The organism is Flaviflagellibacter deserti (assembly GCF_042652085.1).
In the GTDB taxonomy this organism is placed as follows: domain Bacteria; phylum Pseudomonadota; class Alphaproteobacteria; order Rhizobiales; family Methylopilaceae; genus Flaviflagellibacter; species Flaviflagellibacter deserti.
In genome coordinates this window covers 1,674,405-1,722,527 of sequence record NZ_JBHSJF010000006.1, presented here as the reverse complement: position 1 = coordinate 1,722,527, position 48,123 = coordinate 1,674,405, and the positions used below count along the sequence as shown (strand labels likewise).

52 protein-coding genes (1 of these 52 cut by a window edge) are annotated in these 48,123 nt (G+C 64.5%); 28 read left to right on the top strand and 24 right to left on the bottom strand.

What is annotated here, in order from left to right; translation table 11 throughout:
* The 5 genes from ACFPFW_RS15530 to ACFPFW_RS15510 all read right to left on the bottom strand — a co-directional run.
* The coding region (locus tag ACFPFW_RS15530; protein WP_465254245.1) for a flagellin N-terminal helical domain-containing protein at positions 1–391 on the bottom strand (391 nt) is incomplete at its 3' end.
* Positions 392–646: 255 nt separating this feature from the next.
* Positions 647–1,048 (bottom strand): flagellar protein FlaG, encoded by a 402-nt coding sequence (locus tag ACFPFW_RS15525; RefSeq protein ID WP_114958689.1) that lies wholly within the window; start codon positions 1,046–1,048, stop codon positions 647–649.
* Between the two features lie 168 nt (positions 1,049–1,216).
* Entirely contained in the window at positions 1,217–1,696 is a 480-nt protein-coding gene (locus ACFPFW_RS15520; RefSeq protein WP_114958688.1) for a hypothetical protein, read from the bottom strand.
* Positions 1,693–2,025 carry a rod-binding protein gene (locus ACFPFW_RS15515; protein WP_379771409.1) on the bottom strand — a complete coding sequence of 111 codons (333 nt, stop codon included), beginning with the start codon at positions 2,023–2,025 and terminating at the stop codon, positions 1,693–1,695. Before ACFPFW_RS15515 ends, ACFPFW_RS15520 begins: the two co-directional genes overlap by 4 nt.
* A complete protein-coding gene (locus tag ACFPFW_RS15510; protein ID WP_379771406.1) occupies positions 2,025–3,311 on the bottom strand; it encodes a flagellar basal body P-ring protein FlgI in 1,287 nt (428 codons plus the stop codon). The genes ACFPFW_RS15515 and ACFPFW_RS15510 overlap by 1 nt, the downstream gene beginning before the upstream one ends.
* A gap of 211 nt (positions 3,312–3,522) precedes the next feature.
* Between ACFPFW_RS15510 and ACFPFW_RS15505 the strand changes: the two genes are divergently transcribed.
* Complete coding sequence (locus tag ACFPFW_RS15505) at positions 3,523–3,936, top strand: flagellar assembly protein FliX (protein WP_114958687.1); 414 nt, start codon at positions 3,523–3,525, stop codon at positions 3,934–3,936.
* Positions 3,937–4,102: 166 nt separating this feature from the next.
* The gene (dksA, locus tag ACFPFW_RS15500; RefSeq protein ID WP_114958686.1) at positions 4,103–4,513 is read left to right on the top strand and encodes an RNA polymerase-binding protein DksA; all 411 of its coding nucleotides are present in this window, start codon (positions 4,103–4,105) and stop codon (positions 4,511–4,513) included.
* A gap of 151 nt (positions 4,514–4,664) precedes the next feature.
* Here dksA and flgH read toward each other — a convergent pair whose 3' ends face one another.
* Genes flgH through flgF form a run of 4 tightly spaced genes read right to left on the bottom strand, consistent with a single transcriptional unit; the run spans position 4,665 to position 7,931 of the window.
* The gene (gene flgH, locus ACFPFW_RS15495; protein ID WP_114958685.1) at positions 4,665–5,399 is read right to left on the bottom strand and encodes a flagellar basal body L-ring protein FlgH; all 735 of its coding nucleotides are present in this window, start codon (positions 5,397–5,399) and stop codon (positions 4,665–4,667) included.
* A gap of 8 nt (positions 5,400–5,407) precedes the next feature.
* Positions 5,408–6,370 (bottom strand): flagellar basal body P-ring formation chaperone FlgA, encoded by a 963-nt coding sequence (gene flgA, locus ACFPFW_RS15490; RefSeq protein WP_114958684.1) that lies wholly within the window; start codon positions 6,368–6,370, stop codon positions 5,408–5,410.
* 9 nt (positions 6,371–6,379) lie between these two features.
* Complete coding sequence (gene flgG, locus ACFPFW_RS15485; protein ID WP_114958683.1) at positions 6,380–7,165, bottom strand: flagellar basal-body rod protein FlgG; 786 nt, start codon at positions 7,163–7,165, stop codon at positions 6,380–6,382.
* Positions 7,166–7,181: 16 nt separating this feature from the next.
* Positions 7,182–7,931 (bottom strand): flagellar basal-body rod protein FlgF, encoded by a 750-nt coding sequence (gene flgF, locus ACFPFW_RS15480; protein ID WP_114958682.1) that lies wholly within the window; start codon positions 7,929–7,931, stop codon positions 7,182–7,184.
* A 273-nt stretch (positions 7,932–8,204) separates the two neighbouring features.
* Here flgF and ACFPFW_RS15475 point away from each other — a divergent pair, with 273 nt between their 5' ends.
* The 5 genes from ACFPFW_RS15475 to ACFPFW_RS15455 all read left to right on the top strand — a co-directional run bounded on the left by ACFPFW_RS15475 (position 8,205) and on the right by ACFPFW_RS15455 (position 15,069).
* Positions 8,205–8,696, top strand: coding sequence for a flagellar basal body-associated FliL family protein (locus ACFPFW_RS15475; protein ID WP_114958681.1), 492 nt, complete (start codon positions 8,205–8,207; stop codon positions 8,694–8,696).
* 8 nt (positions 8,697–8,704) lie between these two features.
* Positions 8,705–9,871, top strand: a complete 1,167-nt coding sequence (gene fliM / locus ACFPFW_RS15470; RefSeq protein WP_114958680.1) for a flagellar motor switch protein FliM — start codon at positions 8,705–8,707, stop codon at positions 9,869–9,871.
* A complete protein-coding gene (locus ACFPFW_RS15465) occupies positions 9,871–10,323 on the top strand; it encodes a DUF6468 domain-containing protein (RefSeq protein ID WP_114958679.1) in 453 nt (150 codons plus the stop codon). Before fliM ends, ACFPFW_RS15465 begins: the two co-directional genes overlap by 1 nt.
* Positions 10,324–10,330: 7 nt before the next feature.
* Positions 10,331–11,203, top strand: coding sequence for a MotE family protein (locus ACFPFW_RS15460; RefSeq protein WP_114958678.1), 873 nt, complete (start codon positions 10,331–10,333; stop codon positions 11,201–11,203).
* A gap of 98 nt (positions 11,204–11,301) precedes the next feature.
* Positions 11,302–15,069, top strand: a complete 3,768-nt coding sequence (locus tag ACFPFW_RS15455) for a hypothetical protein (RefSeq protein ID WP_114958677.1) — start codon at positions 11,302–11,304, stop codon at positions 15,067–15,069.
* 3 nt (positions 15,070–15,072) lie between these two features.
* Here ACFPFW_RS15455 and ACFPFW_RS15450 read toward each other — a convergent pair whose 3' ends face one another.
* The 3 genes from ACFPFW_RS15450 to ACFPFW_RS15440 all read right to left on the bottom strand — a co-directional run bounded on the left by ACFPFW_RS15450 (position 15,073) and on the right by ACFPFW_RS15440 (position 16,437).
* On the bottom strand, positions 15,073–15,597 hold the full coding sequence (locus ACFPFW_RS15450; RefSeq protein WP_114958676.1) for an SRPBCC family protein: 525 nt from the start codon (positions 15,595–15,597) through the stop codon (positions 15,073–15,075).
* A complete protein-coding gene (locus ACFPFW_RS15445; RefSeq protein ID WP_379771396.1) occupies positions 15,594–15,929 on the bottom strand; it encodes an ArsR/SmtB family transcription factor in 336 nt (111 codons plus the stop codon). Before ACFPFW_RS15445 ends, ACFPFW_RS15450 begins: the two co-directional genes overlap by 4 nt.
* 73 nt (positions 15,930–16,002) lie before the next feature.
* Positions 16,003–16,437, bottom strand: coding sequence for a helix-turn-helix domain-containing protein (locus ACFPFW_RS15440; RefSeq protein ID WP_114958674.1), 435 nt, complete (start codon positions 16,435–16,437; stop codon positions 16,003–16,005).
* A 69-nt stretch (positions 16,438–16,506) separates the two neighbouring features.
* On the opposite strand from ACFPFW_RS15440, the gene ACFPFW_RS15435 reads away from it, so the two are divergent.
* Entirely contained in the window at positions 16,507–17,358 is an 852-nt protein-coding gene (locus tag ACFPFW_RS15435; RefSeq protein ID WP_379771393.1) for a class I SAM-dependent methyltransferase, read from the top strand.
* Here ACFPFW_RS15435 and fliP read toward each other — a convergent pair.
* The gene (gene fliP, locus ACFPFW_RS15430; RefSeq protein ID WP_114958673.1) at positions 17,355–18,086 is read right to left on the bottom strand and encodes a flagellar type III secretion system pore protein FliP; all 732 of its coding nucleotides are present in this window, start codon (positions 18,084–18,086) and stop codon (positions 17,355–17,357) included. The genes ACFPFW_RS15435 and fliP overlap by 4 nt on opposite strands.
* Positions 18,083–19,138, bottom strand: a complete 1,056-nt coding sequence (locus tag ACFPFW_RS15425; RefSeq protein ID WP_162799807.1) for a flagellar biosynthetic protein FliO — start codon at positions 19,136–19,138, stop codon at positions 18,083–18,085. Before ACFPFW_RS15425 ends, fliP begins: the two co-directional genes overlap by 4 nt.
* 212 nt (positions 19,139–19,350) lie before the next feature.
* Here ACFPFW_RS15425 and flgB point away from each other — a divergent pair, with 212 nt between their 5' ends.
* The 11 genes from flgB to ACFPFW_RS15370 all read left to right on the top strand — a co-directional run bounded on the left by flgB (position 19,351) and on the right by ACFPFW_RS15370 (position 31,188).
* On the top strand, positions 19,351–19,743 hold the full coding sequence (gene flgB, locus ACFPFW_RS15420) for a flagellar basal body rod protein FlgB (protein ID WP_114958671.1): 393 nt from the start codon (positions 19,351–19,353) through the stop codon (positions 19,741–19,743).
* Between the two features lie 11 nt (positions 19,744–19,754).
* Positions 19,755–20,165: a flagellar basal body rod protein FlgC gene (gene flgC, locus ACFPFW_RS15415; RefSeq protein WP_114958670.1), complete on the top strand. Its 411-nt coding sequence runs from the start codon at positions 19,755–19,757 to the stop codon at positions 20,163–20,165.
* A gap of 11 nt (positions 20,166–20,176) precedes the next feature.
* Positions 20,177–20,500 (top strand): flagellar hook-basal body complex protein FliE, encoded by a 324-nt coding sequence (gene fliE / locus ACFPFW_RS15410; RefSeq protein ID WP_114958669.1) that lies wholly within the window; start codon positions 20,177–20,179, stop codon positions 20,498–20,500.
* 139 nt (positions 20,501–20,639) lie between these two features.
* Complete coding sequence (gene fliQ / locus ACFPFW_RS15405; protein WP_114958668.1) at positions 20,640–20,906, top strand: flagellar biosynthesis protein FliQ; 267 nt, start codon at positions 20,640–20,642, stop codon at positions 20,904–20,906.
* Positions 20,907–20,932: 26 nt separating this feature from the next.
* Positions 20,933–21,700 (top strand): flagellar biosynthetic protein FliR, encoded by a 768-nt coding sequence (fliR, locus tag ACFPFW_RS15400; protein ID WP_114958667.1) that lies wholly within the window; start codon positions 20,933–20,935, stop codon positions 21,698–21,700.
* 3 nt (positions 21,701–21,703) lie between these two features.
* Positions 21,704–22,771 (top strand): flagellar biosynthesis protein FlhB, encoded by a 1,068-nt coding sequence (gene flhB / locus ACFPFW_RS15395; RefSeq protein WP_114958666.1) that lies wholly within the window; start codon positions 21,704–21,706, stop codon positions 22,769–22,771.
* 79 nt (positions 22,772–22,850) lie between these two features.
* Entirely contained in the window at positions 22,851–25,388 is a 2,538-nt protein-coding gene (gene cckA, locus ACFPFW_RS15390) for a cell cycle histidine kinase CckA (protein ID WP_114958665.1), read from the top strand.
* Between the two features lie 191 nt (positions 25,389–25,579).
* Positions 25,580–26,659, top strand: coding sequence for a recombinase RecA (gene recA / locus ACFPFW_RS15385; protein WP_114958664.1), 1,080 nt, complete (start codon positions 25,580–25,582; stop codon positions 26,657–26,659).
* Positions 26,660–26,840: 181 nt separating this feature from the next.
* Positions 26,841–27,083 (top strand): YdeI/OmpD-associated family protein, encoded by a 243-nt coding sequence (locus ACFPFW_RS15380; protein ID WP_379771383.1) that lies wholly within the window; start codon positions 26,841–26,843, stop codon positions 27,081–27,083.
* Between the two features lie 946 nt (positions 27,084–28,029).
* Positions 28,030–30,687: an alanine--tRNA ligase gene (gene alaS, locus ACFPFW_RS15375; RefSeq protein WP_114958012.1), complete on the top strand. Its 2,658-nt coding sequence runs from the start codon at positions 28,030–28,032 to the stop codon at positions 30,685–30,687.
* Positions 30,688–30,813: 126 nt separating this feature from the next.
* Positions 30,814–31,188, top strand: a complete 375-nt coding sequence (locus ACFPFW_RS15370; protein WP_379771380.1) for a VOC family protein — start codon at positions 30,814–30,816, stop codon at positions 31,186–31,188.
* Between the two features lie 13 nt (positions 31,189–31,201).
* Here the strand turns inward: ACFPFW_RS15370 and ACFPFW_RS15365 are convergent, their stop codons facing one another.
* Positions 31,202–31,702, bottom strand: a complete 501-nt coding sequence (locus tag ACFPFW_RS15365) for a cytochrome b (protein ID WP_114958014.1) — start codon at positions 31,700–31,702, stop codon at positions 31,202–31,204.
* Positions 31,703–31,745: 43 nt separating this feature from the next.
* The gene (locus ACFPFW_RS15360; protein WP_114958015.1) at positions 31,746–32,960 is read right to left on the bottom strand and encodes an NADP-dependent isocitrate dehydrogenase; all 1,215 of its coding nucleotides are present in this window, start codon (positions 32,958–32,960) and stop codon (positions 31,746–31,748) included.
* A gap of 131 nt (positions 32,961–33,091) precedes the next feature.
* Between ACFPFW_RS15360 and ACFPFW_RS15355 the strand changes: the two genes are divergently transcribed.
* From ACFPFW_RS15355 to purB, 3 genes are all read left to right on the top strand, one after another.
* A complete protein-coding gene (locus tag ACFPFW_RS15355) occupies positions 33,092–33,925 on the top strand; it encodes an RNA methyltransferase (RefSeq protein WP_114958016.1) in 834 nt (277 codons plus the stop codon).
* A 39-nt stretch (positions 33,926–33,964) separates the two neighbouring features.
* Positions 33,965–34,630: a ribulose-phosphate 3-epimerase gene (rpe, locus tag ACFPFW_RS15350; protein WP_114958017.1), complete on the top strand. Its 666-nt coding sequence runs from the start codon at positions 33,965–33,967 to the stop codon at positions 34,628–34,630.
* A gap of 130 nt (positions 34,631–34,760) precedes the next feature.
* Positions 34,761–36,068 (top strand): adenylosuccinate lyase, encoded by a 1,308-nt coding sequence (gene purB, locus ACFPFW_RS15345; protein ID WP_114958018.1) that lies wholly within the window; start codon positions 34,761–34,763, stop codon positions 36,066–36,068.
* Between the two features lie 49 nt (positions 36,069–36,117).
* On the opposite strand, the gene ACFPFW_RS15340 is transcribed toward purB, so the two are convergent.
* The 3 genes from ACFPFW_RS15340 to ACFPFW_RS15330 form a co-directional block, all read right to left on the bottom strand.
* Positions 36,118–36,744: an SH3 domain-containing protein gene (locus tag ACFPFW_RS15340; protein WP_162799748.1), complete on the bottom strand. Its 627-nt coding sequence runs from the start codon at positions 36,742–36,744 to the stop codon at positions 36,118–36,120.
* A gap of 276 nt (positions 36,745–37,020) precedes the next feature.
* Positions 37,021–37,881, bottom strand: coding sequence for an SH3 domain-containing protein (locus ACFPFW_RS15335; protein WP_162799749.1), 861 nt, complete (start codon positions 37,879–37,881; stop codon positions 37,021–37,023).
* Between the two features lie 168 nt (positions 37,882–38,049).
* Positions 38,050–38,373, bottom strand: coding sequence for a DUF1476 domain-containing protein (locus tag ACFPFW_RS15330; RefSeq protein WP_114958021.1), 324 nt, complete (start codon positions 38,371–38,373; stop codon positions 38,050–38,052).
* Between the two features lie 237 nt (positions 38,374–38,610).
* On the opposite strand from ACFPFW_RS15330, the gene purC reads away from it, so the two are divergent.
* Genes purC through purQ form a run of 3 tightly spaced genes read left to right on the top strand, consistent with a single transcriptional unit; the run spans position 38,611 to position 40,319 of the window.
* The gene (gene purC / locus ACFPFW_RS15325) at positions 38,611–39,381 is read left to right on the top strand and encodes a phosphoribosylaminoimidazolesuccinocarboxamide synthase (protein WP_114958022.1); all 771 of its coding nucleotides are present in this window, start codon (positions 38,611–38,613) and stop codon (positions 39,379–39,381) included.
* Between the two features lie 3 nt (positions 39,382–39,384).
* The gene (purS, locus tag ACFPFW_RS15320) at positions 39,385–39,627 is read left to right on the top strand and encodes a phosphoribosylformylglycinamidine synthase subunit PurS (protein WP_114958023.1); all 243 of its coding nucleotides are present in this window, start codon (positions 39,385–39,387) and stop codon (positions 39,625–39,627) included.
* On the top strand, positions 39,624–40,319 hold the full coding sequence (gene purQ, locus ACFPFW_RS15315; protein WP_114958024.1) for a phosphoribosylformylglycinamidine synthase subunit PurQ: 696 nt from the start codon (positions 39,624–39,626) through the stop codon (positions 40,317–40,319). The genes purS and purQ overlap by 4 nt, the downstream gene beginning before the upstream one ends.
* An 11-nt stretch (positions 40,320–40,330) precedes the next feature.
* Here purQ and ACFPFW_RS15310 read toward each other — a convergent pair whose 3' ends face one another.
* The gene (locus ACFPFW_RS15310; RefSeq protein ID WP_162799750.1) at positions 40,331–41,707 is read right to left on the bottom strand and encodes a pilus assembly protein TadG-related protein; all 1,377 of its coding nucleotides are present in this window, start codon (positions 41,705–41,707) and stop codon (positions 40,331–40,333) included.
* A 206-nt stretch (positions 41,708–41,913) separates the two neighbouring features.
* Between ACFPFW_RS15310 and purL the strand changes: the two genes are divergently transcribed.
* The 3 genes from purL (at position 41,914) to grxD (ending at position 44,785) form a co-directional block, all read left to right on the top strand.
* Positions 41,914–44,133 carry a phosphoribosylformylglycinamidine synthase subunit PurL gene (gene purL / locus ACFPFW_RS15305; RefSeq protein WP_114958026.1) on the top strand — a complete coding sequence of 740 codons (2,220 nt, stop codon included), beginning with the start codon at positions 41,914–41,916 and terminating at the stop codon, positions 44,131–44,133.
* A 3-nt stretch (positions 44,134–44,136) separates the two neighbouring features.
* Positions 44,137–44,373, top strand: coding sequence for a BolA family protein (locus tag ACFPFW_RS15300; protein WP_114958027.1), 237 nt, complete (start codon positions 44,137–44,139; stop codon positions 44,371–44,373).
* A gap of 76 nt (positions 44,374–44,449) precedes the next feature.
* A complete protein-coding gene (gene grxD / locus ACFPFW_RS15295) occupies positions 44,450–44,785 on the top strand; it encodes a Grx4 family monothiol glutaredoxin (protein WP_114958028.1) in 336 nt (111 codons plus the stop codon).
* 39 nt (positions 44,786–44,824) lie between these two features.
* Here grxD and ACFPFW_RS15290 read toward each other — a convergent pair whose 3' ends face one another.
* The 4 genes from ACFPFW_RS15290 to oxlT all read right to left on the bottom strand — a co-directional run.
* Positions 44,825–45,457, bottom strand: a complete 633-nt coding sequence (locus tag ACFPFW_RS15290; protein ID WP_379771368.1) for a LuxR C-terminal-related transcriptional regulator — start codon at positions 45,455–45,457, stop codon at positions 44,825–44,827.
* A gap of 140 nt (positions 45,458–45,597) precedes the next feature.
* Positions 45,598–46,215, bottom strand: a complete 618-nt coding sequence (gene rpsD, locus ACFPFW_RS15285; RefSeq protein ID WP_114958029.1) for a 30S ribosomal protein S4 — start codon at positions 46,213–46,215, stop codon at positions 45,598–45,600.
* Between the two features lie 413 nt (positions 46,216–46,628).
* On the bottom strand, positions 46,629–46,835 hold the full coding sequence (locus tag ACFPFW_RS15280) for a hypothetical protein (RefSeq protein ID WP_114958030.1): 207 nt from the start codon (positions 46,833–46,835) through the stop codon (positions 46,629–46,631).
* A gap of 185 nt (positions 46,836–47,020) precedes the next feature.
* A protein-coding gene (gene oxlT / locus ACFPFW_RS15275; RefSeq protein WP_114958031.1) for an oxalate/formate MFS antiporter crosses the window boundary here: on the bottom strand, positions 47,021–48,123 show its 3' portion. 226 nt of this gene lie beyond the right edge of the window; 1,103 of the gene's 1,329 nt are visible here — the last part of the coding sequence; the start codon falls outside the window, past its right edge; its stop codon occupies positions 47,021–47,023.

Sequence of the window (48,123 nt, the reverse complement as noted above, 5' to 3'; positions counted from 1 at the left end):
CGCCGCCCGAGAACGACAGCTCTTCCGTGCCAGCAATGGTCGCCGTGGACGGGATGGCAGCGTAGGAAGCCGTCTGGAAGGTCTTGTCCTGGCGAGCCTGGCGCAGCGTCGACTGCATGGACTCGAGGGTCTTGGTGATCGAGGACAGGCCGTTGTCGGCTGCTTCGAGGGTCTTGATACCGTTCGACATGGAGTCGAGCAGCGAGGACATGTCACCGGCGCGGCTCTGGAGCGACTGCGAGGTGAAGAAGTTGGTCGGGTTGTCGAGGGCCGAGTTGACCTTCTTGCCGGTGGCAAGACGGTTCTGAGTCGTCGACATCAGATCCGCGGTGCCCTGCAGCGAGAGCAGGTTCTGGCGGACGCCCGCCGAGAGAGTGATGTTGGAAGCCATAATAGGTACCCCTTTCCTAGGAGCGCTTGTGTCGTACTTCCTCCTGGAAGCCGGGCTGGTTGTCCCACGCACCGATCTAACGGTGGGTTAATCGGGGCGCCGAAACTCCGGGGTATTCGCTCTGGTTTCAGCAAAAACGGTGCGACGCGAATTTATGGTTAGCGGCTGGTTAATCGCGTTCTTGACGGGCATCAAAAAGGCGGCGGAGCCGTAGCTACGCCGCCTTGGAAAGGCTCGCCCATCGAGTCTGGCCGGTCAGGCGCTGCGAATGAAGATCGGCTCTTCTTCCGCTCTGGCGACTTCCTCGCGCACATAAGCGCGCAGCTTGAGGATGTTCTCGGCCGGGAATTGATTGACCACGCGGCCGGTGGTGCCGTCGACCGTGCGCGTCACCACCACCTTGGCCTCGTCGTCGACCTCGGTCTCACGTTCCAGCTCGCGCAGGGTCTCGTCAGCCAGGAGGTCGCGCGGCAATTCGTTCTTCGCGCGGGGGCGGGCATTGGCGCCGTCCTGCGCGCCGCTCTGGGCGAGGGCGGCGACGCTCTGGTCGGGCTGGGGCAGTTCTGTGCGCACGGCATCGGGAACCGGCGTCACGTCGACGCGTGGAAGCGTCGGTGCCGGTGCGAACGCGGTGCGCGGTTGGAGCGCGGCGTCCATGTTCTTGGCCTCCTGCTCGATCGGTTTCGCCGGAGTCCTTCCGGCAGACCTGAACGAAAATAGAGGCGATGTCTAAACAGGACGAAAATTTATGTGGTTAAGCCCTCCTTTTAAGCGTTGATTAAAATATGACATCTCGTGCGCATGTCCGGGGTTGCGTATCTCAACCTATGATTTGCGGGACACGCTCATCGCCGCCGGAGCGGCCGGGCGATAGTTCATCTGGCCGCCGGCACCGTAGACCGAGGGCCGCTCGCGCCGGGTAACTTCGTCGGCCACGGTGCGCATCATGTCCTCTGCGACCGCGCGGGCAGTGCCGACCACCGCGAGATTGACCGACATCGTTTCCTGCAGGCCGGCCAGCCGGGTGCGCAAAGTCTGGGCGCGATCCGGCACTAGGCGGCCGATGACGGAAGCCGCCGCGCGCACCGCTTCGAGCTCGCGCTGATAGAGGCCGGCGAGGGTGGTCTTGTCCTCGACGAGCTTGCCCGCTTCCGACAGCCGTGCCTCGCGGATCAGCTTGGTCTCCTGCTGCATGACGGCGTTGAGGCGGTCCACGGTCTCGACGATACGGTCGACGAGCGCGCCCGCTTCGCCTTCCGAGTTGATTGCGGTCTGGGCGTTGCGTGCCGAGTTCTGGGCCATCATGAACCTGTCTCCTGTGTGGCAAGGAGTTCCCGCATCACCTGGTCGGCAATTCCGATGCCGCCATTGTTTGCGATCTCCCTGGCGTATTCGTCGGTAAGGAAGGATCGGTAGGTCTCGCCGCCGGTGCCGCCCGCGCCGAGCGGGCCGTCGCCCTGGTCGAGCGTCGAGAACATTTCGCTGAGGACGTTCGAGAGGAACACCGACTCGAATTCCACGCCGGCCTGCTTGGCCTTCTCCTTGGTCATCGGGCCGGCGCCGTTCAGGTCCGGCGCGCCGCCTCGCGACAGCGGACCGAGGGCCGCGAGCGTCGAGGATTCGATGCCGCGCATCACATCACCTCGATTTCGGCCTGCAGCGCGCCCGCGGCTTTGATCGCCTGAAGGATGCCGATCAGGTCGCGCGGGCCGATGCCGAGCGCGTTCAGCCCGTCGACCAGTTCTTGGAGAGTCACGCCCTCGCGGACCAGAGCCAGCTGCTTGTGGGAATCGTCCTGTACGGAAACCGAGGTGCGCGGCACGACGACCGTCGAGCCGTCGCTGAACGGCGCGGGCTGGCTGACCTGCGGGTCTTCCGAGATCGTCACAGTCAGATTGCCCTGGGCCACGGCGACGGTGGAGACGCGCACGTCGCGGCCCATCACGATGATGCCCGAGCGCTCGTCGATCACGACCTTCGCCGGCTGGTCCGGCTGCACGCGCAACTGTTCGATGTCGGTCAGGAGGCGGACGATGTTCTGGGTGTAGTTCGCCGGCACCCGCAGCTGGATCGTCGCCGGATCGACCGGCTCGGAGGTCGGCGCGCCCATCATGTTGTTGATGGCCGCGGCGATGCGGCGGGCGGTGGTCAGGTCCGGATTGCGCAGCGACAGCCGGAGCATCGAGACATTGCCCAGTGCGAAGTCGATCTCGCGCTCGACGATCGCACCGTTCGAGATGCGGCCGGCAGTCGGCACGCCGCGCACGACTTTCGCGGCGGCGCCTTCGGCCGCGAAGCCGATCACCGCGACCGGCCCCTGCGCCACCGAATAGACTTCGCCGTCGGCGCCGAGGAGCGGCGTGACGAGAAGCGTGCCGCCCTGGAGGCTGGTCGCGTCGCCCATCGCCGAGACGGTGACGTCGATGCGGGTGCCCTGGGTCGAGAACGGCGGCAGGCTGGCGGTCACCATCACCGCCGCGACGTTCTTGGTGCGAAGCGTCGCGCCGCGGGTGTTGACGCCGAGCCGTTCCAGCATCGCGATCAAGCTCTGGCGGGTGAATGGCGAGGCGTTCAGGCTGTCGCCGGTGCCGTTGAGGCCGACCACGAGGCCGTATCCGACGAGCTGGTTCTCGCGGACGCCCTCGACATCGACGAGATCCTTGACGCGGACGGTATTCGGCCCCGTTGGCTCGCTTTGCGCCCCGGCGCCGAATTCGTCGGCCTGCCAATAGGAGGATCCGTAGGGCAGCGCGGCCATGACCGGCGCCGGCGCCGAGCCGGGCGTCATCATCGCCGGGCTCGGGATCGTGACCCTGAGAGAGCCGTCGGCGGCTCGCGCCTGGGAAACGATGAGAATCGCTCCCGCGGCGGCGGCGGCCAGCGCGATATTCCGGACCATGATCGACAAGGAACGCTGCATGTTCTGCTCTCCTGCCATCATCGATGCCAGAAGCGTGCCCGGTTGTAGTCGATCGCTAAACCATTGATTTACCGTGCGTTAGACGTGCCGGAACAAAGCCGGACGGCAAGGTTTACGATGCCAATCCTGCCGTACCGGGCAAATTTTGCCGTGGTTAACCGCGAGTTAACGGTCGGGAGTGCAGCGTCTCTCCGGGGTGAGGAGAACCATCATGCGTATCGAAGGTCCCGGCCGGGTCGGTACCTCTGGTCAGGCGAAGGGGAGGGGCTCGGCGTCGAGCGGCTTCCGTCTGCCGGACACGGAAGAGCGTGCGCCCACAACGCTGGCCTCTTCGGTCATGGGCAGCCCGGGTCTCGACGCGCTGCTCGCTTTGCAATCTGTGGACGAGGCGACCGAGCGCCGGCGCAAGGCGGTAGCCCGCGGCCGCAACCTTCTCGATGCGCTGGACAAGGTGAAACTGGCGTTGATCGAAGGCGATTCGTCCGACGCCTCGCTGCTCGCTCTGCAGTCCGAAATATCGCGTGAAAAGGCTCTGACGGACGACGCCGGACTGGACGATATCCTCTCGGCAATCGACCTTCGTGCACAGGTCGAGATCGCGAAGCGGATGAGCCGCTCCGGCTAATCCCTTATTGCCTCACGCATCCTGGCTTTGGAAAATTCGCTGTAAATCAATCGATTCGTCGTTTTTTGAATCGGATTGTCGCGGAACCAGACCGTAGTTATATTCCGCGCCATTTTCGGAGTTGCCCTCGAGTGCGGTCGGGGGCCTTAAGCGGGGTGCGGGCAAGATGACAGTTCTTGACGATTACCGACCGACCGATGACGAAACGTTCATGAACGAGCGTCAGCGTGAGTACTTCCGGTTGAAACTCCTTCGGTGGAAGGACGAGATTCTCCAGGAGAGCAAGGAAACCCTGGAGCACCTGCAGGACGAGAATCAGAATCACCCCGATCTGGTCGACCGTGCGTCGTCGGAGACGGACCGTGCGATCGAGCTTCGCGCCCGCGACCGCCAGCGCAAGCTGATCGCCAAGATCGACGCCGCCCTGAAGCGGCTCGAAGACGGCTCCTACGGTTTCTGCGAGGAGACCGGCGAGCCGATTTCGCTCAAGCGTCTCGACGCCCGCCCGATAGCGACCCTGTCGGTCGAAGCTCAGGAGCGTCACGAGCGCCGCGAGAAAGTGTATCGGGACGAGTAACTCCCGGCCTTTTCCAAACGACTTCAAAGCCCGGCCTCGCGCCGGGCTTTTCATTTGCGGAAAGGAAACGGCCCCTGCGGGGAGGCAGGGGCCGTCATTGCCACAGGCCCGGGGAGGGGCCGCGGCAGCGATCACCGGGCGTCCCCGGTTCTCAGAAGGGAAGAACGACGTCCATCACCTGCTGGCCGTAGCGCGGCTGCTGCACGTCCGTGATCTGGCCACGGCCGCCATAGGCGATGCGCGCTTCGGCGATCTTGTTGGAGTCGATCGTATTGTCGGACTGGATGTCCTCGGGCCTCACGATACCGGCGACGATCAGTTCGCGAATCTCGAAGTTCACCCGGATCTCCTGCCGGCCCTCGACCACGAGATTGCCGTTGGGCAGCACCTGGGTCACCACCGCGGCGACATTCGTCGTCAGCTTCTCGGAGCGGTCGACCGAGCCTTCGCCTTCGCTCGACGCGGTCGAATCGGTGGTCACGAGATTGGACGGATCGACGGTGCTCGGCACCTTGTTCTCGAGACCGAAGAAGTTCGGAATGCCCATGTTCTCGGAGTTCGAGCGGCTGCGTTTCGTCGTGTTCTCGATTTCCGCCTTGTCGGTGATGCTGACGCGCACGGTCAGGATGTCGCCGATCCGCGCGGCACGCTGATCCTTGAAGAAGGCGCGCGAACCGGTCTGCCACAGCGAGTTCGACGCATAATGGAGCTGCTCGGGCGGCGGCATCGGCATCTGCACGGGCCGGTATCCCGGCTGCGCCGTCGGGCTCTCGATCGCCGACAAGGCAGGGGCCTTTCCGACATTCTTGAGCCGGTCGACCGGGCCGCAGGCGGTGGCGCTGAGTAGCAGCAGGGTCAGTGCGGCGAGGCGAGTGGGATTGCTCATCGCTTCTCTCAACGCGCGTTGCTGGCGAGCTTGCGGGCGATCGTCACCGTCACCTGGTCGGGTCCGGTCGCGACGGCCTGCAGCACGCGCTTGGATTGGGGGTTCATCACCTGGACGCTGTCGCCGCGGGCGGCGTCGCGCAGGGCTTCGCCGACAGCGGTCAGCGTCAGCGGGCCCGACTGCAGCGTGATCGTGACCGGCCGCCCGCGCTTGATGACCTGCGGCTCGGCGAGGTCGCTCGATTTGAGCGCGGCGCCTTCGCGGACCGGGCGGCGGAGCTCCATGCCGATCACGCTCGCCATGTCGGCGACGAAATCGCCGCGAATCTCGGACTTGGGCTTGCGGACCAGTTCGAGGTCGTGCGCCTCGATCGGCGCGCCGCGCTCCACAGGCTGGCTCAGCACGACCACCGGGACGGTCTCAAGGGCGGTGCCCCGCAATGCCCGGCGCTCGATCTGGCCGTCGCGGCGCGAAATCGCGATCGAGGCATCGAACATTCCGCCATCGGCACGCCAGGTCAGGTCGACGAGCGCGATCGGCCCGTCGGCTTCGCTCGGCAGGTCGACGACCTTCATCGTGTCATCCAGCGAAACCTGGATCGATGCCGGGTCGGCGGCCTGGGCGCGCTTGGCGACTTCCGCCTGCACCAGAGGCGCGATCGCCTCTTCGGTGATCCGGCGGCTGCCGCGCGTGACCGTGACGGTCGACAGGCCTTGCGGATTGACGATGAGGCCCTGCGCGCGGACGGCGTCGACGATCGCCTGCGCGGGGACCTGGCCCGTCTGGCCGGGATCGGGAGCCTGGAAGATCGGCATCGGCGCGTAGGCGCCGGCGTCGAAGACGAGATCGCCGACGGTGACGATCGGTGCGGAGACGATGGCCGAGGCGCGAAGCGTCTGGGCGTCTGCGGCGCTGTGCCCGAAGGCGATGGCCAGCGGGACGAGGCCGAGGAGTGCGAGGGTGCGGTTCATCGATCAGCCTCAGCGCATATTCGTGGTGGCTTGGAGCATCTCTTCGGCCGCCGAGATCACCTTGGCGTTCATCTCGTAGGCGCGCTGGGCGGCGATCAGGTCGGACACTTCGGTGACCGCGTTGACGTTCGCCTGTTCGAGGTGGGCCTGGAGCAGAGAGCCGAAGCCTTCCGCTCCCGGATTGTCGATGATCGGGGCACCGCTCGCCTGCGTTTCGAGGAACAGGTTGTCGCCCATGGCCTCAAGGCCGGACTTGTTGACGAACCGGGCGAGCTGGAGCTGGCCCAGGTTCTGCGGCTGCGTCTGGCCGGCAACGGTTGCCTCGACCGTGCCCTCGGCATTGATCGTCAGGCTCGTCGCGTCGGCGGGGATCGTGATGCCGGCATCGACCTGATAGCCGTCGACGGTCGAAAGAACGCCGTTCGGATCGAGCTCGAACGAGCCGTCGCGGGTATAGGCGGTGCGGCCGTCGGGCAGCTGGATCTGGAAGAAACCTTCGCCGCGGATCGCGACGTCGTGTTCCTTCTCGGTCGGCAGCAGGCCACCCTGGCTCATGATGCGCGGGGTCGCGGCGGTCTTCACACCGGAGCCGACCTCGACGCCGACCGGCAGCACCGTGCCGGTGTCCGATGTTGTCGTGCCGACGCGGCGAAGGTTCTGGTAGAGCAGATCCTGGAAATCGGCCCGCTGGCGCTTGTAGCCAGTGGTGCGCATGTTCGCGATGTTGTTGGAGATGACTTCGACGTTCAGCTCCTGGGCCATCATGCCCGTCGCGGCGGTGTAGAGAGCGCGCATCTAGTTCGTCTCCTCGTCAGGCCGGAATGTCGGCGAGCTGGCGAACGGCGGTGTTCCGCAGTTCGTCCTGTTTCTCCATCATTCCGCTGAGCGTCTGATAAGCCCGGCTGATCTCGATCAGGCGGGTGGTTTCCACCACGGGTTCGACATTCGACTTCTCGATCGATCCCTGCAGCAGGCGGGCGTCCTCGGCGGTCGCGATCTGCGGCGGCAGGTCCGCGCGGAAGGTGCTGCGGCCCTCCGGGAAGAGGCCGCGATTGCCAGGAAACATGTTCACGGTGAGCCGACCGCGAATCCCTTCGGAGGTCGAGATCGTGCCGTCCTCGGCGATCTTGAAGTCCGTCTCGTTGGGGGCGAACGTGATCTGACCGCCATTGCCGATCACCGGGTAGCCCTCGTTGGTCACGAGGCGGCCCTGGGTGTCGAGCTGGAACTCGCCATTACGGGTGTACCGGATGCCCTGGGGCGTCTCGACCGCGAAGAAGGCCTGTCCGTCGATCGCGACGTCGAGCTGGTTGCCGGTGTTCTGGATCGAGCCGACCGAGAAATCCTGCCAGGTCGACTTGTCCTCGACATAGGACAGCTTGCGGTCGGCGCCACGCGGAAAGGTTTCCGCGCTCGCGACCGGCATCAGGTATTCCTGGAACACCATCTGGCTGTTCTTGAAGCCGGCGGTGTTCACGTTGGCGACGTTGTTGGCGACGACGTCGAGTTCGCGCCGAAGCGCAACCTGACGCGACAGTCCAACCAGAAGTGCGTTTTCCACGAAGCTTCCCCCTTCGTAGGTTTCGTTCAGCCTTCAACCCTCCCCGGCGTCCGGCTGACCAAAGCAATTCACGCAACGTGCCAATCTGGAAGTCGTTGATTTACCGGTGATAAACCATAACGGTCCGGTCCCTGGGAGGGAAAAACCCTCGTAACCCGGCAAAAACGGACCGGCAAAAATTGCCGCGTTAAAGAAGCCGTTAACCATTGTTTCCCTACTCTTAAGCATCACAGCCGAGGGTGAGTCCCGAGGCGTGCCAAGGTTAAGAGAGACATGGCGAACGTCGCGGATGCCGCCGAAGAGATCGAAGGCGGCAAGGAAGCCAAGAAGAGCAAGTTCAGCAAGAAGATGCTGATGATCGCCGGCGGCGTGGTGCTTCTGGCGGCGGCCGGCGGCGGCTATCTCGTCATGGGGCATGGCGGCGGGGAGAAGGCTGCGGAAGCGCACGCGGAAGCCACGCCGCCGACCTTCGTCGATCTGCCGGACATCATGGTCAATCTGGCGGTCTCCACCGACCGTCCGAAATACCTGAAGGCCAAGATCGCGCTCGAAGTCGCGGACGAAGAGGCGGGCCACAAGGTCGAGCCCATGGTTCCGCGTGTCGTCGACAGCTTCCAGGTCCATCTGCGCGAAATGCGGCCCGAGGATCTCGAAGGCTCGGCCGCCGTCTATCGCCTCAAGGAAGAACTGCTCCGCCGCATCAATCAGGCCGTCTATCCGGCCAAGGTCGATGCCATCCTCTTCAAAGAACTCCTGATCCAGTAAGGCTCGCTGTGTCCGATCTCGAACAGGATTCACTGGCAGACGAATGGGGCGCCGCTCTCGCCGAGCAGGGGGCGGGCGGCGACAACCCCGAGGAGATGGCCGCCGAATGGGCGGCGATGCTCAACGGCGGCAGCCCGGCCGCCGGCGGACAGGCCGCTCGCGGTGGCGCCGACCGCATCCTCAATCAGGAAGAGATCGACAGCCTTCTCGGCTTCAATCTCGACGAACTGTCGCTCAATCAGCATTCCGGCATCAGGGCCATCATCGATTCCGCGATGGTGTCCTACGAGCGTCTGCCGATGCTCGAAATCGTGTTCGACCGCCTCGTTCGGTTGCTCACGACGTCCCTGCGCAATTTCACCTCCGACAACGTCGAAGTCTCGCTCGACCAGATCACCTCGGTCCGCTTCGGCGACTACATGAATTCGATCCCGCTGCCGGCGATCCTGTCGGTCATCAAGGCGGACCCCTGGGACAATTTCGGCATCGTCACCGTCGATTCGAGCCTCATCTACTCGATCATCGACGTGCTTCTCGGCGGCCGCCGCGGCGTCGGCCCAATGCGTGTCGAGGGCCGTCCCTACACGACGATCGAGACCAATCTCGTCAAGCGCATGATCGAGCTCGTGCTCGTCGATGCCGAGCAGGCGTTCAAGCCGCTATCGCCCGTCCATTTCCACATCGACCGGCTCGAGACCAATCCGCGCTTCGCAGCAGTCGCCAGGCCGGCGAATGCGGCGATCCTGGTCAAGCTCCGCATCGACATGGAAGATCGCGGCGGCACCTTCGACTTCCTGCTGCCCTACGCGACCATCGAGCCGATCCGTGACGTCCTGCTTCAAGGCTTCATGGGTGAAAAGTTCGGCCGCGACGCGACCTGGGAAGGGCATCTGGCGACCGAAATCTGGAGCGCCGAGATCGAGGTCTCGGCGGTCCTCTACGAGCGGCAGATGCCGCTGAAACGCATTCTCGATCTCGAAGTCGGCGACACGCTGATGCTGGACGTCAAAGGCGACAGTCTGGTCGAGCTCAGATGCGGCGACTTTCTGATTACCCAAGGAAAAATGGGTCGTGCAGGGGAGGCGGTCGCGGTCCAGGTGGCCCGGCCGGTGCGGCGCTCACGCACCACGATGGCAATTTTCGAGAGCGCGGAATCCAACAAGGAGATGATGTGATGGGAAACGGGATTGCGCTTCTGATCGAGTCCCTGGTCGCGGTGCTTCTCATCATGACGATCGGCTACTGCTACCTTCTCAATCAGCGGCTGGGCAAGCTCCGCGCTGACGAGGGTGTGCTGAAGGCGACGATCGCCGAGCTCGTGACCGCGACCGATATCGCCGGACGCGCGATAAGCGGGTTGAAACAGGCGGTTAACGATTGCGACTCGGCGCTCGGTGAGCGACTGACAAGGGCGGAGCGGTTGTCTGCCGAACTTGGAGCCCACACCGCGACCGGTGAGGAGATCGTCAAACGCATCGCCATGATCGCCGCCGCCGCAAAGCCCGGCCCGCTCCGTCCGGAGCAGGAGCCCGCGAACAGTCAGACAAGCCGCGCGACCGCCACTTTGGCTGCGGCGCAAGCCTTCGTCCGCCGCACTCAGGAGCGGCAGTCGGGCGTGGCGGCGTGACCTGACCATGCAGTTCCGCGTACTGCCGATCATCATCACGGCCGCCAGCCTCCTTCTGGTTCTGAAGGTGGCCGGCCTGGTGCTGACCGGCCATTACGCGTTCGACAACCAGCCCGAAGCGCCGAAGATCACGGTCGCCGCCACCTATCGCCCGTCCGCGGCCGCTCGATCGCCGGGGCAGGTGGCACAGGCTTCCGCCGACATGGGCGACGAGAACGACATCACCGGCTCGGTTCCGCCGCCGAAGAAAAAGAAGGAGACTGCTCCCGCGGAGGCCCCTGCTGCCGCGTCCGGCGGCGAGCCGGCGACGGCCGCCAAGGACGTCGCGAATTCCGACAAGCCGCCGCAATCTCCCGGCGCCCCAATTTCGGACAAGACGCAGACCGACCTGTCTCCCGCCGAGAAGGCACTGCTCCAGCGTCTGCAGGATCGCCGCAAGGAACTCGATTCCCGCGCGACCGAACTCGATTTGCGTGAGGGCCTGCTCCGCGCCGCCGAGAAGAAGGTCGATGGCCGCCTCGGTGAATTGCAGGCCGTTCAGCAGAGCATCACCGCCGCCGAGGCCGAGCGGAAGGAGCAGGAGGACAAGCAGATCAAGGATCTCGTCGTCATGTACGAGAACATGAAGCCCAAGCAGGCGGCCCAGATCTTCAATCAGCTCGATATGCCGGTCCTGCTCGAAGTCGCCTCGCGGATGAACCCGAAGAAGACGAGCGATGTCCTCGCCAGGATGACTCCCGCCGCGGCCGAGAAGCTCACGGTCGCACTCGCCAAGCGCAAGGACGAGCAGCAGCAGGCGCAGGCCAATCCCGCACTGGTTGCGCCGGTCGCGGCGGCGCCGGGCGCCTTGCCGAAGATCCATGGCACTCCGAAGCCCTGATTGTCGGCGGCTCCTGACGCTTTTGTTAACCGAGTTGGCTGTATCAAGGCTCTGAATCCCGCAGGGGTCTGTTCGCGGAGATTGCAGAGGGCGTTGAGGTGCGGCGCGTTCGGGACAATGGATCGACAGCAAAAGCGGATGTCGCGGCCTTCATGCCGCGCATGATCGCGCTGTTGTGCCTTCTGTTCGCCGCGCCGGCTTTCGCGGCCGATGCGACGATGACCGGCAAGGAGAGCCAGGGCTTCGGCCGCGTCGTTCTCGATTTCGATCACACTCCCACCATCGATACCCGGATCACTGGCGGGGTGCTCGTCCTCACCTTCTCCGAAGCGGTGAACGTCTCGGTCAATCGTGCCGTCGAGGGCCTGCCCAATTTCGTCAGCGTCGCCCGCCGCGATCCCGACGGCAAGGCGGTTCGCTTTGCGCTGGTCCAGAACGTGAAGATCAACGTCATGGAGGCCGGCGACAAATATTTCGTCGATCTTCTGCCGAGCAATTGGGTCGGCATGCCGCCGCCGCTGCCGCCCGAAGTCGTCGCCGAGCTCAGCCGGAAGGCCCGCGAGGCCGAGAAGGTGCAGGCTGAACTCGCCCGCCTTGAAGCGCTCAATGCGCCGTCGATGACGATTAGCTCCGGCAGCAATGCCGGCGGAATCAAGATCGCGCTCGGCTTCGACCGACCGGTCGACGTCACGTTCTCGCAGACCGGCTCGCAGGGCGTGGTCACGCTGCCGGCGGGGATCAAGACCGATCTGGCCGCGGCCCGGGATTCGATGCCGCCCGAGGTCAGCAGCCTGTCGCTGAAGCCGGGTAGGGGCCAGAGCACGCTCCAGTTCACCGTCCCTGACGGCTATACGATGACCGGCCTCGTCGAGGACAAGTCATACGTCATTACCGCCAAGCCGGCAGCGAAGCCCGCCGAGGCCCACGTCGCCGAACCCGCGCCGGCTCCCCCGCCGCAGCCGAAGGTCCAGATCGGCACCGTTCCCGTCGATCCCTATTTCGGCCAGCCCGCGAACGATCAGGGCGCAGAGCGCAATCCGTCGGATCAGCCGCCGCCGAAAGTCGCCGATCCCGCCGCCCCTCTGAAGAAGGAAGGGCAGGACGCGCAACACGCTGAATCGCCCGCCGCGAAGTCTACGGCGGATCGTGCGTCGCCGCCGTCACCGCAATCTCATGCCGAAGCTCCCCATGCCGAGCCCGTGGCGGACCAGCACGCGGCGCCGAAGGCGGACGATCACGCCGCCACGCCTCCTCACGAGCCCGAACACGCCGAAGCCAAGGCCCCTGAGCCGTCCGCGAAACCCGCTGCCGTGCCCGAAGAAGCCGCGCCAAGGGTCGATCTCGGTGCTGCCGATGTAGGCGACCTGCCGCCAGAGGTGATCGCTCTTGCGAACCAGGCGATCGCCACCAAGTCGATCCAGGTCCATACCGCGCCGACCGGCATCGAGATCGCAATCCCGTTCGCCCAGCTCCCGTCCGCTGCCGCATTCTCACGCGGCTCGTCGATCTTCTTCGTCGTCGACAGCCGTCAGAGCATGGATATCGGGCCGATTATCGCAGGCAGCAGCGGCGGCGTGCGGGCCGTACGCGTGGCGCGCACTGGCCGCGGTCAGGTCTTCAACCTCAAAGTCCCTCAGCCGCGCATCGTCGGCCTGACCTCTGTCGGCAATGCCTGGATCCTGTCGATAGGCGAGAAGCCGCTCGAACCCACGCGCCCGATCTCCCTCGTTCCCGGTTTCACCAGCGACGGCCGGACCGGGCTGAAGACCCGGCTCGGCGGGATCGGCACGGTGAACTGGATCGACGATCCGGATGTCGGCGACCAGATCGCCGTCGTCACCCTCCAGCCGCCGATGCGGGGCATGATCCGCGATCGCAATCTGGTCGAACTCAAAATTCCCGTGACCGCGCACGGTCTCGCCTTCGAGGCCCATGCGGACGATCTCTCGGTCACCGTCGTCGGCGACGAACTGATGGTCACCCGCAACAGCGGCCTCACGGTCTCGCTCGACGTCGAGCCGGCGCGCATGGAGCGCCAGATCGCGCTCAAACCGAACAGCCCCTTCTCGTCCGCCAATTGGAGGAATACGGAGAAGGACTTCCCGTCGCTCGGGGCGGAACTCGCGCGCGCCGCCGCCGCCGCGTCGCCGGAAGAGCGAAGCAAGGCGCGCGTCGCGCTTGCCGGCTTCTACCTTGCCAATGGCAATGCGGCCGAAGCCAAAGCCATTCTCGACGTCGCGATCGGCCAGTCGCCGCGCCTCGCGGACGACGACCAGGCGAAGCTTCTGCGCGGAGCATCTCTCGTCATGCTCCGCCGCTTCGACGATGCCACCAAGCTGCTCAGCACCGGTAGCGTCGCCGACACCGGCGAGGCCGCGCTGTGGCGGACGGTCGCCGAAGCCTCGCTCGGGCATGTCGCTCTCGCTCGTGAATCCTATCGCAAGGGCGAGCAAATCCTGCCCGCAATGCCGCCCGAGTTGCAGCGCATCTTCCGCGAAACCATGGTGGACGTGGCCATCTCCGCCCGGGACTACGCCACCGCCGCATCCGAGCTCGGCGAGATCGATAAGCTCGCGCCGGACGACGGCTATGCCCGACGCGCCGTCCTGCGTGGCCAGTTGGCGGAGGGTCTGGAACAGCCATCCGAGGCGCTCGAAGCCTATCGCGTCGCCTTCGAATCAAAAGACGAGATCGCGGCCGCACAGGGGCGGCTCCTGTCGACCAATCTGCGCTACCGCACGCGCGAGATCGATCGCGCCGCCGCGATCAAGGATCTTGAAATCCTCACCACCGTCTGGCGTGGCGACGCCATCGAGGCCGAGGCCTTGGCAAGCCTCACCAGGCTCTATGCCGCCGACCATCGCTGGCGCGAGGCGTTCACGACAATGCGCGCGGCGATGCAGCATCACCCGAACGAGCCGAGCACGCGCGACGTCCAGGAACAGATGGCCGACGAGTTCGAGCGGCTGTTCCTCAGCGACGGGCCGGACGCCGCCCCGCCGACGCTCGAAAGCGTCGCTCTCTTCTATGACTTCAAGGAGCTGACGCCGCCCGGACGCAAGGGCGACGAAGTCATCCGCAAGCTGGCCGACCGCCTCGTCGAGGTCGATCTTCTGACGCAGGCGGCGGATCTGCTCGAATATCAGATCAAGAACCGCCTCCAGGGTGCCGCGCGGGCCCAGGTCGCGGCGCGCGCGGCCGCAATCGAGCTGATGAACCGGCAGCCGGGCAGGGCGCTCAACGTCCTCCACGACACCCGCATTGCCGGCCTGCCGGCAGACCTCGTGCGCAACCGCCTCACGCTCGAAGCGCGGGCACTGTCCGACCTCTCGCGTCCGGATGCGGCTCTCGAAATGGTCGATTCCTATTCCGGACCGGAGATTTCCCGCCTCAGGGCCGACATCTACTGGCAGGCCCAGCGCTGGCAGAGCGCGGCGGAGGAGCTCGAACTCCTCTCGGGCGACGCCTGGAAGCAGTCTGCGCCGCTCAGCGACGACACCCGCATCGACGTGCTGCGTTCGGCGATCGCCTATGCGCTTGCCGACGATGCGCTCGGCCTCGACCGGCTTCGGGTGAAATACACCGACAAGTTCACCGGCACGCCCGATCAGCGGAGCTTCGACGTCGTCACCGCGCCTCTGGAAGGGCGCGGCGAGGAATTCCAGGCGGTCACCCAGGCCGCCACCGTGGTCGATACGCTGAAGCGCTTCCTGCAGGACTACAGGAAGCGCTATCCGGACACCTCACCGCCGCTGGTCAAGCAGCCGGCACCTCCGCTGCCGGACAAGACCCCTCAGGCGAAGGACGAGCCAACCGGGGACCGACAAGCCAAGGAGCCCGAGCGTACCGCTGACGCCCGGCACTGACGCTCAGAGCCGCTGCTCGTACTCTGCGTTCAGCTTGGAGTAATTCCGCCAGAACGCACGTGGCGGTTCGCCGTTGAGCACGTCTTCGAGCACGTCGAGATGTGCATGCCAGCCGCCGGAGACGCCGACCTTCATTCCGCGGTTTGCCAGTCGCCGGTGCGTGATGACGAGATGCACCGAATCGCCCTTGGGCGTCAGTTCGAAGCTCGCCCATGAGTCGCCCGGTTCCCCGCCCCAGGTGAAGCTCAGCAGACGCGGCGGATCGCATTCGATGATCTCGCCGACCATCGTGTGCGTCTCGTTTGCCCGATATTTCTCCGGAGGAGGATCGTCATTCGTCGACAGCTTGGAGTTCTGCCAGGTCAGCTCGATTCGCCCGCCGGGACGGAGATCCATCTCGCCGCGCGCCAGCCAGGTCGCGCGCTTGTCGGATTCGGTGAGATAGGCCCAGACGCGTTCGATCGGGCCCGGCAGATAACGTTCAAGGCGGACGGTGTCCTCGGCAAGTGCGGTCGCATAATCGGTCATGACGTCTTCCCTTCATCCTTCTTGAGTTCACGTTCGAGGGCATCGAGGCGCTCGTTCCAGAAGGCCTCGTAGTGGCGCAGCCATTCCACGGCCCCTCCGAGAGGTGCGGCGTTGAGCCGGCACATATGCGTCCGTCCCTCGATCCGGCGCATGATCAGCCCGGCATTCTCGAGCGTCTTCAGATGCTTCGACGCATTGGCGAACGTCATCTGGAAGGGCGCGGCGAGATCGCCGATGCTTCGTTCACCGGTCGTGAGGCGTTGCAGCATCGCTCTCCGCGTCGGATCGGAGAGAGCATGAAAGACGGTGTCGAGAGTGCTTTGTTCAACCATGTGGTTTAATATATCGCCATCGAAAAGAGATTCAACCGTTTTGTTGAATTTGGTGTCGGCGCTCCGCAGCCGGCTAGTTCAAGGGACGTCGCGGCCTCTTTGTCGGCGCTCCGATCATTCCCGTTGCGGCGGCCCGCAGGATGCGGCGGAAGGTGGGGCAATCCATATGGCTAGGCTCGGGGCAGTCGGCGGCATGTTTCAGGCCGTCCCGCATGGCGCTCAGTCGGCGGATCGTCCTGTCCAATTCCTCCGCTTTGGCCGAGAGCATTTCCCGGTCGATGCGTGGCCGCCCACCCGGCGCAAACATGAGCGCGATCTCATCGAGTGAAAAACCGGCGGCTCGCCCCAGCGCGATGAGCGCGAGCCGCTCCAGCACGTCCGGGTCGAACAGGCGACGCATGCCTCGCCGGCCGACGGACGAGATCAGTCCCTTCTCCTCGTAGAACCGCAGCGTTGAGGCGCGAATGCCGGAGCGCTGTGCGACCTCCGCTATGTCCAGGTCCTTCATCCTCTTGACCTCAAGTCGACTTGAACTTGCAAGGTGCGGGATCGATTATCTGGAAGCAAGGGAAGGAAGATGAAGATGGATGTCACCCGCCAGACCGCTAATGAGCAGGAGATGCTTTGGAACGGCATCGCCGGACGGGCTTGGGTCGACATCCAGGAGATGCTCGACCGGATGTTCAAGCCATTCGAGGAATTGCTCGTCGAAGCGGTCTCTACTCATTTTGCGGGCCGGGTGCTCGATGTCGGCTGCGGGACTGGCGCCACGACGCTCGCCGTCGCCCGGCTGCTTGGCGCGAACGGCCACTGCCTCGGCATCGACATCTCGGAGCCGATGCTCGCTCACGCCCGCGCACGCGCCGAACGGGAAAACGTGCCCGCAAGCTTCATTCGCGCCGACGCGCAAACCCATGCCTTCGAGCCCGCGAGCTTCGACGTGATCATCTCGCGCTTCGGCGTGATGTTCTTCGACGACCCCGTCCGGGCCTTCGCGAACCTCCGGCGAGCGGCGACGAGCAATGCCGGACTCCGGTTCGTCGCTTGGCGGAGTGCCGCGGAGAATCCGTTCATGACGACGGCCGAGCGCGCCGCGGCACCGCTTGTGGCCAACATCCCCGCCCGCTCACCGGACGCGCCGGGGCAGTTCGCTTTCGGTGACGAGCGCCGGATTCATCGCATTCTGGACGAGAGCGGGTGGACCGGAATCGAGATCCGGCCGATCGACGTCGGCTGCACCCTGCCTGAAAAGGAGCTGGCCTGCTATTTTGCCCGGCTCGGTCCCCTCGGTCGGGTGCTGCACGAGGCGGACGAGGCCACTCGCGCCCGGGTCGTCGACGAGGTCCGCGCCGCCTTCGATCCCTATGTGCACGGAGCGGATGTCCGCTTCACCGCCGCCTGCTGGATGGTTCGCGCCCGGCCGGCCTAGCGGACGAAGCTTTCGACCAGGGACCCCGCGACGAGGTTCCAGCCGTCGACGAGGACGAAGAAGATCAGCTTGAAGGGCAGGGACACCACGACCGGTGGCAGCATCATCATACCCATCGACATCAGGATCGACGCGACGACGAGGTCGATGACGAGAAAGGGCACGAAGAGAAGAAAGCCGATCTCGAAGGCTCGCCGGAGCTCCGAGATCATGAAGGCGGGGACCAGTGCCCGCAGACTCACCTGATCCGGGGAATCCGCAGTCTCCCGGGCGAGGTCGCTGAACAGCCTGAGATCCTTCTCGCGGACATGCTCGAGCATGAAGGCCCGGAACGGCACCGCGCCCCGGTTGAAGGCCTCCTGCGGCTGGATCTGCCCCGCGACCAGCGGCTGGATTGCGTCGTTATAGGCAGCTGTGAATGTCGGAGCCATCACGAAGGCCGTCAGGAACATCGCGAGACTGACGATCACGGCGTTCGGCGGAGCGGTCTGGGTGCCGATTGCCGTGCGCAGCAGCGAGAGCACGACGACGATCCGGGTGAACGACGTCACCATGATCAGGATCGACGGCGCGAGGCTCAGCACCGTGATCAGCGCGACGAGCTGAAGCGCGCGTTCCGCGATGCCGCCTGTACCGAGGTCGACCGTCACCGCCTGGGCACGAGCCGAGGTCGCATAAACGGTCAGACCAAGAACGAGGAGAAGAAGTGCGGACCCTCGGGCCCTCATGACGGGCGGGTACGGCCGAGCAGGTTGGCCATCTCTTCTTCAAGCGAGTCGAGATGGGACTTGTCCGAGGCGGCCGTATCGGTCGTCGGAGCGGGTTCCGGGGCGCGAGGAGCCGGCGGCGCGGGGCGTTCGACCGGACGACGCTGCGGAGGAGCGGGCGGAGCCGCCGGCTTGGGTGCCGGGACGGGTTGTTCAGCCACGGCGCCGGGACCCTTCGGCCGCTGGAGCGCCTCTTCGAGCTGCCGTTCGATATCGGCGAACAGCGGATCGATTTCCGCTTTCGGCTTGGCGCCCGCCGGGGCAGGCGCTGGGGCGGGGGCCGTGGTAACCGGAGCGGGCACGATCCGCGGCGGAGCCGGTTCGCGGCGCTCCGGCGGCGGATTGTCCATCGGCGGCTCGCCCTGCGCGGCGTTCTCGTCGTTCGACGGCGAGAGAACGCCGGTGGCGCGGCTCATCGTGGCGCGGAAGAAACCGGGCTTGCTGCGCGGCGCCTCGGCTGCGGGAGCGGCAGGCGGCGGAATGTCCCGCGGCGGAGCAGGCGGTACGGCGGCGAGGTTCGGCTGGCGCGGCGGAAACGGAGACGGCGCCGGAACGGGCTGCAGGCCGGGCGGAGGAGAAGGGAGCCTGGGCTGCGGCGCAATGGCGGCCGGCTGCGGCGGCAGAACCGGTTGCGGTTGCGGCTGCGGCGGAAGCACGGGCGCGCGAACCGCCTCCGCGGGCGGGCGATTGCCGCGCTGGGGAGCGAGCGCTGCCTGCGATGGCGTGCGGACGATATGGCTTTCGACCACGACGTCGTTCGGCCCGCCGATCATGATCAGGTGCTCGACATTGTCGCGGCGGATCAGAACGAGACGGCGGCGAGCGTCGATCGCGAATGCGTCGAGCACGCCGAGACGCGGCTGGCGTGCGCGTCCCGAATTGGAAAGCGGGAGCTTACGGCCCGCGAGACGGCGCACGATCATTGCCGTCGCGTAGATCAGGCCCAGTACGAGCGCGAACGCCAACAGAAATTTGACCGCAAGCGGCAACTCGGTGCCGAACAGCTGATCCATCAGGCCCATTATTTTTAGTCCCTACGCATCCCGCCGCCGCGGGGAACAAATGCCGGCGCCCCTGCCGACATCGGGCAACCTAACAAAACCCTAATGGGGTTCCTAGTGTGCACAGGGAGGACAAGAAGGTTTTCGGTCCTCGTTAACCACTGATTAACCAACAACCCGGCAAATTCTTCCTAGTCCGGTGCTTTCGCCGGCAGGGGGTCCGGATGCTTTTCGGCGATCTTCCTCTCGTTGGCATGCTCAAGCAGCGCATGGAATGGCACCAGCAGCGCCAAAACGTGCTGGCGCAGAACGTTGCCAATGCCGACACGCCCGGCTTCCGCGCCCGCGATCTGAGCGAGCCGGATTTCGGCCCGGCGGCGGACCCGAAGGGGGTTCATCTCCAGCGCACCAGCGCGATGCATCTCGGTCTCGGCGGTGGCAGCGATAGCGAGCCCCGGCGCACGTCGACCTACGAGGTCACTCCCGAGGGCAACGGCGTCGTCCTCGAAGAGGAGGTGATGCGCGTCACCCAGAACGTCATGGACTACCAGATGGTCTCGCAACTCTACGGCCGGGGCCTCGGAATGCTCAAAACCGCGCTCGGCCGCAGCGCCTGAGGAGGGCGAAGATGGATTTCCTTCGGTCAATCAATGTCGCGGCCTCCGGCCTCAAGGCCCAGTCCGGACGCATGCGGATCATCGCCGAGAACATCGCCAACGCCGATTCGACGGCGCCCACCGCGAACGGCACGCCGTATCAGCGCAAGATTCCGACCTTCCGCACGAGCTTCGACAAGGAACTGGACGCCCAGGTCGTCCAACTCGGCCGCATCCAGCGCGATTCTGCTCCGTTCAACTCGAAATACGAGCCCGGCAATCCGGCCGCCGACGCCAACGGTTACGTCAAGACGCCGAACGTCAACTCGCTGATCGAGCAGATGGATCTGCGCGAGGCGCAGAGGAGCTACGAGGCCAATCTCGGCGTCATCGGCGCGACGCGCCGCATGCTCACCCGCACCCTCGACATCCTGCGCGCCTGAGGAACTGATCCATGGCCACTCCGTCGCTTGCCGCCAGCGCCTATTCCCGCCTCGCCAATATTGGCGGAGCTTCGTCCGGCCTGCCGACGCCCGGCATCGGCAGCCAGACCAGCCAGGGCGGCGGCTTCGCGCAGATGCTGGAAAGCGCCATCGGCGAGGTCAGCAAGGCGGGCGCCAATTCCGATGCCCAGACCATGCAGGCGGTGCAGGGCAAGGGCGACATTGTCAACGTCGTCACGGCTGTGGCCGAAAGCGAAGTCGCCTTGCAGACTCTCGTCTCGGTCCGCGACAAGGTGATCTCGGCCTACGAAGAAATCATGCGGATGCCGATCTGATGATTTCCTCTCCCCCTTGGGGAGAGGTCGAGTCGCGCCTGGCGCGACCGGGTGAGCGAGGTTCGGATCATGACCCCTCACCCCGACCCTCTCCCCGGCGGGGAGAGGGAGATTGAGCGCCCGCAAAAGGACGAAAACAATGACAGGACCCGAAGTTCTCGACGTCGGCCGCGACGCCATCATCACCCTGCTCAAGGTCTCGGCGCCGCTGATGGTCGTCGGTCTCGTCGTCGGCGTGATCATCTCGCTGTTCCAGGCGCTGACCCAGATCCAGGAGATGACGCTCGTCTTCGTCCCGAAGATTCTGGCGATGTTCGCCGTCCTGGTTCTCGCCTTGCCGTTCATGGGTGACGTACTCTCCGCACACATGATGCGAATCGCGGCCCTGATCGCCCACGGCGGTTAGCGCGGCTCGCGCCGCGAGGGCGTGCGATGACCATTCAGATCCTGCCTGATCTCAGCATCGCCTATCTCCTGATCTTCGCGCGCGTCGGCACGCTCGTGATGCTGTTGCCCGGCATCGGCGAGAGCATGTTCCCGGCGCGAATCCGGTTGTCGGTCGCGCTCCTGATGGCACTGGTCTTCTATCCCTTCGCGCAGCCCTATTACCCGCAACCCATCGGCACGGTCCCGCAGATCATCGGTCTTCTTCTTGAGGAGATCCTGATCGGCTTCGTCCTCGGCGTCATGGGGCGGCTGATGGTATCGGCGCTGCAGACCGCGGGCGCGATCATTGCCCAGCAACTCGGCCTCGGCTTTGTCGTCGCGGTCGACCCCACCATGGGCCAGCAGGGCGCGCTCGTCGGCACCTTCCTGTCGCTCATGGGTATCGCGCTCATCTTCGCGCTCGATCTCCACCACATGGCCATCGCCGCGCTCGGCAAGAGCTATGATATCTTCCGGCCCGGCACGATGCCGCCGGTCGAAGATGCCTTCCGTTACGTCGTTGGCCTCGTCTCGAGTTCGTTCAAGATCGCGGTGCAGATTTCGGCGCCGTTCATCGTCTTCGGCCTCATCTTCAATATCGGCCTCGGCGTCCTCGCCAAGCTGATGCCGCAGATGCAGGTGTTCTTCATCGCGGTCCCGGCCTCGATCCTGATCGGCTTCATCATCCTCGCTCTGGTGCTCGGGGCGATGATGACCGTCTTCACCAATTACATGGAAAGCGGCCTCCGCCAGCTTCTGCAGCTCGGCGGATAGGGTATGGCCGAAGAAGACGACAGCGAACGGTCGCAAGAACCTACCCAGAAAAAGCTCGACGACGCGCGAAAACGGGGTGACGTCCCGAAGAGCGTCGAGGTCAACACCTGGTTCCTGCTGGGCGCGGGAACGCTCGCGCTGATGATGTTCAGCGGCTCGTCTTCGGCCCAGTTGACCATGGCGATGAAGGGCTTCCTCGGGCACGCCGGAACGATCGAGTTCGGTGCCCGCGCCATGCAACTCATGGCGACCGACGTCCTGCTCATGACCATCGCCGCGCTCGCTCTGCCGCTTCTGTTCATGGCGGTCGCGGCGATCGTCGGAAACATCGTCCAGAACGGCTTCCTCTGGTCGCTGGACCCGATCACGCCGAAATTCTCGAAGGTCTCGCCGATCGCGGGCTTCGGTCGCCTGTTCTCGAAGACGAGCCTCGTCAATTTCGCCAAGGGCATCGCCAAGCTGCTGATCGTCGGCTCGGCCGTCATGTACGCGGTCTGGCCGGAATGGGAGAAGCTCGGCGTCACTACCGAGTTCGAGCCGGCGGCGCTCACTCCGTTCACCTTCGACCTTATCGTCCGCGTTCTCGGCTCGGCGCTCGCCGTCCTCACCGTGCTCGCGGCGGCCGACTGGCTCTACCAGCGCCAGAGCTGGATGGAGCGGCAGAAGATGTCGTTCCAGGAGTTGAAGGAGGAATTCAAGCAGCAGGAAGGCGATCCGCACGTCAAGGCGAAGATCCGCCAGATCCGCCAGCAGCGCTCGCGCAAGCGGATGATGGCGCAGGTCCCGCAGGCGAGCGTGATCATCACCAACCCGACCCATTATGCGGTCGCGCTGCGCTACGAAAAGGGGATGAACGCCCCGCTCTGCCTCGCCAAAGGCCTTGACGCGATCGCGTTGCGCATCCGCGCGGTCGCCGAGGAGCACCAGATTCCGATCGTCGAGAATCCGCCGCTCGCCCGCGCCCTTTATGCCCAGGTCGAGGTCGACGACGAGATCCCGGCCGAGCACTACAAGGCGGTCGCCGAGGTCGTCGGCTATGTCATGGGCCTGCGACGCCGTGGCCTTAGATGACTTGTGAGCCGCGTCCCCGCATGATTGCAAATCGGATCGCGGCGGACCAATCTCCGCGCCGGAGGCGGGTGTGGCTTTTATGACGGATTCGCGGGACGAAGCGGCCGCCTACGAGGCCCCGATCGACCGAACCGAGCAGCCGGTGAATGTGAAGCTCGTTCTGGCCTTGGCCGGAGCGCTGGTGCTGGCGTTCGCCGGACTGTCATACGCGGATGACGAATCCGCCAGCCGCTACATCCTGTTCTTCCTCGGCGTCCTCGCCACGATCGGCATCTTCGCGCTGTTCGGCGGCGCCATCGGCATCCTGCGCTTCAGCGGTCGCAAGAAAGAGAGCGGCTTCGCCCGCAATCTGCTCGTCGACGCGGAGGACGGCATCCTCGTCTCCGACGAAGCCTCGGGGATCGTTTTCGCCAACCGAGCCTATCTCTCGCTGACCGGAGCCGAGGAGCCGGACGATGTCCGCCCGGTCGAGCGCGTCTTCGCCAGCGATCCCGATGTCGCGGAATCGATCTACCGCCTCTCGCAAGCGGCGAGGGAGGGGCGTGCGCTCCAGGAAGAGTTCCGCGTCGCCGGCGGCCCGACCGGCGTTCCGGCATGGTTCCGCGTCCGCGTCCGTCCGCTCGACACGCCCGGCCGCAAGGCGGCGACGGTCTGGACCATCGCCGACGTCACCCGCGACCGCGAGCGCCAGGAGAACGTCTTCCAGGAACTCCAGCACGCCATCGACTTCCTCGACCACGCGCCGGCCGGCTTCTTCTCCGCCGAGGCGGACGGCACGATCGGCTACATGAACGCCACTCTGGCCGAGTGGCTCGACCACGATCTCGCGAAGATCGGCTCCGGCACGCTCCGGCTCGAGGATGTCTTCGCGGGCGATGGCGCCTCGCTCGTCGCGACCATCCAGGGCGGCGTCGGCACGGTGAAGACCGACGTCCTCGACCTCGACCTGAAGACCCGCAACGGCCAGTCCTTTCCGGTCCGCATCCTGCACAAGACGGCCTATTCGCCCGACGGCACGGCCGCGCCGTCGAAGACGCTCGTGCTCGACCGCTCCCGCGCCCGCGGCGTCGCCGACCCGCTGCGCGCGGCCGAAGTCCAGTTCGCCCGGTTCTTCAACGCGACTCCCATCGCCATCGCGACCGTCGACGCCAATGGCGGCGTGAAGCGCGCCAATGCCAGCTTCGCGCGGCTGTTCCCGGACGTGATGAAGGACGAGCACCGCCTCGTCCTCTCCGGCGTGGCGGAAGCCGGCCGCGCGCCGCTCGGCGAGGCGCTGGCCCGTGCCGCGAGCGGGCAGAGCGACATGAAACCCGTCGACGGCCTGATCGGCGGCGACAGCGGCCGCTCGGCGCGCTTCTATTTCAGCCCGGTCGAGAACGCGGAGGGCGCCGAGGCCGACGGCGAGGCCGCGATCGTCTATGCCCTCGACACGACGGAACAGCGCGCGCTCGAACTGCAGATCGCGCAGTCGCAGAAGATGGAGACGGTGGGCCAGCTCGCCGGCGGCATCGCGCACGACTTCAACAACGTGCTCACCGCCATCATCGGCTTCTCGGATCTCCTGCTGTCGAACCACCGGCCGACCGACCCGTCGTTCCGCGACATCATGCAGATCAAGCACAATGCCAACCGCGCCGCGGGGCTCGTGCGTCAGCTGCTGGCCTTCTCGCGTCGCCAGACGCTCCGGCCGCAGGTGCTGACCCTGACCGAGGTCGTCTCCGATCTCCGGATGATGCTCGGCCGTCTGCTCGGCGAGCACGTCACGCTCGACGTCGTCAACGGCCGCGACCTCTGGCAGGTGAAGGCCGATCTCGGCCAGTTCGAGCAGGTCGTCGCCAATCTCGTCGTCAATGCGCGCGACGCCATGCCCGAAGGCGGCAAGGTGACGATCCGCACCTCGAACGTCACCGCAGACGAGGTGCCGGGCTTCAACAAGCCGCTCCTGCCGGCGACCGACTGGGTGCTGACCGAGGTCCAGGACACCGGCACCGGCATTCCCGAGGAAATCCGCGAGAAGATCTTCGAGCCGTTCTTCTCGACCAAGGAAGTCGGCAAGGGCACCGGCCTCGGCCTGTCGACCGTCTACGGCATCGTCAAGCAGACCGAGGGCTTCATCTTCGTCGATTCGGAGATGGGCAAGGGCACGACCTTCCGCATCTTCCTGCCGCGCCACATCCCGTCCGCGGTCCCCGAGGCAGAGGTCGAGACCGTCACGAAGGCCGAGGCGCCGGCCTCCGCCAAGGACATGACGGGGCAGGGCACGGTCCTTCTCGTCGAGGACGAGGATGCTGTCCGGAGCTTCGCCACCCGCGCCCTCGAATCGCGCGGCTACACCGTCCTGGCCGCGAATTCCGGTGCGGAGGCGCTCGAGCTGATCGACGAGAAGGCCGGCGGCATCGACCTCGTCGTCTCCGACGTCGTGATGCCCGAAATGGACGGTCCGACGCTGCTCAAGGAGCTCCGCAAGCGCAATCCGTCGATCAAGATCATCTTCGTCTCCGGCTATGCCGAGGACGCCTTCAAGAAGAACCTGGCCGAGGACGAGGAATTCGTCTTCCTTCCCAAACCTTTTGCGCTGAAGGACCTCATTCAGGCCGTGAAGGACACCCTCGGTTAAGCTGCCGAGGGCGGGATTTCGTCGCTTGGTTGCGTTTCCTATCCGAAGGTTTTCGGAATAGGTCGGATTGCTCCTTCGGCTTTAAAGTTCGATGCGATCAAAACGAGAACATCTGTTGCGGATAAGAACAAATCGTGTACTCTATTGGCCTGGTTGCTTTTCCCGTCAGCCCTGCCAAGAAGGAGTGCGCCGTGGCCCCGAATCTGAAGGTCGTCGAAGTGGTTTCCCAACCCAAATCCAAAGCTCTCGACGCCGCCCTGGCGCAGATTGAACGCAGTTTCGGCAAGGGTTCGATCATGCGGCTCGGCCAGCGCGAGGCGCTGGACATTGAGACGATTTCGACCGGTTCGCTCGGCCTCGACATCGCGCTCGGCGTCGGCGGTCTGCCGAAGGGCAGGGTGGTCGAGATCTACGGTCCGGAAAGCTCGGGCAAGACCACTCTGGCGCTCCACACGGTGGCCGAAGCCCAGAAGAAGGGCGGCATCTGCGCCTTCGTCGATGCCGAACATGCGCTCGATCCGATCTATGCCCGCAAGCTCGGCGTCAATCTCGACGACCTCCTGATCTCCCAGCCGGACGCAGGCGAGCAGGCGCTCGAGATCGTCGATACCCTGGTTCGTTCCGGAGCGGTCGATATCGTCGTCGTCGATTCGGTCGCTGCGCTCGTTCCGCGTTCGGAGCTCGAGGGCGAGATGGGCGAGGTCCAGCCCGGCCAGCAGGCGCGCCTGATGAGCCAGGCGCTCCGCAAGCTCACCTCCTCGATCTCGAAGTCGAACACGCTCGTCATCTTCATCAACCAGATCCGCATGAAGATCGGCGTCATGTACGGCTCGCCGGAGACGACGACGGGCGGCAACGCGCTGAAATTCTATGCCTCGGTCCGTCTCGACATCCGCCGCATCGGCTCGATCAAGGATCGCGACGAAGTGGTCGGCAACCAGACCCGCGTGAAGGTGGTGAAGAACAAGGTCGCCCCGCCGTTCAAGCAGGTCGAGTTCGACATCATGTACGGCGAGGGTGTCTCGAAGAACGGCGAGTTGGTTGATCTCGGCGTCAAGGCCGGCATTGTCGAGAAGTCCGGTGCCTGGTTCTCCTATGACAGCCAGCGTCTCGGCCAGGGCCGCGAGAACGCCAAGCAGTTCCTGAAGGATAACAAGGACGTGGCCGCGAAGATCGAGGCCCAGATCCGCCAGAACGCCGGTGTCATCGCCGGCCAGATCCTCGAGGGCGGACCCGAAGGTGACGAGGACGGTGACGAGCCGGAGGTTTGAGGGCAGTCGTCCTCCGGCTTGACCGGAGGACCCATGGATCGTTGATGCATGCTCCGGCCGGATCGGAGCACGCCGACTCTGATGATCCCTCATGCCCGGGCTCGACCCGGGCATCCAGTTTCGGCTCTCGCTAGGTTGCCTGGTCAAACCCGGCAGTGAGGAAAGCGGAAGCGAGGCGACAATGCCCCAGCGCCCCTATAGCCGCGAACGCTATCCGATGCCGGAAGACGTCGCCGAACGCCTCAGGGAGGCCGGCCTGAGCGAAGCCTACGAAGCCCGCCCGGACTATCAGCGCAATGACTACCTGATGTGGATCGGCCAGGCGAAGCGCGACGAAACCCGAGAGAAGCGCATCGCCCAGATGCTCGACGAACTGAAGCGCGGGGGCATCTACATGAAGATGGCGTGGGACCCGGGAGATTAGCCCGCGTCCCGGTCCACGCGTGCGCAGCACGTCGCGAGAACCGGGACCCAGCGCACCTCGCGGCGAAGCCGCGCCAATTCGATTGAGCGCCTGCGGCCACTCATGCGCTGGACCCCGGACCCCACCACGCCCTCATGCCCGGGCTCGCGAAGCGAGCCGTGTCGAAGGACGGCGAAAAGCTCCGAACCCGCGACGATCCTTCGACACGCGCACTACATGCCCGGCTCAGGATGAGGCTCAATATATTGACAATATTCCTATCATGTGCTTATCCTCCATTCATCCTCACCCTGCGAGGGGCGCCTGCCAGGTACCGGCCGGCCGGCGTGGGATGGGGAGCGGCGCCTGCGGGCGGGGTCCCGGAACCCCGCTCCCGGGAGGCCGGAGGATGTAGGACGGCCGCCAGGTCGTCCGACGAGCGGGCCCGTCGGGCACCATGACCCGTCCGTGCCATGCACTGGGGACGAGCCGTGGTCTTCGAAGGCTCTCAAACCTTCGACGGCCATCGGCCGTGGAAGCGCCCGCCTCCTCCGACTTAACCGCCGTGCGGGGAACGCCTCAGGCATCCACGCAAACCAAACCAGTCAGAGGACGCCGAGGCGTTCCCCGCTCCCTCCGAGGGAGCATTCTCCAACATCGCTGATCGAGCCAGGCGAGGATGAGGCGCGCCTCCCACCTTCTCCCGAGGGGAGAGGGCCGACTCGGCCGGCAGGCCGAGCGGGGTGAGGGGTACGCCTCTCGCCCCGATGCCCTCACCGACAGGCCTTGCCCCTCACCCGGTCGCAGCTGGCGCTGCGACTCGACCTCTCCCCTCGGGAGAGGCGAGCCCGCACGCTCTATGCCCCGCAAGCGGACGTGCAAACCTTCCTAGACACGTTCCGGACCCCCCGCTAAGACAAGTCCGCCGCCCAACTCTCTCACCTCGGGGCGGGCGTGAGCAGCATTGATGAGCAGCGTCAACGAGATCAGGGCCGCGTTTCTCGATTTCTACGCCAGGGAAGGCCATCAGGTCGTGCCGTCGAGCCCTCTGGTTCCGCGCAACGACCCGACCCTGCTGTTCACAAATGCGGGCATGGTCCAGTTCAAGAACGTTTTCACCGGCGTCGAGAAGCGGCCCTATTCGACCGCGACGACCGCGCAGAAATGCGTCCGCGCCGGCGGCAAGCACAACGACCTCGAAAACGTCGGCTACACCGCCCGCCATCACACCTTCTTCGAGATGATGGGCAATTTCTCGTTCGGCGATTACTTCAAGGAACGCGCCATCGACATGGCGTGGCGCCTTACGACGGGCGTCTTCGGCCTGCCGAAGGACAAGCTCCTCGTCACCGTCTACCACACCGACGACGAGGCCTTTAACCTCTGGAAGAAGATCGCGGGCCTGCCGGACCACAAGATCATCCGCATCGCGACCTCCGACAATTTCTGGCAGATGGGCGATACCGGTCCTTGCGGTCCGTGCTCGGAGATCTTCATCGACCAGGGCGAGGCGCTGCAGGGCGGGCCGCCCGGAAGCCCGGACGAGGACGGCGACCGCTTCCTCGAATTCTGGAACCTCGTCTTCATGCAGTACGAGCAGATCGAGCCCGGCAATAGGGTCGACCTGCCGCGTCCGTCGATCGACACCGGCATGGGCCTCGAGCGTATGGCGGCGATCATGCAGGGCGTCCATTCGAACTACGACACCGACCTGTTCCGCGGCCTGATCCGGGCCTCGATCGAGGCGATCGGCGTCGACGCCGAGGGTGACCGCCGGCCGAGCCATCGCGTCATCGCCGACCATCTGCGCGCCTCATCCTTCCTCGTCGCCGACGGCGTCCTGCCGTCGAACGAAGGCCGCGGCTACGTCCTCCGCCGCATCATGCGCCGCGCCATGCGCCATGCCGAACTCCTCGGTGCGCGCGAGCCGGTCATGTACAAGCTGGTGCCGACCCTGATCCGCGAAATGGGCGCCGCCTATCCCGAACTCGTTCAGGCCGAACCGCTGATCACCGAGACGCTTCGTCTCGAAGAAACCCGCTTCCGCAAGACGCTGGTGCGCGGTCTTCAGATCCTCGATGAGGAGAGCAGCCGCCTGTCGAAGGGTGATACTCTCTCCGGCGAGGTCGCCTTCAAGCTGCACGACACGTTCGGCTTCCCGCTCGACCTGACGCAGGACGCGCTCCGCAATCGTGGTATTGCCGTCGACACCGCCGGCTTCGAGACGGCTATGGAGCGCCAGCGCGCCGATGCCCGCAAGAACTGGTCGGGTTCGGGCGACGCCGCGGCCGAGACCGTCTGGTTCTCGATCCGCGACAAGGTGCCGGCCACCGAATTCCTCGGCTACGACACCGAGACCGCCGAAGGCGTCGTCCTCGCTCTGGTCAAGGACGGCAAGGAAGTTCCGGCGCTGAAAAAGGGCGAGACCGGTTCGGTCGTCCTCAACCAGACGCCGTTCTACGCCGAATCCGGCGGCCAGCAGGGCGATCGCGGAATCATGATCGGCTCCGGCATTCGCCTCGCGGTGTCGGACACCCAGAAGCGCGCCGACGGCCTGTTCGTCCATTCGGTTTCGGTCGAAGACGGCGAGGTGACGCTCGGCGCTGCGCTGGAGCTCAAGGTCGATCACGCCCGCCGCACCGCGATCCGCGCCAACCATTCCGCGACCCATCTCCTGCACGAGGCGCTCCGCCGCGTGCTTGGCGATCATGTCGCGCAGAAAGGATCGCTGGTTGCGCCGGATCGCCTGCGCTTCGACTTCTCGCATCCGAAGCCGATCGACGATGCCGATATCGCGACAATCGAGGACATCTCGAACGCGCAGATCCTCGCCAACGCCCCGGTCGAGACGCGGCTGATGGCGGTGGACGACGCGATCGCTTCCGGTGCGCGCGCGCTATTCGGCGAGAAATACGGCGATGAGGTCCGCGTCGTCTCCATGGGCGAGCGCGAAGGCAACAAGGTCTTCTCGGTCGAGCTCTGCGGCGGCACGCACGCTGCCCGCACCGGCGATATCGGCCTCGTCGCGGTCGTCGGCGAAAGTGCGGTTTCGGCCGGTGTCCGCCGTGTCGAGGCGCTGACCGGCGATGCCGCCCGCAAATACCTCGCCGATCGCGGCAGGGTGCTCGACGAGGTCGCGGCCCATCTCAAGGTCGCGCCTGCGGAAGCCGCCTCCCGCGTCGCCACGCTCGTCGAAGAACGCCGCAAGATGGAGCGGGAACTGCAAGACGCCCGCAGGAAGCTCGCTCTCGGCGGCGGTGGTGCCAGCACGGCGGTGGCCCCTGAAGCCAAGGATATCGGCGGCATCAAGTTTCTCGGCCGCGTGCTCAAGGGCATTCCGGCGAAGGAGCTCAAGGGCCTTGTCGACGACGCCAAGAAGCAGATCGGCTCGGGCGTCATCTCCTTCATCGCGGTCGACGACGAGAACAAGGCCTCGATCGTCGTCGGCGTGACCGAGGATCAGGTCGGCGCGAACAACGCCGTCGATCTCGTCCGCGCCGGCGCCGAGGCGCTGGGCGGCAAGGGTGGCGGCGGTCGTCCGGACATGGCGCAGGCCGGCGGACCCGAGGGCGGCAAGGCCGAAGCCGCGCTCGCCGCGGTCGAAGCCCAGCTCCGCGCCGGCTAGCGTACCGTCGGGGGTGGCCGACGCACTCATCAATCCGTAGGGTAGGGCGGTTCGCAAGCGAACCGTCACGTCCCTGTCTCGTTGATGCCCTGTGATCGCGAGATTGTTTCCGCGTTCGAGGATGTCATGCCGAGAAAAGGCCACTCCACCGTTTCCGTATACATGATGGCCTGGGATGCTCCCCGGGTGATCGAGTTCATCCGCGAGGTCTTCGGCGGTGAGGTCATCCTGCGCTACGACCGCGACGACGGCACGCTGATGCACGCCTCGGTCCGCGTCGGCGATTCAACCATCATGGTCGCCGACGGCACCGAGCAATGGCCGAGCTTCCCGGTCTGGCTTCACGTCTATGTCGATGACGTCGATGCCGCGTATCAGCGCGCGCTCGATCATGGCGGCATCCCGGTGCAGGAGCCGGCGAACCAGCAGGACGGCGACCGTCGCGCCGGCGTTCGCGACGTCGCCGGCAATACCTGGTGGATCGGCGGTTCCGCGCTCTAGGCAACATCTTCGCTCAGCGGCGGATGACCAGCATCCGCCAGAGCAGGCCATCGCGCAGCACGAACATGTGGAAGGCGACGCCTGCCAGATGCAGCCCGACGAGAACGTAGAGGACGTTCTTCAGGGCTTCGTGCACGGCCCCAAGATCGCGGGCGAACATCAGAGCTGACAGGCCCGTCAGCGGCATAAGGACTAGCACGGCATAGAAGGCGAAGTGGTTGGTCAGCGCGAGAAGCTGCAGCCCGCGCGGCAGGTCGCTCGGCAACGGCGGCGTCCCGTATTTCAGGCGGATCAGGAACCGCACCGCCATCAGGATGAGGATGGTCGCACCGGAGAGCGCATGAAGCGCGGATCCGGCGGTGTCCGGAAGGGTGCCGAGCGGGAGGTGCTCGGCGCGGCGGAAGAAGTCTTCCATCCAATCGGCCGAGAAAAGCTGGACGATCACCAGCGCGACGACCGTCCAGTGCAAGGCGCGAAGCTGGCGCGGATAGACTTGTTCGGCAATCGTAGCCATGTGCGGCCTCCTCGCGATAATCGCGAGGAGGCCGCATCGGTTCCTACGAGGCCATGACCTTCTTCAGGTTCTCATCGATCTTGTCGAGGAAGCCCGTGGTCGAGAGCCAGCCCTGGTCCGGGCCGACGAGGAGGGCGAGGTCCTTGGTCATGTAGCCGGACTCGACGGTGCGGATGCAGACCGTCTCAAGCGTCTCGGCGAATCCCTTGAGGTCGGCATTGTTGTCGAGCTTGGCGCGGTGCGCGAGGCCGCGGGTCCAGGCGAAGATCGAGGCCATCGAATTGGTCGAGGTCTCCTTGCCCTTCTGATGCTCGCGGTAATGGCGCGTCACGGTGCCATGCGCCGCTTCCGCCTCGACCGTCTGGCCGTCCGGTGTCATCAGAACCGACGTCATCAGGCCGAGCGAGCCGAAGCCCTGCGCCACGGTGTCGGACTGCACGTCGCCATCATAGTTCTTGCACGCCCAGACATAGCCGCCGGACCATTTCAGCGCGGATGCGACCATGTCGTCGATCAGGCGGTGCTCGTAGTGGATCTTCTTCTTCTCGAACTCCGACTTGAACTCGGAATCGTAGATCTCCTGGAAGATGTCCTTGAAGCGTCCGTCGTACTTCTTGAGGATCGTGTCCTTAGTCGACAGGTAGACCGGATATCCGCGGGCGAGGCCGTAATTGAGCGAAGCGCGGGCGAATTCCTTGATCGATTCGTCGAGGTTGTACATCGCGAGCGTCACGCCGGCGCCTGGCGCCTGGAACACTTCGCGCTCGATGACCGAGCCGTCCTCGCCGACGAATTTCAGCGTCAGCGTGCCCTTGCCCGGGAACAGGAAGTCGGTCGCACGGTACTGGTCGCCATAGGCGTGGCGGCCGATGATGATCGGCTGCGTCCAGCCGGGTACGAGGCGCGGCACGTTCTTGCAGATGATCGGTTCGCGGAAGATGACGCCGCCGAGGATGTTGCGGATCGTGCCGTTCGGCGAGCGCCACATCTCGGTGAGATTGTATTCGCTCATGCGCGTATTGTCGGGCGTGATGGTCGCGCATTTCACGCCGACGCCGTGCTTCTTGATCGCGTTCGCGGCGTCGACAGTCACCTGGTCCTTGGTAGCTTCGCGGTGCGGCAGGCCGAGATCGTAATATTCGAGATCCAAATCGAGGTAGGGGTGGATCAGCTTGTCCTTGATGAGCTGCCAGATGATTCGGGTCATCTCGTCGCCATCGAGTTCTACGACCGGATTCGCGACCTTGATTTTCGCCATCTGAAGAAGCCTTTCTCACCTGTTCGTGCGGGGCGCTATATCAACCGCGCGTGATCCCGTGCGCAAGCGGGGCCAGAAAATTGAATTCACTTTTGCGGGCTTCGCCATGGAGCGGAGGCCAGGAGTAGCGGATGAGCGGCGCCGGAACCGACAGCAGCAAGATGAATCTCGGCATGGCCGGTCCGGCGATCATCCTCGTTGAACCGCAGATGCCCGAGAATATCGGCGCTGCGGCGCGGGCGATGACCAATTTCGGACTGGCCGATCTGCGCCTCGTGAGGCCGCAGACGAAATTCCCGCATCCGAAGGCGCGTGCCATGGCGTCCGGCGCGGTGCAGGTCCTCGACGGCGCACAAGTCTTCGAGACGTTGGAGGAGGCGGTCGCCGATCTCGGCCTGCTTTTCGCAACGACCGCCCGCGAACGCGGCCAAGCCAAGCCGGTGGATGCCCCAAGCGAGGCGATCGCTCGCGTCAACGCGCTTCAGGCCGAGGGCATCAAGAGCGGTATCCTGTTCGGCCGTGAGCGAACCGGCCTCGAGAACGACGAGGTTTCGCTCGCTGATCGCGTTCTCACTTTTCCGGTCAATCCGGCCTTCGCCAGTCTGAACCTCGCTCAGGCGGTGCTGCTCGTCGGTTACGAATGGTTCAAGGCCGCGACCGGCAATGCGCTGCCCTTCGACATGCCGCAGCAGTCGCCGCCGGCACAGAAACAGCATCTCCTGTCCTTCTTCTCACATATCGAGGGCGCGCTGGAGCGGGCAGGGTTCTTTTATCCGGTCGACCGCAAGTCGATCATGATCCGGAACCTGCGCAACATCTTCCATCGGCTGGGCCTGTCCGAGCAGGACATCCGCACACTCCACGGCGTGGTCGCGGCGCTGGAGGAGGGCGGGCGCGGTCCTTCCCGCCGCGAGCGCAGGCGATTGCAGCAGATCGAGGAGCATATTGAGGGCGACGAGGTTTGAGCGTGGCGCTGTGCAAGCCGCCGTGCTAATCGCCCGGGCATGCCGGATATCCTCATAGCTCCTTCGATCCTAGCCGCCGATTTCGCACGGTTCGGCGACGAGGTTCGTGCGGTCGATCAGGCTGGCGCGGACTGGATCCACATCGACGTCATGGACGGCCACTTCGTGCCGAACATTACGTTCGGTCCAGAGGTCGTCCGGGCGGTGCGCCGCCACACGTCGAAGCCGCTCGACGTGCATCTGATGATCATGCCCGCCGATCCCTATCTCGAAGCCTTCGCCGAGGCCGGTGCCGATGCGATCTCGGTCCATGTCGAGGCGGGTCCTCATCTCCATCGCTCGCTGCAGACGATCAGGAAGCTCGGCAAGCGCGCCGGCGCCGCGATCAATCCCGCAACGCCGATCGAGCATCTGGTAAACATTCTCGACGACGTCGACGAGATTCTCGTCATGACCGTGAACCCCGGTTTCGGCGGCCAGAGCTTCATCCAGTCCCAGCTGCCGAAGATCGCACAGATCCGCGCGATGCTCGCCGGCCGCACGGTAGACATCGTCATCGATGGCGGCGTGACTCCGGAAACGGCCGGCGCCTGCGCCGCTGCCGGCGGCAATGTGCTCGTCGCGGGCTCGGCGGTGTTCGGCGGCGGCACCGGTTATGCCGACAAGATCGCGGCGATCAGAAATGCTGCCGAGGCGGCGAAATAAGTTCTCCGGCCCCATGCTTAGCCGTGCACGCAGTGCACCTGTCGAAGGATGGCGGCAAGTCTGAGTTCGTGACCCTCCTTCGACACGCGCTGCGCGCGGCTCAGGATGAGGCCCAGAAAGGAAAGACGAGATGATCCCCCGTTATTCCCGACCCGAGATGGCGGCCATATGGTCGCCCGAGACCCGCTTCCGCATCTGGTTCGAGATCGAGGCCCATGCCGCCGACGCTCTGGCCGAGATCGGCGTTATTCCGAAGAGCGCGGCGGCGACGATCTGGGAGAAGGGCGGCAAGGCCGAGTTCAATGTCGCGCGGATTGACGAGATCGAGCGCGAGACCAAGCACGACGTCATCGCCTTCCTGACTCATCTCGCCGAATTCGTCGGCGACGATGCCCGCTTCGTCCATCAGGGCATGACGTCCTCGGACGTGCTCGACACCTGCTTCAACATCCAGCTGACGCGCGCGGCCGACATCCTCATCGCCGATGTCGACCGCCTGCTGGCCGCGATCGAGAAGCGCGCTTTCGAACACAAGATGACGCCGGCCATCGGCCGCTCGCACGGCATCCATGCCGAGCCGGTGACTTTCGGCCTCAAGCTCGCGACCTATTTCGCCGAATTCACCCGCGCCCGCGCCCGCCTCGTCGCGGCGAAGGATGAGGTATCGACCGTCGCGATTTCGGGCGCCGTCGGCACCTTTGCGAACATCGACCCGCGCGTCGAGGAGCATGTCGCGGCGAAGCTCGGCCTCAACGTCGAGCCGGTTTCCACGCAGGTCATCCCGCGCGACCGTCACGCCGCTTTCTTTGCTGCGCTCGCCGTGGTCGCCTCATCGGTCGAGCGTCTGGCGCTCGAAGTTCGGCACATGCAGCGCACCGAAGTGCTTGAGGCGGAGGAATATTTCTCGCCCGGCCAGAAGGGCTCGTCGGCCATGCCGCACAAGCGCAATCCGGTCCTGACTGAAAACCTCACCGGACTCGCCCGCATGGTCCGCGCCTATTCGATCCCGGCCATGGAGAATGTCGGTCTCTGGCATGAGCGCGACATCTCCCATTCCTCGGTCGAACGCATGATCGGTCCGGATTCGACGGTGACGCTCGATTTCGCGCTGTCGCGGCTGGCCGGCGTGGTCGAGAATCTCGTCGTCTATCCTGAGCGGATGCAGAAGAATCTCGATCTGCTCGGCGGGCTCGTCCATTCGCAGCGCGTGCTGCTGGCGCTGACGCAGAAGGGCGCAAGCCGCGAGGACTCCTACAAACTGGTTCAGCGCAATGCGATGCCGGTCTGGCGCGGGGAAGGAGACTTCCTGGCGCTGCTCAAGGCCGACCCGGACGTAACGGCCTATCTGTCCGGCGCCGAACTCGAAGCCCTGTTCGATCTCAGCTACCACTTCAAGCAGGTCGACGCGATCTTCAGGCGCGTGTTCGGCAAGAGCTGAACCTGCGAAAAACCCGCCGGAAAGTCCCGGCGGGTTTCCTATTTGAGGGCTAACGGTGGCCGCCTCCACCGCCGCCGCCATGGCCTCCGAAGCCGCCTCCGCCAAAACCGCCGCCGCCGTGGCCACCACCAAAGCCGCCGCCGAAGTGGCCGCCGCCTCCGAACCCGCCGCCGTGGCCGAAGCCGCCTCCCTCGAAATGACCGCCCATGCCCGGAGCCGGTCCGAAGGTCGAAGCCCGACCTATGACGACCGGACCGTGGCCCGCACCCATTCCATGACCGGGGAAGCCGTGGTCATGGCCATGATGGCCGTGAAAGCCACGATGGTGAAAACCGAAGAAGAAGGGACCATTGTCGAAGGGATAATCGTCGTCATAGTAGTCGTCATAATAGTAGGGCTCGTTGTAAGCGTAGTATGAGGTTGAGGGATAGGCGGGCGCCGCGGCCGCTAGAAGCGACTGCTTCACCCAGCCGGAGCCGACCTGGCACCAGCTGCCTTGGCAGGGACCAGCCTCGACGGCCGCATTGTTCGCGAGATGATCAATGATCTTGTAGGTGGCACCCGGACCGGAGCGCACATTGGCAGACGCGGTGGACGTCGCCGGAAACGCAGCCGCCGCGGTCGCTGAAACGAAGACGAGCGCTAGCGCGCTGCCGGCAAGACTTAGAAACTTCATGACAAAACTCTCCTGCATATCGCACCGGCGATCTTGGGGGCGGAGGAGGAAGACGAACTCGTCTGGCGTCTTCGCCGCACGTCGGCTCGGCAGGAGAACGGGAAGAAAGGTGCTCTGTTCCGGGAGTAAACCCAAAGTATGTGACCGGTTTACCTGAGTATGTGAGACCAATTCATGAGATGGCGATAGCGCATTCTACTAACGTCGTGCGCGTAGCATGCGGGCATGAAAAAGCCCGCCGGCATTGCCGGCGGACCATGGTGTGTCAATGACGGGTCAATAGCCGCCGCCGCGACCCTGGCCGCCGCCGCCGGACCGGAAGACCGGTGCACCGCCGCCGCCTCCGCCGCCTCGACCGGCATTGAAGCCGCCGCTACCGCGCCCGCGTCCTTCTCCACCGCGGAATACAGGCGCCGGGCCACTTGTCGAAGCTCGTCCGGTCTGTAACCGACCTTCGCCACCGCCTCTCATGCCGCTGCGGACTACGGGCGCCGGGCCGCCTTCCGAATCTCGTCCGGCCTGTACCTGACCTTCGCCGCGGAATCGGCCACGGCCTTCAACGGCAGGTCCCTCGGTATTGCGGCGTATGATCCGCCGGTCGCCACCGAACTCACCGCTGCCGCTTCGGACGATCCGCTGGCGGCCGTCACCCCTGAACCGGTCGCCGCGCCAGCGGTTATCGAAGTCGCGCCGATGACGATTATCGGTCCAGCGGAAATCGTTGCGATCGCGGTCGCGGAACCAATCCCAGTCGACGCGATGCCTACGCCCGCCGCGCCAGTACCAGTAATAACCGCCGTCGTCCCAATAATAGGGGTCCGACCCGTAATAGAAGGCGATATCGGCGCCGTCATATCCCGGATCCTCGTAATAAGGCTGCTCCACGGCTGCGGTCCCGCCGCCGGAGAGATAGTTGGCGCTCGCCCAGCCGGACCCGTTGACCTGATACCAGCTTCCCTGTGTCGCGGTAACTTCGACCGTATCGCCGGGTTGAAGCTGATCGACCACGCCGAAATTCGTGCCGGGGCCGGAGCGGACATTCAGGCTGGTGGTCGCCGTCGCCGGGAAGGCGGCCGCGGCGCCCGCCGAGGCGAGGAACAGCGCCAATGCGCTGACGGCCGTTTTAGGGGACATCATTGTGGAGTTCCTCCGAAGCATGGCCGATCTGCCCTTGGCAGTCGGCAATGACAGGGTGAAGGCAGACGCGGTTCGGCCGCGTCACCATGGAACCACAACGAAAGTCGCAGCGCGGCAGTTCCCGCGACAGCGAAAGCCCTTAAAAGCTGGCAGTTTGGTCGGTTGACCTTAGAGCCCTTCGGCGATCTCGACCGACGCCTGGCCGAGCAGTTCGCCCATCAGATGCCGAAGCTCGGCGTCCGACACATCGATGCCCGCGGCATCGAGGTCGGCGCGCACCTTGCGAAACACATCCTCGTGTCCGGCTTCGGCGAGGTCAGCCTGAACGACGCTCCTGGCATAGGTCACCGCGTCATCCCCGGTCTTGCCGAGCTTTTGCGCAACCCATTCGCCGAGAAGACGGTTGCGGCGTGCCACGGCGCGGAAGGCCTGCTCCTCATCGAGCACGAATTTGCGCTCAAAGGCGGCTTCGCGTTCGTCGAACGTCGTCATTCATGCGTCTCCTCTGTCTCTGTGGGTTGAATATCTCCCGCCCGATGTCAAATCAACGGCATAGCCGGTCACGATGACAGAACCGCGCGCGTTGTAAGGCGAGACGTGATCGGATAGTTTCGGTCCGCGCGCCGGGCGGACGCAGCCGATGATACCGATTCGGCTCTCGCCTGCCGCGCCGCCCGCGGCTCAGTTCGGAGTCCGGCCGTTGGATTTCTCGAGAAACGGTATCTGCCGATGAACCGCCGCCGTCGCATTTATGAGGGCAAGGCGAAGATCCTCTATGAGGGTCCGGAGCCGGGAACGCTTGTCCAGCACTTCAAGGACGATGCCACTGCCTTCAATGCCAAGAAACACGAAGTGATCGACGGTAAGGGCGTGCTGAACAACCGGATTTCGGAATATATCTTCCAGAATCTGAACGATATCGGGGTGCCGACGCACTTCCTGCGCCGCCTCAACATGCGCGAGCAATTGATCCGCGAAGTCGAGATCATCCCGCTTGAGATCGTCGTCCGCAACGTTGCCGCCGGCTCGCTGTCGACTCGCCTCGGCATCGAGGAGGGCACCCAGCTGCCGCGCTCGATCATCGAGTTCTATTACAAGAACGACGCGCTCGGTGACCCGATGGTCTCGGAAGAGCATGTCACGGCCTTCGGCTGGGCCGCTCCGCAGGAGATCGACGACATCATGTCGCTGGCGATCCGCGTCAACGACTTCCTGTCGGGCCTGTTCCTCGGCGCCGGCATCCGCCTCGTCGACTTCAAGATGGAATGCGGCCGCCTCTGGGAGAACGAGATGGTCCGTATCGTCGTCGCCGACGAGATCAGCCCGGACTCATGCCGTCTCTGGGACATGAAGACCAACGAGAAGATGGACAAGGATCGCTTCCGCCGCGATCTCGGCGGCCTCGTTGAGGCCTATAGCGAAGTCGCCAAGCGTCTCGGAATCCTGTCCGAAAGCGATAACCCGGTCGCGAAGAGCGGCCCGACCCTCGTCAAGGGCTGATCGATGAAGGCTCGTGTTACCGTCACGCTGAAGACGAGCGTTCTCGACCCGCAGGGCAAGGCGATCGAAGGCTCGCTTCGATCGCTCGGGTTCGACGGCGTCGAGAGCGTCCGCCAGGGCAAGGTGTTCGATCTCGAAGTGGCCGGCGAGGACAAGGCCAAGGCAGAAGCCGACATCAAGGCGATGTGCGAGAAGCTCCTCGCCAACACGGTGATCGAGAGCTACCGGGTGGAGATCGCGGGTTGAAATCTGCCGTCATCCTCTTCCCGGGCTCCAACCGCGAGCGCGACGCTGCCCGTGCGCTGAAGGCCGCGACCGGTCGCGAGTCCGAAATCATCTGGCACGGCGAGACGGCGCTCCCGGACGGCACCGATATCGTCGTCCTGCCGGGCGGTTTCTCCTATGGCGACTATCTTCGCTGCGGCGCGATCGCGGCGCGCTCGCCGGTCATGGAAGCGGTGAGGGCGCATGCCAACCGCGGCGGCCTCGTGCTGGGCATATGCAACGGCTTCCAGATCCTTGTGGAATCAGGTCTTCTGCCCGGTGCGCTGCTGCGCAATTCGCATCTGAAATTCGTCTGCCGGATGCAGCATCTGAAGGTCGAGCGGGTCGGGACGCCGTTCACGCGCGACTATAGGCAGGGTCAGGTGGTCGAGGTCGCGGTGGCTCACGGCGACGGCAATTATCTCGCCGACCCGGAGACCCTGGCGCGCATCGAAGGCGAGGGCCTCGTCGCGTTCCGCTACTGCGACGCCTCGGGCAATCATCTCGAAGGAAGCCCAAACGGCTCGATGAACGCGATCGCCGGCGTCTATTCTGAGAAGCTGAATGTCCTCGGAATGATGCCGCACCCCGAGAACCTGATCGACCCGCTCGTTGGCGGCACAGACGGTCTCGGCCTCTTCACCAGCATCGCAGGCGGCGCGCGCGCCGCCTGATCGGGCGATGGTTAACTGCCGAGGCGCAGCTTGTTGATCTCGTTGGCGATGCCTTGGAATACCTTCGTCAGCTGCGCTGAATTGGTGACGTTGCTGTAATATTGCGACTTCTCGGCATCGGTCGTGCCGGTTGCGCAGTCTTTCAGCAGCCCTTGATTGCCGTCGATAACGCGAACGGTGAAAACCGTGCCGAACGTTTTGGCGTTCTGACACGCGAGTTTGGTGCGAGCATCGATCTTCTCTGCTTTCTCGTTTGAGTCATCATTGTCGTCGGTAAAGCGGTTTCGAGTGTTCTCGCCATCCGTCAGGACAATCATGATCTTCTGAACTCCCTCCGTTCCCGGCGGTACGCCTTGATCGAAAGGTTTTGCCGACGAGAGCAACGCTTGCGCCCACACCACGCCGATCGTGACATTAGTGTTGCCGGCTGGCGTCATCTCATCGATCGCGGTCTTTAAGCCAGCAAAATCAGTCGTGAGGGGGACCACGGTCTTCAGAGCACTTTCGGATGGCGGGCAAGATTGGACCGCCGGATATAGAGTCGTGGTATCCGCCGTATCATAGCCGTGATGACTGGCTGCGGCCGCTGTCGGGTTGATGATGTCCATCACGTCATAGGCGTAGTTGGAATCGCTCTGATAGCTTTGGTCGCGATCAAGTATGCAGCCCTGCCAATTCGATTTCTTGAACTTGTCCGGGTGCGACTCAAACCAGCATTTGTCCTCGCGCCCGTTCCTGTAACTGCAGACGCGGAACTGATCGAAACGAATCCAATCGGCGGCCTTGTATGTGGTGGTCGTGGGAACACGCACGCTGGTGGCGAACGGAACGATTCCGATCTTCACCGCGCCGTCCTCGTAGGCGCTGGCCGCGAGGATATCGATCATGTTCTTCGCGGCCTTCTTGAGCTCCGTCATCTTGTTGCTGCTGGCCATCGAGCCGGTGTTGTCGAGTGCCATCACGACCTCTACCTTACTCGAGCCCCAGACCGCCGTGCTTGAGACTGAGATGTCCATGGTCTTGATGTCCGCGACCTTCATGAAGCTCGTATCGATCGTCGCTGAGGCCTCGATGGAGAAAGAACCCCTCTCACGGGTGATCTTGGTCACCGTTGGTGACGCTCCAGACGGCGTCTTGTAGTTGTCAGACAGGAACTTGTTCACCTTCACCTTGAGGGCATTCAATTCGGCGTCGTCCTTCGCCATCGGCTCGTGCGCCAGCGCCAGAACTACGTTGTCGAGTGCCGTCTGCAGGCGTGTCGCTTCCTGGGCCTTCACAGTGTAGTCAACGGCGGCGCCGACCACGCTCAAGATTGGCAGCAGCATCAGGGCGAACATGATCAGGATGTTGCCCGAGGTCTCATCCCGGAACCGGCGAAGGAAGTCCATGACCGAAAACTCCATGTCTCGACCACTCTGTACGCGCGCATCATCCACGGGACCTGAACGAGTTGCCTAAAATTTTAGACAAATGCCCGGACCGTCGAACGGCCCTAACGGTGGGTTAACGAAACGACTGGCGGCACAGGCTTTGCGTTGCCACATAGGCGGCGGGAGGCTATTCCCTCCGCACCTTCTCCTTCCGCAGGATTCCGATGATCGCCAACCAGATTCCGATCACGCCCGAACTCGTCGCCCAGCACGGGCTGAAGCCGGACGAGTATCAGCGCATCCTGGATCTGATCGGCCGCGAGCCGACGCTGACCGAGCTCGGCATTTTCTCGGCGATGTGGAACGAGCACTGCTCGTACAAATCCTCGCGCATCCATCTGAAAGGTCTGCCGACCAAGGCGCCCTGGGTCATTCAGGGACCGGGCGAGAACGCCGGCGTCATCGATATCGGCGACGGCATGGCGGTGGTCTTCAAGATGGAGAGCCACAACCATCCGAGTTTCATCGAGCCCTATCAGGGCGCGGCGACCGGCTGCGGCGGTATTCTCCGCGACGTCTTCACCATGGGTGCCCGACCGATCGCGGCGCTCAATGCGCTTCGCTTCGGCGATCCGAAGCACCCGCGCACGCGTCATCTTATCTCCGGCGTCGTCGCCGGCATCGGCCATTACGGCAATGCCTTTGGCGTGCCGACGGTCGGCGGCCAGTTCGGCTTTCACACCCGCTATGACGGCAACATCCTCGTCAACGCGATGGCGGTCGGCATCTGCCGTTCCGACCAGATCTTCTATGCGGCCGCGACCGGCGTCGGAAATCCGATCGTCTATCTCGGCTCCAAGACCGGCCGCGACGGTATCCACGGCGCGACGATGGCTTCGGCCGAGTTCGACGAGGGCTCGGAGGAGAAGCGGCCAACGGTTCAGGTCGGCGATCCCTTCGCCGAGAAGCTCCTTCTCGAAGCCTGCCTCGAATTGATGGCTTCGGGCTCCGTCATCGCCATTCAGGACATGGGCGCCGCCGGTCTCACCTGTTCGGCCGTCGAGATGGGCGCCAAGGGCGATCTCGGCGTCGAGCTCGATCTCGACAGCGTGCCGACCCGCGAGGCGGCGATGTCCGCCTATGAAATGATGCTATCGGAAAGCCAGGAGCGCATGCTCATGGTGCTCGATCCGGCCCGCGAGGAAGACGCCAAGGCGATCTTCACCAAATGGGGCCTCGATTTCGCAATCGTCGGCTACACCACGAACGACCTCAAGTTCCGGGTGAAGCATGGCGGCGAGGAAATGGCCGTCCTGCCGATCAAGGAACTCGGCGACGAAGCGCCGCTCTACGATCGTCCCTGGGTGCCGACTCCGAAGGCGCCGGTCATCGCCGCCTCCGACGTCCCGGCTCCGGCCTCGCTCGGCAAGGCGCTGCTGACGCTGCTCGGCTCGCCCGACCTCTGCTCCAAGCGCTGGGTCTTCGAGCAGTACGACCACCTCATCCTCGGCAACACAGTGCAGCGCCCCGGCGGCGACGCGGCCGTCGTGCGCATCGAGGATGGCCCGAAGGGACTGGCGATCACCTGCGACGTCACCCCGCGCTATTGCGAGAACGATCCGATCGAGGGCGGCAAGCAGGCGGTGGCCGAGGCCTGGCGCAACATCACGGCGGTCGGCGGCCGTCCGCTGGCGATCACCGACAATCTGAACTTCGGCAATCCCGAGCGTCCCGAGATCATGGGCCAGTTCGTCGGCTGCTTGAAGGGCATTTCGGAGGCGTGCGTCGCGCTCGATTTCCCGATCGTGTCGGGCAATGTCTCGCTCTACAACGAGACGCAGGGCAGGGGGATCCTGCCGACGCCGACCATCGGTGGCGTCGGCGTCGTCGACGATGTCGCGAAGAGCGCCACGCTCGCGTTCAAGGATGCCGGCGAGCCGATCATCCTTATCGGCGAGACGACCGGCTGGCTCGGCGCCTCGACCTATCGCGCGGTCATCCATCAGCGTGAGGACGGGGCTCCTCCGCCGGTCGATCTCGAGACGGAGCGCCGCAACGGCAATTTCGTCCGTGGTCTTATCGCGCACGGCAAGGCGACCGCGGTTCACGACCTCTCGGACGGCGGTCTCGCGATCGCGCTCGCCGAAATGGCGATCTCGGGCAAGATCGGCGCCCTCATAAGCGCGCTGCCGGAGGGTATCCCCGCACATGCCGCGCTGTTCGGCGAGGACCAAGCGCGTTACGTTCTGACCACCGACGATCCGGAGAAGGTCCTGTCTGATGCCGCCGCTGCCGGCGTTCCGGCGCTTTGCATTGGCTCGACCGGTGGTAATGCCCTGACGTTGCCGGACGGCGAGTCCATCCCGGTCTCGGATCTTGAACATGCTCACGAGAGCTGGCTGCCGGCCTATATGTCCGGCGCGCTCGACGTTTCGGAGAACTGACCAATGCCGATGCAAGCCGCCGATATCGAGCGGATGATCAAGGACGCCCTGCCGGACGCCGAGGTGACGATCAAGGACCTCGCCGGCGACGGCGACCATTACTCCGCGACCGTCGTCTCGGAGAGCTTCCGCGGCAAGAGCCGCGTCCAACAGCACCAGATGGTCTACTCGGCGCTCCAGGGCCGCATGGGTGGCGTGCTGCACGCGCTCGCTTTACAGACCTCCGCGCCCAATAGCTGAGCAGAGTTGCGCGCGCAGGGTTGACGCTCTCGGGGTGGCATACTTACCTGACGGTCAGTGAAACAGGATTTCTCGAATGTCCGACACGCAGCAGTTTATCGACGAGACCGTGAAGTCGAACGATGTCGTGCTCTTCATGAAGGGCACGAAGCAGTTCCCGATGTGCGGCTTTTCCGGCCAGGTCGTCCAGATCCTGGAATATGTCGGCGTGCCGTATAAGGACGTGAACGTCCTCGAAGGCGACGGCCTCCGCGACGCCATCAAGCAGTACACCAACTGGCCGACCATCCCGCAGCTCTACGTGAAGGGCGAATTCGTCGGCGGTTGCGACATCGTCCGTGAGATGTTCCAGGCTGGAGAACTGCAGGAATTTCTCAGCGGCAAGGGCCTCGCGGTCAAGCAGGCCAGCTGAGCAGGCGTTCAAGGAGGTCAGGCCCAAACCTGACCTCTTTTAATCGATGAGCTGTTCGCGAATGGCCTGTGCGACGGCTTGGGCGCGCGTGCTGCATTGCAGCTTGCGTGCCGCCGACGAGATGTGATGCTCGACGGTCCTCTCGGAAATCCCGAGGATCTGGCCAATCTCCCAATTCGTCTTGCCTCGGCTGCACCAGTGCAGCGATTCGAGCTCGCGCGGTGCCAACTTGTGGCAGCGCGGCCCCCACTCGCGTCGCGGCCGGCCGTCATCCAGCAGAACGATCGCTCCAGGGAAGTGTCCGGTTTCCTTATCCCATCGGCCGCGTCCAAGCACGCGCTTCGTGGTGCCATCCTCGAGTACGACGCGATACTCAGCCCAGAAATCTCCGCCCACGGCGAGGGTCCGTTCCAGTTCCGCGGTGAAGCTCGGCAAGTCGTCGGCATGAATTCGCTTTAGGAATTCCGCGACAGGCAGGCCGCGAGCGGCGCGTTCTGGAGATAGCGAGAAAATCTTGGCGACGCCCGGAGAGGTAACGACCAAGTCGGCGGGGTGATCCCAATCGAAAATTCCGACAAAACTGGTCTCGCGAGGTGCTTCACGATCTGCAGGGAAGTATGCGGAAGGTTCGCATTCCTTCAGCATGGAAGCTTCTTTCTGTTGCGTCGGCACGATACTACTGTTGTTTGGAACTAGTTGAACCCGCCACAGGCCGTGCAATCAAGACGTGAGTAAGGCAACGCCCCGTTGTGCTGTTGAAAACAAAAAGGCCGCCCCGAAGGACGGCCTTTCGATTCTCAGGGATGTTGATCTTAGCGCGAATAGAACTCGACGACGAGGTTCGGTTCCTGCTGGACCGGGTAGGGTACTTCGCTCAGCGTCGGAACGCGGGTGAAGCTTGCAACACCCTTGCCGTGATCTACCTGGATGTAATCCGGCACGTCGCGCTCGGCGAGACCGGCGGCCTCGAGCACGATCGTCAGCTGACGCGAGCTTTCCTTCAGCTCAACGACATCGCCGGCCTTCAGGCGATAGGAGCCGATGTTCACGCGGCGGCCGTTGACCTTCACGTGGCCGTGGTTGACGAACTGGCGGGCGGCGAAGATCGTCGGGACGAACTTGGCACGGTAGACGACGGCGTCGAGACGCGACTCAAGCAGGCCGATCAGGTTGGCCGAGGTGTCGCCCTTCATGCGCGAGGCTTCGGTGTAGATGCGCTTGAACTGCTTCTCGGTGATGTCGCCGTAGGAGCCCTTCAGCTTCTGCTTGGCACGCAGCTGCGTGCCAAAGTCGGACATCTTGCCCTTGCGGCGCTGGCCGTGCTGCCCCGGGCCGTATTCGCGCTTGTTGACCGGGCTCTTCGGCCGGCCAAAAATGTTGACGCCAAGACGGCGGTCGATCTTATGCTTGGACTCGTGACGCTTCGACATATCGCGTTCCCTCGAATGCGAGTGGAAGACGCGCCCTCCTGGTCACCTCCTCTCGGAGGCCGACAGGCTCTTGGACAAAGACGCCCAGGCCACGGGTGCGTACAAAACAAAGCGCGGGCCAAAACGGCCCGCACGGCGCTGCTTCTAGACGATGGGGCAGGGCCAAGTCAACGCTTAGCGCACTGTCATGGTCTTCGTGTCATCAACCTGCTGCTGCGATCGACGAAGTCGTTGCGTTCGTGGAGTCGTTTGGCCGGATTCCCGGGCATCACTTCAAGATGGAGCGCCCTGATGTCATAGGCCTTGGCGCTTTCCCCCGAGCAGCCGCAAAGCGGTCTCGCGGAAGCCCGAATTTCGATGGTCTGGCCGGATGTAGAAGTCGTCGACAAACGCCTCCCGGGCCCCCCATTCTATCAATAGCCGAAGCAGAGAACCGCATAGCCGACGGTTTCGGTCTCCCGCCTTATCAGGAAGGCCGCTCCGAGCGCAGGATCGCCGAGCAATTGGCCGAGGGCTCGGGCACCTGGGTCGGAGAGCGGATGGCCGTCTTCGTCATCGAAGGCGCGCGCGAGAGGCAGAAGCCGTTCTAGATCGTCCGTACAGGCAGGAACGAGAGCCAATCTCCGTTCCGGCATGTCAGCGCGGACCTTAGCCGAGGCGGTAACAAAGAAAAAAGGCAGGCGTTCCCGCGAGGGAAGCCTGCCTTGAGGAACTCGTCGTCCGGGGAGGATAAGACGAGGGAGGAAACGCGGCACAAGGACCGCGAGGTCTGGGACCGGCACGGATGCCGGCCCCAAGCTCAGGATCAGTGGGCCGGCGCCGCCGAGGCGTCGGCGATATCGTCGGTCTTGGTAGTCTTCACCGAGGCGGCCGACCTTGCGACATGCGCCGCAAGGGTCGGACGGAGCGCTACGATCGCCAGGAACGCTGCGAGCAGGTCCATACAGGCGACGGTGTAGAGCACGGTCGACCAGGTGCCGGTCGCTTCCATCAGCAGGTTGCCGACCGGAACGAACAGCGCGCCGATACCCTTGGCGGTGTAGAGCACGCCGTAGATCTTGCCGATGTGCTTGGTGCCGAAGGCGTCGCCCGCCAGCGCCGAGAACAGCGAGTAGACCTCGCCCCAGGCCAGGAACACGAGACCCGACAGGAGCAGGAACGCCCACGGGTTCGAGCCGAAATAGCCGAGCGCGATGATGCCGATGCCTTCGAGCGTGAAGGCGATCACCATGGTCTTCTCACGGCCGATATTGTCCGAGATCCAGCCGAACAGCGGACGCGAGATGCCGTTCATGACGCGGTCGAGCATCAGAGCGAGCGGCAGGGCAGCCATCGTGAAGAAGTACATGTTGACTTCGAATTCCTTCACGCCGAGGTCCTGCGCGATGACGCCGAGCTGGGCCACTGCCATCATGCCGCCGGTGACGACGCAGATGAACATGAAGAACATGAGCCAGAACAGCTTCGTGTTCAGGGCCTCCTTCAGCGTGTAGTCACGACGGCTCTGGGCGAGCGAGGTCGAGGTCTTGACCTCGGACTTGGCCGGCGAACGCAGGAACCAGGCCGCCACGAAGGCAAGACCGCCCTGGAGCAGGCCGAAGAACAGGAAGGTTTCCTGGAAGCCCGACGACTCGATCATCGCCGCGATGGGCAGGATGGTCGCGGCCGAACCCGCGCCGTAGCCGCCCGCCGTGAGGCCAACGGCGAGACCGCGGCGATCCGGGAACCACTTGAGCGCGTTGTTGATGCAGGTCGCGTAGATCGAGCCCACGCCGATACCGCCGATGGCGGCGCCGACATAGAAGCCGAACAGGCTGGTCGCCTGCGAGTTGATGATCCAGGCCGCGCCGATGAAGATGGCGCCGAAGGCGACCATCAGGCGGGGGCCGAACTTGTCGATGAAAAAGC

Coding starts and splice junctions, on each gene's coding strand:
- rpsD (WP_114958029.1), bottom strand. CDS start 46,215: ATGTCGAAGCGTCACGAGTCCAAGCATAAGATCGACCGCCGTCTTGGC.
- ACFPFW_RS15340 (WP_162799748.1), bottom strand. CDS start 36,744: ATGAAGTTTCTAAGTCTTGCCGGCAGCGCGCTAGCGCTCGTCTTCGTT.
- alaS (WP_114958012.1), top strand. CDS start 28,030: ATGAGCAGCGTCAACGAGATCAGGGCCGCGTTTCTCGATTTCTACGCC.
- flgH (WP_114958685.1), bottom strand. CDS start 5,399: ATGAGCAATCCCACTCGCCTCGCCGCACTGACCCTGCTGCTACTCAGC.
- purB (WP_114958018.1), top strand. CDS start 34,761: ATGATCCCCCGTTATTCCCGACCCGAGATGGCGGCCATATGGTCGCCC.
- ACFPFW_RS15505 (WP_114958687.1), top strand. CDS start 3,523: ATGCGTATCGAAGGTCCCGGCCGGGTCGGTACCTCTGGTCAGGCGAAG.
- fliP (WP_114958673.1), bottom strand. CDS start 18,086: ATGAGGGCCCGAGGGTCCGCACTTCTTCTCCTCGTTCTTGGTCTGACC.
- flgA (WP_114958684.1), bottom strand. CDS start 6,370: ATGAACCGCACCCTCGCACTCCTCGGCCTCGTCCCGCTGGCCATCGCC.
- ACFPFW_RS15330 (WP_114958021.1), bottom strand. CDS start 38,373: ATGACGACGTTCGACGAACGCGAAGCCGCCTTTGAGCGCAAATTCGTG.
- purC (WP_114958022.1), top strand. CDS start 38,611: ATGAACCGCCGCCGTCGCATTTATGAGGGCAAGGCGAAGATCCTCTAT.
- ACFPFW_RS15465 (WP_114958679.1), top strand. CDS start 9,871: ATGGGAAACGGGATTGCGCTTCTGATCGAGTCCCTGGTCGCGGTGCTT.
- flgB (WP_114958671.1), top strand. CDS start 19,351: ATGCTTTTCGGCGATCTTCCTCTCGTTGGCATGCTCAAGCAGCGCATG.
- ACFPFW_RS15300 (WP_114958027.1), top strand. CDS start 44,137: ATGCCGATGCAAGCCGCCGATATCGAGCGGATGATCAAGGACGCCCTG.
- ACFPFW_RS15355 (WP_114958016.1), top strand. CDS start 33,092: ATGAGCGGCGCCGGAACCGACAGCAGCAAGATGAATCTCGGCATGGCC.
- grxD (WP_114958028.1), top strand. CDS start 44,450: ATGTCCGACACGCAGCAGTTTATCGACGAGACCGTGAAGTCGAACGAT.
- fliR (WP_114958667.1), top strand. CDS start 20,933: ATGACCATTCAGATCCTGCCTGATCTCAGCATCGCCTATCTCCTGATC.
- flgC (WP_114958670.1), top strand. CDS start 19,755: ATGGATTTCCTTCGGTCAATCAATGTCGCGGCCTCCGGCCTCAAGGCC.
- ACFPFW_RS15310 (WP_162799750.1), bottom strand. CDS start 41,707: ATGGACTTCCTTCGCCGGTTCCGGGATGAGACCTCGGGCAACATCCTG.
- ACFPFW_RS15370 (WP_379771380.1), top strand. CDS start 30,814: ATGCCGAGAAAAGGCCACTCCACCGTTTCCGTATACATGATGGCCTGG.
- flgG (WP_114958683.1), bottom strand. CDS start 7,165: ATGCGCGCTCTCTACACCGCCGCGACGGGCATGATGGCCCAGGAGCTG.
- ACFPFW_RS15445 (WP_379771396.1), bottom strand. CDS start 15,929: ATGGTTGAACAAAGCACTCTCGACACCGTCTTTCATGCTCTCTCCGAT.
- ACFPFW_RS15365 (WP_114958014.1), bottom strand. CDS start 31,702: ATGGCTACGATTGCCGAACAAGTCTATCCGCGCCAGCTTCGCGCCTTG.
- ACFPFW_RS15425 (WP_162799807.1), bottom strand. CDS start 19,138: ATGGATCAGCTGTTCGGCACCGAGTTGCCGCTTGCGGTCAAATTTCTG.
- fliE (WP_114958669.1), top strand. CDS start 20,177: ATGGCCACTCCGTCGCTTGCCGCCAGCGCCTATTCCCGCCTCGCCAAT.
- ACFPFW_RS15460 (WP_114958678.1), top strand. CDS start 10,331: ATGCAGTTCCGCGTACTGCCGATCATCATCACGGCCGCCAGCCTCCTT.
- ACFPFW_RS15520 (WP_114958688.1), bottom strand. CDS start 1,696: ATGATGGCCCAGAACTCGGCACGCAACGCCCAGACCGCAATCAACTCG.
- dksA (WP_114958686.1), top strand. CDS start 4,103: ATGACAGTTCTTGACGATTACCGACCGACCGATGACGAAACGTTCATG.
- rpe (WP_114958017.1), top strand. CDS start 33,965: ATGCCGGATATCCTCATAGCTCCTTCGATCCTAGCCGCCGATTTCGCA.
- ACFPFW_RS15335 (WP_162799749.1), bottom strand. CDS start 37,881: ATGATGTCCCCTAAAACGGCCGTCAGCGCATTGGCGCTGTTCCTCGCC.
- purL (WP_114958026.1), top strand. CDS start 41,914: ATGATCGCCAACCAGATTCCGATCACGCCCGAACTCGTCGCCCAGCAC.
- flhB (WP_114958666.1), top strand. CDS start 21,704: ATGGCCGAAGAAGACGACAGCGAACGGTCGCAAGAACCTACCCAGAAA.
- ACFPFW_RS15435 (WP_379771393.1), top strand. CDS start 16,507: ATGAAGATGGATGTCACCCGCCAGACCGCTAATGAGCAGGAGATGCTT.
- fliQ (WP_114958668.1), top strand. CDS start 20,640: ATGACAGGACCCGAAGTTCTCGACGTCGGCCGCGACGCCATCATCACC.
- purS (WP_114958023.1), top strand. CDS start 39,385: ATGAAGGCTCGTGTTACCGTCACGCTGAAGACGAGCGTTCTCGACCCG.
- ACFPFW_RS15515 (WP_379771409.1), bottom strand. CDS start 2,025: ATGCGCGGCATCGAATCCTCGACGCTCGCGGCCCTCGGTCCGCTGTCG.
- ACFPFW_RS15510 (WP_379771406.1), bottom strand. CDS start 3,311: ATGCAGCGTTCCTTGTCGATCATGGTCCGGAATATCGCGCTGGCCGCC.
- ACFPFW_RS15450 (WP_114958676.1), bottom strand. CDS start 15,597: ATGACCGATTATGCGACCGCACTTGCCGAGGACACCGTCCGCCTTGAA.
- cckA (WP_114958665.1), top strand. CDS start 22,851: ATGACGGATTCGCGGGACGAAGCGGCCGCCTACGAGGCCCCGATCGAC.
- ACFPFW_RS15440 (WP_114958674.1), bottom strand. CDS start 16,437: ATGAAGGACCTGGACATAGCGGAGGTCGCACAGCGCTCCGGCATTCGC.
- ACFPFW_RS15360 (WP_114958015.1), bottom strand. CDS start 32,960: ATGGCGAAAATCAAGGTCGCGAATCCGGTCGTAGAACTCGATGGCGAC.
- ACFPFW_RS15475 (WP_114958681.1), top strand. CDS start 8,205: ATGGCGAACGTCGCGGATGCCGCCGAAGAGATCGAAGGCGGCAAGGAA.
- ACFPFW_RS15380 (WP_379771383.1), top strand. CDS start 26,841: ATGCCCCAGCGCCCCTATAGCCGCGAACGCTATCCGATGCCGGAAGAC.
- ACFPFW_RS15525 (WP_114958689.1), bottom strand. CDS start 1,048: ATGGACGCCGCGCTCCAACCGCGCACCGCGTTCGCACCGGCACCGACG.